The organism is Thiohalophilus sp., from assembly GCF_034522235.1.
In the GTDB taxonomy this organism is placed as follows: Bacteria; Pseudomonadota; Gammaproteobacteria; order UBA6429; family Thiohalophilaceae; genus Thiohalophilus.
The window spans coordinates 397,159-453,586 of record NZ_JAXHLN010000002.1 but is presented as its reverse complement, the minus strand read 5'-3'; the positions used below and the strand labels follow the sequence as shown (position 1 = coordinate 453,586).

At 56.0% G+C, this 56,428-nt stretch carries 56 protein-coding genes and 2 pseudogenes (2 of these 58 running past the window's edge); 27 read left to right on the top strand and 31 right to left on the bottom strand.

What is annotated here, in order from left to right; all coding sequences use genetic code 11:
* A protein-coding gene (locus U5J94_RS02440; protein ID WP_322564058.1) for a PepSY domain-containing protein crosses the window boundary here: on the top strand, positions 1 to 248 show its 3' end. It extends 520 nt beyond the left edge of the window; only the last 248 of its 768 coding nucleotides appear in the window; its start codon lies off the left edge, out of view; the stop codon is at positions 246 to 248.
* A 248-nt stretch (positions 249 to 496) separates the two neighbouring features.
* On the opposite strand, the gene U5J94_RS02435 is transcribed toward U5J94_RS02440, so the two are convergent.
* Positions 497 to 901 (bottom strand): hypothetical protein, encoded by a 405-nt coding sequence (locus U5J94_RS02435; RefSeq protein ID WP_322564057.1) that lies wholly within the window; start codon positions 899 to 901, stop codon positions 497 to 499.
* A 143-nt stretch (positions 902 to 1,044) separates the two neighbouring features.
* Between U5J94_RS02435 and U5J94_RS02430 the strand changes: the two genes are divergently transcribed.
* The gene (locus tag U5J94_RS02430) at positions 1,045 to 1,608 is read left to right on the top strand and encodes a class II aldolase/adducin family protein (RefSeq protein WP_322564056.1); all 564 of its coding nucleotides are present in this window, start codon (positions 1,045 to 1,047) and stop codon (positions 1,606 to 1,608) included.
* Positions 1,609 to 1,812: 204 nt separating this feature from the next.
* On the opposite strand, the gene U5J94_RS02425 is transcribed toward U5J94_RS02430, so the two are convergent.
* On the bottom strand, positions 1,813 to 1,983 hold the full coding sequence (locus U5J94_RS02425) for a rubredoxin (RefSeq protein WP_134083988.1): 171 nt from the start codon (positions 1,981 to 1,983) through the stop codon (positions 1,813 to 1,815).
* 131 nt (positions 1,984 to 2,114) lie between these two features.
* Here U5J94_RS02425 and U5J94_RS02420 point away from each other — a divergent pair, with 131 nt between their 5' ends.
* The 4 genes from U5J94_RS02420 to U5J94_RS02405 all read left to right on the top strand — a co-directional run bounded on the left by U5J94_RS02420 (position 2,115) and on the right by U5J94_RS02405 (position 7,343).
* Positions 2,115 to 2,915, top strand: coding sequence for a hydroxymethylpyrimidine/phosphomethylpyrimidine kinase (locus tag U5J94_RS02420; RefSeq protein ID WP_322564055.1), 801 nt, complete (start codon positions 2,115 to 2,117; stop codon positions 2,913 to 2,915).
* The gene (gene thiE, locus U5J94_RS02415) at positions 2,912 to 3,535 is read left to right on the top strand and encodes a thiamine phosphate synthase (protein WP_322564054.1); all 624 of its coding nucleotides are present in this window, start codon (positions 2,912 to 2,914) and stop codon (positions 3,533 to 3,535) included. The genes U5J94_RS02420 and thiE overlap by 4 nt, the downstream gene beginning before the upstream one ends.
* Positions 3,536 to 3,894: 359 nt before the next feature.
* A complete protein-coding gene (gene hemL / locus U5J94_RS02410) occupies positions 3,895 to 5,121 on the top strand; it encodes a glutamate-1-semialdehyde 2,1-aminomutase (RefSeq protein WP_416224135.1) in 1,227 nt (408 codons plus the stop codon).
* Positions 5,122 to 5,333: 212 nt separating this feature from the next.
* Positions 5,334 to 7,343 (top strand): bifunctional DedA family/phosphatase PAP2 family protein, encoded by a 2,010-nt coding sequence (locus U5J94_RS02405; protein ID WP_322564052.1) that lies wholly within the window; start codon positions 5,334 to 5,336, stop codon positions 7,341 to 7,343.
* A 15-nt stretch (positions 7,344 to 7,358) separates the two neighbouring features.
* On the opposite strand, the gene U5J94_RS02400 is transcribed toward U5J94_RS02405, so the two are convergent.
* From U5J94_RS02400 to U5J94_RS02385, 4 genes are read right to left on the bottom strand one after another with little or no spacing between them, the layout of a single operon-like run.
* The gene (locus U5J94_RS02400; protein WP_322564051.1) at positions 7,359 to 7,943 is read right to left on the bottom strand and encodes an LON peptidase substrate-binding domain-containing protein; all 585 of its coding nucleotides are present in this window, start codon (positions 7,941 to 7,943) and stop codon (positions 7,359 to 7,361) included.
* A 24-nt stretch (positions 7,944 to 7,967) separates the two neighbouring features.
* Positions 7,968 to 8,594, bottom strand: a complete 627-nt coding sequence (locus U5J94_RS02395; RefSeq protein ID WP_322564050.1) for a flavin prenyltransferase UbiX — start codon at positions 8,592 to 8,594, stop codon at positions 7,968 to 7,970.
* Positions 8,595 to 8,612: 18 nt separating this feature from the next.
* Positions 8,613 to 9,980, bottom strand: coding sequence for a UDP-N-acetylmuramate:L-alanyl-gamma-D-glutamyl-meso-diaminopimelate ligase (gene mpl / locus U5J94_RS02390; RefSeq protein WP_322564049.1), 1,368 nt, complete (start codon positions 9,978 to 9,980; stop codon positions 8,613 to 8,615).
* A gap of 29 nt (positions 9,981 to 10,009) precedes the next feature.
* A complete protein-coding gene (locus tag U5J94_RS02385) occupies positions 10,010 to 10,549 on the bottom strand; it encodes a hypothetical protein (RefSeq protein ID WP_322564048.1) in 540 nt (179 codons plus the stop codon).
* A gap of 87 nt (positions 10,550 to 10,636) precedes the next feature.
* On the opposite strand from U5J94_RS02385, the gene rnd reads away from it, so the two are divergent.
* The gene (rnd, locus tag U5J94_RS02380) at positions 10,637 to 11,791 is read left to right on the top strand and encodes a ribonuclease D (RefSeq protein ID WP_322564047.1); all 1,155 of its coding nucleotides are present in this window, start codon (positions 10,637 to 10,639) and stop codon (positions 11,789 to 11,791) included.
* A gap of 38 nt (positions 11,792 to 11,829) precedes the next feature.
* Here the strand turns inward: rnd and U5J94_RS02375 are convergent, their stop codons facing one another.
* Positions 11,830 to 13,059 (bottom strand): IS256 family transposase, encoded by a 1,230-nt coding sequence (locus U5J94_RS02375; protein ID WP_322563789.1) that lies wholly within the window; start codon positions 13,057 to 13,059, stop codon positions 11,830 to 11,832.
* Between the two features lie 234 nt (positions 13,060 to 13,293).
* On the opposite strand from U5J94_RS02375, the gene U5J94_RS02370 reads away from it, so the two are divergent.
* Positions 13,294 to 14,448 (top strand): phospholipase D-like domain-containing protein, encoded by a 1,155-nt coding sequence (locus U5J94_RS02370; RefSeq protein WP_322564046.1) that lies wholly within the window; start codon positions 13,294 to 13,296, stop codon positions 14,446 to 14,448.
* 153 nt (positions 14,449 to 14,601) lie between these two features.
* Complete coding sequence (locus U5J94_RS02365) at positions 14,602 to 15,831, top strand: IS256 family transposase (RefSeq protein WP_322563789.1); 1,230 nt, start codon at positions 14,602 to 14,604, stop codon at positions 15,829 to 15,831.
* Positions 15,832 to 16,241: 410 nt separating this feature from the next.
* Here U5J94_RS02365 and U5J94_RS15200 read toward each other — a convergent pair.
* The 3 genes and pseudogenes from U5J94_RS15200 to U5J94_RS02355 all read right to left on the bottom strand — a co-directional run.
* A pseudogene (locus tag U5J94_RS15200) lies at positions 16,242 to 16,316 on the bottom strand (histidine biosynthesis protein HisIE); the annotation flags it as partial.
* 186 nt (positions 16,317 to 16,502) lie between these two features.
* Positions 16,503 to 17,132, bottom strand: a pseudogene (locus tag U5J94_RS02360) (adenylate kinase); the annotation flags it as partial.
* Positions 17,133 to 17,287: 155 nt separating this feature from the next.
* Positions 17,288 to 19,291, bottom strand: a complete 2,004-nt coding sequence (locus tag U5J94_RS02355) for a sodium-translocating pyrophosphatase (protein ID WP_322564045.1) — start codon at positions 19,289 to 19,291, stop codon at positions 17,288 to 17,290.
* Between the two features lie 212 nt (positions 19,292 to 19,503).
* On the opposite strand from U5J94_RS02355, the gene ppa reads away from it, so the two are divergent.
* Together ppa and U5J94_RS02345 are read left to right on the top strand one after the other, a co-directional pair.
* Complete coding sequence (ppa, locus tag U5J94_RS02350) at positions 19,504 to 20,052, top strand: inorganic diphosphatase (RefSeq protein WP_322564044.1); 549 nt, start codon at positions 19,504 to 19,506, stop codon at positions 20,050 to 20,052.
* 43 nt (positions 20,053 to 20,095) lie between these two features.
* Complete coding sequence (locus tag U5J94_RS02345; protein ID WP_322564043.1) at positions 20,096 to 20,653, top strand: metallophosphoesterase family protein; 558 nt, start codon at positions 20,096 to 20,098, stop codon at positions 20,651 to 20,653.
* 177 nt (positions 20,654 to 20,830) lie between these two features.
* Here U5J94_RS02345 and U5J94_RS02340 read toward each other — a convergent pair whose 3' ends face one another.
* A complete protein-coding gene (locus U5J94_RS02340; protein ID WP_322564042.1) occupies positions 20,831 to 21,268 on the bottom strand; it encodes a molybdenum cofactor biosynthesis protein MoaE in 438 nt (145 codons plus the stop codon).
* 2 nt (positions 21,269 to 21,270) lie between these two features.
* Positions 21,271 to 21,507, bottom strand: coding sequence for a molybdopterin converting factor subunit 1 (gene moaD / locus U5J94_RS02335; protein WP_322564041.1), 237 nt, complete (start codon positions 21,505 to 21,507; stop codon positions 21,271 to 21,273).
* A 93-nt stretch (positions 21,508 to 21,600) separates the two neighbouring features.
* Between moaD and moaC the strand changes: the two genes are divergently transcribed.
* The 3 genes from moaC to mutH all read left to right on the top strand — a co-directional run bounded on the left by moaC (position 21,601) and on the right by mutH (position 23,919).
* Entirely contained in the window at positions 21,601 to 22,083 is a 483-nt protein-coding gene (gene moaC, locus U5J94_RS02330) for a cyclic pyranopterin monophosphate synthase MoaC (RefSeq protein WP_322564040.1), read from the top strand.
* Between the two features lie 131 nt (positions 22,084 to 22,214).
* Entirely contained in the window at positions 22,215 to 23,195 is a 981-nt protein-coding gene (locus U5J94_RS02325) for a tetratricopeptide repeat protein (RefSeq protein ID WP_322564039.1), read from the top strand.
* 40 nt (positions 23,196 to 23,235) lie between these two features.
* Positions 23,236 to 23,919 carry a DNA mismatch repair endonuclease MutH gene (gene mutH / locus U5J94_RS02320; RefSeq protein WP_322564038.1) on the top strand — a complete coding sequence of 228 codons (684 nt, stop codon included), beginning with the start codon at positions 23,236 to 23,238 and terminating at the stop codon, positions 23,917 to 23,919.
* A 91-nt stretch (positions 23,920 to 24,010) separates the two neighbouring features.
* On the opposite strand, the gene U5J94_RS02315 is transcribed toward mutH, so the two are convergent.
* Positions 24,011 to 24,700 (bottom strand): MgtC/SapB family protein, encoded by a 690-nt coding sequence (locus tag U5J94_RS02315; RefSeq protein WP_322564037.1) that lies wholly within the window; start codon positions 24,698 to 24,700, stop codon positions 24,011 to 24,013.
* A gap of 157 nt (positions 24,701 to 24,857) precedes the next feature.
* Between U5J94_RS02315 and U5J94_RS02310 the strand changes: the two genes are divergently transcribed.
* Positions 24,858 to 25,559: a hypothetical protein gene (locus tag U5J94_RS02310; protein ID WP_322564036.1), complete on the top strand. Its 702-nt coding sequence runs from the start codon at positions 24,858 to 24,860 to the stop codon at positions 25,557 to 25,559.
* Positions 25,560 to 25,592: 33 nt separating this feature from the next.
* Here U5J94_RS02310 and U5J94_RS02305 read toward each other — a convergent pair whose 3' ends face one another.
* Complete coding sequence (locus tag U5J94_RS02305) at positions 25,593 to 27,062, bottom strand: diguanylate cyclase (protein ID WP_322564035.1); 1,470 nt, start codon at positions 27,060 to 27,062, stop codon at positions 25,593 to 25,595.
* 558 nt (positions 27,063 to 27,620) lie between these two features.
* Here U5J94_RS02305 and U5J94_RS02300 point away from each other — a divergent pair.
* Entirely contained in the window at positions 27,621 to 28,022 is a 402-nt protein-coding gene (locus tag U5J94_RS02300; protein WP_322564034.1) for a hypothetical protein, read from the top strand.
* A gap of 5 nt (positions 28,023 to 28,027) precedes the next feature.
* Here U5J94_RS02300 and U5J94_RS02295 read toward each other — a convergent pair whose 3' ends face one another.
* The 3 genes from U5J94_RS02295 to U5J94_RS02285 all read right to left on the bottom strand — a co-directional run bounded on the left by U5J94_RS02295 (position 28,028) and on the right by U5J94_RS02285 (position 30,159).
* Complete coding sequence (locus U5J94_RS02295; protein ID WP_322564033.1) at positions 28,028 to 28,768, bottom strand: pirin family protein; 741 nt, start codon at positions 28,766 to 28,768, stop codon at positions 28,028 to 28,030.
* A gap of 23 nt (positions 28,769 to 28,791) precedes the next feature.
* Positions 28,792 to 29,745 carry a glutathione S-transferase family protein gene (locus U5J94_RS02290; RefSeq protein WP_416224134.1) on the bottom strand — a complete coding sequence of 318 codons (954 nt, stop codon included), beginning with the start codon at positions 29,743 to 29,745 and terminating at the stop codon, positions 28,792 to 28,794.
* Between the two features lie 135 nt (positions 29,746 to 29,880).
* Positions 29,881 to 30,159: a DoxX family protein gene (locus tag U5J94_RS02285; RefSeq protein WP_416224146.1), complete on the bottom strand. Its 279-nt coding sequence runs from the start codon at positions 30,157 to 30,159 to the stop codon at positions 29,881 to 29,883.
* Positions 30,160 to 30,312: 153 nt separating this feature from the next.
* On the opposite strand from U5J94_RS02285, the gene U5J94_RS02280 reads away from it, so the two are divergent.
* Entirely contained in the window at positions 30,313 to 30,897 is a 585-nt protein-coding gene (locus U5J94_RS02280; protein ID WP_322564126.1) for a LysR substrate-binding domain-containing protein, read from the top strand.
* A gap of 73 nt (positions 30,898 to 30,970) precedes the next feature.
* On the opposite strand, the gene U5J94_RS02275 is transcribed toward U5J94_RS02280, so the two are convergent.
* Together U5J94_RS02275 and U5J94_RS02270 are read right to left on the bottom strand one after the other, a co-directional pair.
* Positions 30,971 to 32,932 (bottom strand): non-ribosomal peptide synthetase, encoded by a 1,962-nt coding sequence (locus U5J94_RS02275; RefSeq protein ID WP_322564032.1) that lies wholly within the window; start codon positions 32,930 to 32,932, stop codon positions 30,971 to 30,973.
* 9 nt (positions 32,933 to 32,941) lie between these two features.
* Entirely contained in the window at positions 32,942 to 34,255 is a 1,314-nt protein-coding gene (locus U5J94_RS02270; protein ID WP_322564031.1) for a cytochrome P450, read from the bottom strand.
* A gap of 41 nt (positions 34,256 to 34,296) precedes the next feature.
* Between U5J94_RS02270 and U5J94_RS02265 the strand changes: the two genes are divergently transcribed.
* From U5J94_RS02265 to U5J94_RS02245, 5 genes are all read left to right on the top strand, one after another.
* Complete coding sequence (locus U5J94_RS02265) at positions 34,297 to 34,953, top strand: 4'-phosphopantetheinyl transferase family protein (RefSeq protein ID WP_322564030.1); 657 nt, start codon at positions 34,297 to 34,299, stop codon at positions 34,951 to 34,953.
* A gap of 197 nt (positions 34,954 to 35,150) precedes the next feature.
* Positions 35,151 to 35,828 carry a lysophospholipid acyltransferase family protein gene (locus U5J94_RS02260; protein ID WP_322564029.1) on the top strand — a complete coding sequence of 226 codons (678 nt, stop codon included), beginning with the start codon at positions 35,151 to 35,153 and terminating at the stop codon, positions 35,826 to 35,828.
* A 183-nt stretch (positions 35,829 to 36,011) separates the two neighbouring features.
* Complete coding sequence (locus tag U5J94_RS02255) at positions 36,012 to 37,037, top strand: phosphate/phosphite/phosphonate ABC transporter substrate-binding protein (RefSeq protein ID WP_322564028.1); 1,026 nt, start codon at positions 36,012 to 36,014, stop codon at positions 37,035 to 37,037.
* Between the two features lie 68 nt (positions 37,038 to 37,105).
* Positions 37,106 to 37,606, top strand: a complete 501-nt coding sequence (locus U5J94_RS02250; RefSeq protein WP_322564027.1) for a DUF2452 domain-containing protein — start codon at positions 37,106 to 37,108, stop codon at positions 37,604 to 37,606.
* Between the two features lie 61 nt (positions 37,607 to 37,667).
* The gene (locus tag U5J94_RS02245; RefSeq protein ID WP_322564026.1) at positions 37,668 to 38,942 is read left to right on the top strand and encodes a TlpA disulfide reductase family protein; all 1,275 of its coding nucleotides are present in this window, start codon (positions 37,668 to 37,670) and stop codon (positions 38,940 to 38,942) included.
* A gap of 112 nt (positions 38,943 to 39,054) precedes the next feature.
* On the opposite strand, the gene U5J94_RS02240 is transcribed toward U5J94_RS02245, so the two are convergent.
* From U5J94_RS02240 to U5J94_RS02220, 5 genes are all read right to left on the bottom strand, one after another.
* On the bottom strand, positions 39,055 to 39,843 hold the full coding sequence (locus U5J94_RS02240; protein WP_322564025.1) for a dienelactone hydrolase family protein: 789 nt from the start codon (positions 39,841 to 39,843) through the stop codon (positions 39,055 to 39,057).
* Positions 39,844 to 39,872: 29 nt separating this feature from the next.
* The gene (locus tag U5J94_RS02235; protein ID WP_322564024.1) at positions 39,873 to 41,069 is read right to left on the bottom strand and encodes an NnrS family protein; all 1,197 of its coding nucleotides are present in this window, start codon (positions 41,067 to 41,069) and stop codon (positions 39,873 to 39,875) included.
* Positions 41,070 to 41,192: 123 nt separating this feature from the next.
* Positions 41,193 to 42,044 carry a DUF1207 domain-containing protein gene (locus U5J94_RS02230; RefSeq protein WP_322564023.1) on the bottom strand — a complete coding sequence of 284 codons (852 nt, stop codon included), beginning with the start codon at positions 42,042 to 42,044 and terminating at the stop codon, positions 41,193 to 41,195.
* Between the two features lie 12 nt (positions 42,045 to 42,056).
* Positions 42,057 to 42,416, bottom strand: coding sequence for a hypothetical protein (locus U5J94_RS02225; protein WP_322564022.1), 360 nt, complete (start codon positions 42,414 to 42,416; stop codon positions 42,057 to 42,059).
* 17 nt (positions 42,417 to 42,433) lie between these two features.
* Positions 42,434 to 42,640: a cold-shock protein gene (locus tag U5J94_RS02220; RefSeq protein WP_134084065.1), complete on the bottom strand. Its 207-nt coding sequence runs from the start codon at positions 42,638 to 42,640 to the stop codon at positions 42,434 to 42,436.
* 242 nt (positions 42,641 to 42,882) lie between these two features.
* Here U5J94_RS02220 and U5J94_RS02215 point away from each other — a divergent pair, with 242 nt between their 5' ends.
* Complete coding sequence (locus U5J94_RS02215) at positions 42,883 to 43,626, top strand: protein kinase domain-containing protein (protein WP_322564021.1); 744 nt, start codon at positions 42,883 to 42,885, stop codon at positions 43,624 to 43,626.
* A 116-nt stretch (positions 43,627 to 43,742) separates the two neighbouring features.
* On the top strand, positions 43,743 to 44,483 hold the full coding sequence (locus tag U5J94_RS02210) for a PP2C family protein-serine/threonine phosphatase (RefSeq protein WP_322564020.1): 741 nt from the start codon (positions 43,743 to 43,745) through the stop codon (positions 44,481 to 44,483).
* A gap of 94 nt (positions 44,484 to 44,577) precedes the next feature.
* Here the strand turns inward: U5J94_RS02210 and U5J94_RS02205 are convergent, their stop codons facing one another.
* Entirely contained in the window at positions 44,578 to 46,062 is a 1,485-nt protein-coding gene (locus U5J94_RS02205) for a diguanylate cyclase domain-containing protein (protein WP_322564019.1), read from the bottom strand.
* A gap of 329 nt (positions 46,063 to 46,391) precedes the next feature.
* On the opposite strand from U5J94_RS02205, the gene U5J94_RS02200 reads away from it, so the two are divergent.
* From U5J94_RS02200 to U5J94_RS02190, 3 genes are all read left to right on the top strand, one after another.
* Entirely contained in the window at positions 46,392 to 47,492 is a 1,101-nt protein-coding gene (locus U5J94_RS02200; protein ID WP_322564018.1) for an efflux RND transporter periplasmic adaptor subunit, read from the top strand.
* On the top strand, positions 47,489 to 50,536 hold the full coding sequence (locus U5J94_RS02195) for an efflux RND transporter permease subunit (protein ID WP_322564017.1): 3,048 nt from the start codon (positions 47,489 to 47,491) through the stop codon (positions 50,534 to 50,536). The genes U5J94_RS02200 and U5J94_RS02195 overlap by 4 nt, the downstream gene beginning before the upstream one ends.
* Before the next feature lie 278 nt (positions 50,537 to 50,814).
* A complete protein-coding gene (locus tag U5J94_RS02190; protein WP_322564016.1) occupies positions 50,815 to 51,462 on the top strand; it encodes a 2OG-Fe(II) oxygenase in 648 nt (215 codons plus the stop codon).
* A 186-nt stretch (positions 51,463 to 51,648) separates the two neighbouring features.
* Here U5J94_RS02190 and U5J94_RS02185 read toward each other — a convergent pair whose 3' ends face one another.
* The 6 genes from U5J94_RS02185 to U5J94_RS02160 form a co-directional block, all read right to left on the bottom strand.
* Positions 51,649 to 52,038, bottom strand: a complete 390-nt coding sequence (locus U5J94_RS02185; RefSeq protein ID WP_322564015.1) for a hypothetical protein — start codon at positions 52,036 to 52,038, stop codon at positions 51,649 to 51,651.
* A gap of 74 nt (positions 52,039 to 52,112) precedes the next feature.
* Positions 52,113 to 53,714 (bottom strand): ArnT family glycosyltransferase, encoded by a 1,602-nt coding sequence (locus U5J94_RS02180; RefSeq protein ID WP_322564014.1) that lies wholly within the window; start codon positions 53,712 to 53,714, stop codon positions 52,113 to 52,115.
* Positions 53,711 to 54,112 (bottom strand): GtrA family protein, encoded by a 402-nt coding sequence (locus U5J94_RS02175; RefSeq protein WP_322564013.1) that lies wholly within the window; start codon positions 54,110 to 54,112, stop codon positions 53,711 to 53,713. Before U5J94_RS02175 ends, U5J94_RS02180 begins: the two co-directional genes overlap by 4 nt.
* Positions 54,113 to 54,120: 8 nt before the next feature.
* Positions 54,121 to 55,116 (bottom strand): glycosyltransferase family 2 protein, encoded by a 996-nt coding sequence (locus U5J94_RS02170; protein WP_416224133.1) that lies wholly within the window; start codon positions 55,114 to 55,116, stop codon positions 54,121 to 54,123.
* 370 nt (positions 55,117 to 55,486) lie between these two features.
* Positions 55,487 to 55,918, bottom strand: a complete 432-nt coding sequence (locus U5J94_RS02165; protein ID WP_322564011.1) for a rhodanese-like domain-containing protein — start codon at positions 55,916 to 55,918, stop codon at positions 55,487 to 55,489.
* A gap of 145 nt (positions 55,919 to 56,063) precedes the next feature.
* A protein-coding gene (locus tag U5J94_RS02160) for a carbamate kinase (RefSeq protein WP_322564010.1) crosses the window boundary here: on the bottom strand, positions 56,064 to 56,428 show its 3' portion. It continues 547 nt past the right edge of the window; the window shows 365 of its 912 coding nt (coding positions 548-912); its start codon lies beyond the right edge, outside the window; the stop codon is at positions 56,064 to 56,066.

Here is a 56,428-nt window from a genome sequence, read left to right as displayed (position 1 = left end):
CCCTCGAAGCCGTCAGATGGTCCGCCCCATCCACATTGCCCGACGCGGTGCATCAGAAAATGCGGCAACTCTATCGGGGCAAAGGCCTGGATCTGGAACGCGTCATTCTCGATCTGCACAGTGGCCGGTTGTTGAACCAGGGGGGGGTCTACTTCTTCGACTTTATTGCCGTAGCCCTGATCTTTCTCGCCTGCAGCGGCCTGTGGTTGTGGGTCGTGCGTCAACTCAAGGCCCGCCAGCACCGGTAACCAGTGATCTCGTGACCGTCTTTAACCATTGTGGCTATTATCTGGGTCGGCCCAATCTCGACCAACTGGCACTCACGAAAATTGGAGACAAAAAATAATCCGGACTCCCTCCAGCCGCTATGGCCGAGCGGTGTCAGGGTCTGTCGCCGAAGGCGACGTGTCATACTTAACTAAACAGGTGTTCCGAATACCAGTCCAGAGAGATTGCTTCGTCACGTTGTTCCTCGCAATGACCTCTCTATTTTCGGTCATTGCGAGCGAAGCGAAGCAATCTTTTGAACAAAGTGATCGGGTATTCGGAACACCTGTTTAGCGTGAAATTCTTTAAAAGCCTTGATCAAGTCAATCGGCTTCTGCTTCTTGTTATCGTTGTTAAGCACGTGAATCACGATTTCACCTTTCGGTCCGGAAGCGATTTCGGTATAAAAATAGGCCGCATGACCGGTATCACGCACGGCTTTCATATCCTGATAGCTATTGAATACATAGATACGGCCGTGACGATACATTTCACCGTTTTGCATGAATTCGGCAAAAGTCTCCCTGTCATAGAAAATATGGATACGCCCGTGTTGATGGGCTTCCAGCAGGACGTCATCTTTTTCTGACGTGGTGGTATTGGCGGCACAGGCGGCCAGTGACACTGCGGCCATAATCAGCAGCAGCCGATTGATTTATTTGGACAAAACAGCGATCATGATACTTGCTCCCGTAACAGTTTTTGTATATTCGGATTCCGGAAGATAATACGACCTGTTCTTGACAGTTCTGTTACAGCGTTAAAGATGAATCATTCATGACACCCAAAGACGATCTGATCCGCCACTATCGCTGGCTGCGCCAGTACGGCATTAACGATTCACACAGCGGTAATGCCTCGGTGCGCGAGGGCAATACCATCTGGATCACCCCCACCGGCGCCTGCGCGGATACCCTGGAACCGGATCAACTCATTGCCTGCGATATCGACGGCACCCTGGACGACGGCGCCTCCCTGGATGCACGGCTGCATGTCATGGTCTATCAGAAAAACGAACAGGCTCGCGCGGTACTCCACGGTCACGGCGCACACACCGTGGCCCTGACGCTCAACGGGCGTGACTTTACTCCGCCTGACTTTGAGGGAAATTATTACTTCGGCACGGTACCGGTGCTGAGCATCGCCTACGAGAACTACCTGGCCGAAGCGCCGGAACAGGTCTCCGACACCCTCGCACAGCACAAGATCACCGTGGTCCGCGGCCACGGCGTCTACGCCCGGGCCGAGACCATCAATTTGGCTTACAAATGGAACTGCTCACTGGAACTGTCCGCCAAAACCGCCTGGCTGGCGCAGATGGCAGGGACTCTGCCGGAATAGAAATATTTCACCGCAGAGGCGCAGAGGCGCAGAGGACGCGAAGTTTTATTTTCTTATAATTCTTTCACTAGCCGTAAAGCATTATCAGCGAACGTTATTATACAAAATCCGTTTTGACTGCAGATCTTCCTATATCCAGCTAAATAGCCCGCTTTTATTATTTTCTCTGTGTTCTCTGCGTCTCTGCGGTAAATTTTTCAAACCCTAGATTTCGATCATTTCGAAGTCTTCCTTGCCCACCCCGCATTCGGGACACTGCCAGTCTTCGGGGATATCGTCCCAGCGAGTGCCCGGGGCTATCCCTTCTTCGGGGAGGCCCTGTTCTTCGTCATAAATAAAACCACAGACGACACACATGTATTGCTTGTATTCCATGATGACCACTACATCGTTGACTGTTTGAATCAACTATTATCGCATTTTGCGCGGCTAATAGGAATCGCTTGAATTGTCCGTGTTAGACTCCATCTCATTGGATTACAGTCATTTTTGCCCAGGTTGATATTATGTCCGAGTCTGCGATCCCCGCGGTGATGTGTTTTTCCGGTCTGGACCCCACCGGCGGCGCCGGTATTCAGGCCGATATCGAGACCCTCGCCAGCATGGGCGGCCATGCGGCACCGATCATTACCGCACTGACCGTGCAGGATACCCAATCGGCCCACCGGTTTGAGGCGGTGGATCCTATGCTGCTGATCGAACAGGCCCGCGGGGTACTGGAAGACATACCCATTGCCGCCTTCAAACTGGGGATGCTCGGCAGTGTCGAGGTGATCGAAGCGATTCATTCCATCCTGGTGGACTACCCGGATATTCCGCTGGTCCTGGATCCGGTGCTCGCCGCCGGGGGCGGCGGGGAGCTGGCCGACGATCCCATTATCAACGCGATGAAAACCCTGCTGATGCCGCAAACCACGGTGCTCACTCCCAACAGCGAGGAGGCCCGGCGCCTCGCCCCCGAAGCCGACACTCTCCATGCCTGCGGCCAGGAATTGCTCGATCTGGGCTCCGAATACGTGCTCATCACCGGCGGCCATGAACCGGGCCCGCACATCGACAACCATCTGTATGCCAATCACCGCCAGCTGGAAACCTTTAGCTGGGATCGCCTGCCCCATCACTACCACGGTTCGGGCTGTACCCTGGCCTCGGGCATCGCCGGGCTTCTGGCCCAGGGGCTGGATCCGTTTGCGGCGATTCATGAGGCGCAGGAGTTTACCTGGCACGCCCTGCAGCAGGGCTTTCGCCCGGGGATGGGCCAGCATATTCCCAACCGGCTGTTCTGGGCCCGGGGCGACGAGGCGTGAGCGATCCCCGCTTGCTGGGACTGTACGCGGTCACTGACGGTCGACTCACCGGCGAGCCGCTTCTTGAGGCGGTACGCGCCGCGCTCGCCGGCGGGACACGTATTGTGCAATACCGGGACAAATCGGCCGAGCCGCAACGACGCCGTCACGAGGCCACCCGCCTCGCCAGCCTGTGTCGCGACTATCAGGCGCTTTTTTTGATCAATGATGATGTCGCCCTGGCGCAGGAAATCGACGCTGACGGCGTCCACCTGGGCCAGACAGACGCCACTTTAAGCGATGCGCGCCGCCAGCTGGGTCGCCACAAGCTGATTGGCGTCTCCTGCAACAACCGGCTGGAACGGGCCCTCGCAGCGCAGCAGCAGGGCGCCGACTACGTCGCCTTCGGCCGTTTTTTCCCCTCCAGCACCAAACCCGACGCCCCGCAGGCCGAGCTGGCGCTGCTCGAACAGGCCCGCCAACAGCTCGATCTGCCCATCGCCGCCATCGGCGGTATCACCCCCGACAACGCCCCCCGCCTGCGTGAAGCCGGCGCCGACATGCTGGCCGTGGTCAACGCCCTGTTCGGCCAGGACGACATCGAAACCGCCGCCCGCCACCTCAGCCGCTGCTTCGACTGAAGCACTTCTCCAGTCCAGTGTATTTAACGCGGAGTTCGCGGAGGCGCAGAGTCGCGGAGAAAAAGCGTCATGTCACCCTGAATAACCTTTCATTGAAACAACGGTTCTGGACAAGCTTGATGGATCCAGCTCAGATCATTCGCCATGATTCTCGGTACTCCGCGCCTCTGCGCCTCCGCGTCCTCTGCGTTTATTTCCCAGTCACCTCACTATTGCCGGCCCTGTCGCCGGATGCCTGATTTGGTTATCATTCAGCCTGTTTAGACCCGATTTGTCATTCTCGAAATAATTGAAGGAAGCGCGTTATGTCCCGTTCGCATGATCTGTTTGTTGCCGCCCAGAAACACATCCCCGGCGGGGTGAATTCCCCGGTCCGGGCCTTCAAGGGCGTCGGCGGGGATCCGCTGTTTTTCAAGCGGGCCGAAGGGGCCTACATGTTCGACGAGGACGGCAACAAGTTCATCGACTATGTCGGTTCCTGGGGACCGATGATCGTCGGCCACGCCCACCCGGAGGTGATCAAGGCGGTCGAGGCGGTGCTGCACAACGGGCTGAGCTTCGGCGCGCCGACCGAACTGGAAACCCAGATGGCCGACAAGGTCTGCGAGCTGGTGCCGTCAGTGGAGATGGTGCGCATGGTCAACTCCGGCACCGAAGCCACCATGTCGGCACTGCGCCTGGCGCGCGGCTTTACCGGGCGCGACAAGATCGTCAAGTTCGAGGGCAATTATCACGGCCACTCCGATTCGCTGCTGGTCAAAGCCGGCTCCGGGGCGCTCACCCTGGGCGTACCCACCTCGCCGGGCGTGCCCGCCTCGCTGGCCGAGCACACCCTCACCCTCACCTACAACGACAGCGAGCAGGTGCGGGAAACCTTCGACAAACTGGGCGATGAGATCGCCGCCATCATTGTCGAGCCGGTGGCCGGCAACATGAACTGCGTCCCGCCGGTGGACGGTTTTCTGCAGACCCTGCGTGAGGTGTGCGACCAGCACGGCAGTGTGCTGATCTTCGACGAAGTCATGAGCGGCTTTCGCGTGGCGCTCGGCGGCGCCCAGGAATATTTCGGTGTCACGCCCGATCTGACTACCCTGGGCAAGGTGATCGGCGGCGGCATGCCGGTCGGCGCCTTCGGTGGCAAGCGCGAGATCATGGAACAGGTCGCTCCGCTGGGTCCCATCTACCAGGCCGGCACCCTCTCCGGTAACCCGATCGCCATGGCCGCCGGCCTGACCACTCTGAACCTGATCAGTCAGCCCGGCTTCTTCGAACGCCTCGGTCAACGGGTCGATCAGCTGACAGGGGGGCTGCGCCAGCGTGCCGAAGCCAGTAACATCCCGCTGACCACCAACCAGGCCGGTGGCATGTTCGGTTATTTCTTCAGTGACGAGCAGATCATCACCCGCTTCGATCAGGTCAGCAACTGCGACATGGAACGCTTCAAGCGCTTCTTCCACGGCATGCTGGAGCAGGGTATTTATCTGGCCCCGGCCGCATTCGAGACCGGCTTCGTCTCCGCCGCGCATACTGAAGCGGATATCGACGCCACCCTGGACGCGGCCGAGAAGGTGTTCGCATCGCTCTGATCGACAAAATACTTACCACCAAGACACTAAGACACCAAGTTTCATATTGCGGTTAGCAATGCTCCCGACCAGGGAAAGCGGGTAGTAAATTAAATATCTTCTTTGTGTCTTGGCGTCTTGGTGGTGAGATTTTTCCTGGCAACCCATCCTGTCATCATATTTTGCCGACGCAATAGGATTCCCGGGCAGGTTTTTCAGGTATTATCCCGCTTATGTCGATGGCCAGTTTTGTTCAGTTATTTGAGTGGTTGAGTCAGCATCCGGTAATCGCCGCCTTGCTGGTGTTTGCCATTGCGCTGAGTGAATCGCTGGCTGTCATCGGGCTGATCGTGCCGGGCATTTTTTTCATGGTGGTGTTCGGCGCGCTGATCACCACCGGCTATCTGGACTATGGCTGGACGGTCACAGCCGCCATCCTCGGGGCGATTGCCGGCGACGGTATCAGCTACTGGCTGGGCCGCCATTATCACAAACAACTCTATAATATCTGGCCGTTCCGCAACCGGCCCGGCCTGCTGAAACGCGGGGTCGAGTTCTTTCATCGCCATGGCGGAAAAAGCATTCTATTCGGTCGTTTTGTTGGCCCCGTGCGCCCTATTATTCCTGCCATCGCCGGGATGCTCGCCATGCCACGCCGGCGCTTCATTCTGACCAACGTTGGCTCGGCCCTGTTATGGGGGCCGATCGTATTGTTGCCCGGCATGGCCTTTGGTCTGTCTCTGGAGCTGGCCGCGGAGTTTGCCGGGCGCCTTTCACTGTTACTGATCATTTTGCTGGTCCTGCTGTGGCTGCTCTTCTGGTTTATCCGCCAGCTCTATTATTTTCTGGTGCCGCGCACCGACACTCTGTTCAGCTATGTCATTAACTGGATCAACCGACATCCCCTGATTGGCCGGGTGCCGGCGGCCCTGATCGATCCACGGCATCCCGAAATGCGAATTCTGACGCTGTTGGCCCTGATGTTATTACTGGCCGCTGTTGCCTTTACCGCTCTGTCACAATTTCTGACGCAACGATCGCTGATTCTCGGGTTAAACGATCTGGTCTATTTTCAGTTACAACAACTGCATAACCCGCCCATTGATCGGGTGATGTTATTTTTCAGTCATTTGGGTGATGATCTGTTTCTTGCCGTCCTGACCCTGATCCTGTTTGTCTGGACGGCACTGTATCGTAACTGGCTGGCCGGCTGGCATCTCCTGGCCGCCCTGGCCTTGCCCCTGATTGTGGTTCACACCCTGCAACTGTTATTTGATGTCCCGCGCCCGGATATCACTGCCAGTTATTCCAGCCTGGTATTCCCCAGTGCGCATATTACTATCGCCACCGCGGTATACGGCTTTATCGCCGTCATGTTGACTCGCAACATGCCGACAATGTTGCGCATCAGTGTTTATATTATCTGTGCCTCACTGGTGCTGTTGATTGCCTTTGCTCGCCTCTATCTTGGCATTCACTGGCTGAGTGATATCCTCGGCGGCATATTACTGGGACTGATCTGGGTCGGCCTGCTGGGCATCGGCTATCGACGCCATATTGGATCACCCCCGTTACCCCTCAAAACCCTGAATTATCCCATCCCGCTGATTTTCATCCTGCTGGTGGCCTATCCGACAAGCCAGCTGGACAAGGGGCTCCCGGAGCCGGTCGAAACAACCCAGTATTACCGTCTGGGTATGACAGGCTGGCAACAAACCGGCTGGCAGGCGCTGCAGCAGTATCGATCCGATCTGCTACAGCAGCAAAAGTACCCGCTTAACCTGCAATGGGCCGCAAACCGGCAAGCGCTCATCACCACCCTGGAAGACATGGGCTGGCAACGACCCGGCGAGTCTCACTGGCGCGGCTGGTTGCGACCTTCCACGCCGATCGAGGCGTTGCCCGTGATTCCGCATTTGCATGAAGGGCGCTATGAAAATCTGCTCTTTGTGCGCTTCAACGAGCAAATGCAGCGACTATTGACCGTGCGCCTGTGGCAATCGGATCTGTTCGTGCAACATAATGCCCGGGAAGTCCCGTTGTGGGTCGGCGAGGTGGCCTATCTGGAAACGGTGCATATCGGGCCGCTCAAATATCTTAAAACAGCTGATGATTTCAATCGGGCCCTGGACAATTTTCTCGGTGATCTGGCTAACCGGGCCCTGATAACCCGGCACGAAGCCGATCCGTTGCAGATTATCTTGCTGAGGGAGAAGCCGGGACAGCAGCCGGACAGTGAATAACCCGGGATTGGACTTTCAATCTTCGGGCTGCTGTTTCAATACCGCAGCGACTTCTACGAGCTTCTGGCTGGCATTATCAACACTGAGTAAACGCTGTTTGACTTCCATATCCAGCGGCAACAATTCTATCAGGCGCGAAGCCACCCACTCCTCGTCACCCAGATGTTTCTGCATTGTTGAATAAGGCGGTTCCAGCTGGCTCAGGATATTGTCCAGTATACGGGCCAGGTACTGCTGTGAATCGGGCAGTGAACCACCGATAATTTCCGGCAACAGTTCCACCTCGGCTTCGATGGACTGGTTCTTGTTTATCTGGCGTGACAGGATACTGAAACGCTGCTCACCTTCGAGGGTCACCCCCAGCATGCCATCGGGGCGGCGATTCCAGTAGCGGATCTTGCACAGTGTTCCGACATTATAGGTTTCAGCGGCCTTGCCGACTTCCTGGCCCTGTTGGATCAATACGACCCCGATACCGCAATCGGTGCGCAGGCACTGGCTTACCATATCCAGATAACGCGGCTCGAAAATACGCAGCGGCAACACGCCGCCGGGGAACAGAACGGTGTTGAGGGGAAACAGGGGAAGGGTGACTTTCATCGACTTGCTACCCGCTCATGCGACTCATTCGGGAACAGGCTCGCCCCAGGAGCGGGTCAGGGACTGCTCGATACCCAGATGTTCCAGAATCCGGGCAACAACGAAATCGACCAGATCCGAAACACTCTGCGGCTGGTAGTAAAAACCGGGATTGGCCGGCATGATGGTGGCGCCGGCACGTGCAAGACGCAACATATTTTCAAGGTGGATCACCGACAGAGGCATTTCCCGCACGAGCATGATCAATTTACGCTGCTCTTTGAGCATCACGTCCGCGGCCCGTTCGATCAGGTTATCGCTATTGCCATTGGCCACCGCCGCCAGTGTGCCGGTCGTGCAGGGGCAGATCACCATGTGACCGGCATTATGCGAGCCACTGGCGATAGGCGCGGTCCACTGCTCTTTGCCAAATACGGTCAACAATCCCGGATCGGTCTGGTAGTACTCGGTAAACCAGGCCTGCATGTCCGCCGGGCGAGAGGGAATATCCAGTTCACTCTCCATTTGCAATACCATTTGCGCCGCCTTGGAGACCAACAGATAGACTGGCCGCTGTTTTTCCAACAGGCATTGCAGAAGTCGCAGCGCATAGGGTGCTCCCGACGCTCCCGTCAGGGCGAGAATTACGGGACGCTCAGCAGAATCGGACATAACCTCAGGCCTTGGTGTTTATTCTTGCAGGTTGTTTTGTTGCAACCGCTCAAGCAGACGCGCGTGCAGATTATCGAATCCGCCGTTACTCATGATCAACACATGTGTGTCATCATCAAGCTGCTGCAGAATATTGTCGAGAATTGCCTCGGTGGTATCAGCGACAGTCACTGGCATATCCGACTTGTTAAATATAGCAGCCATATCCCATGACAAACCAGCCGGACGCAAAATGATCACCCTGTCGGCCTGTGTCAAAGCTGCCGGCAATGCCTCACGCTGTACGCCCAGACGCATCGTGTTTGAGCGCGGCTCCAGCACGGCAATGATCGGTGCCGTCCCTACATGGCGACGCAAACCATTAATAGTCGTGGCAATGGCGGTCGGGTGATGGGCAAAATCGTCATAGACGGTGACACCGTTGACCTTGCCACGAATCTCCATGCGCCGTTTGATGTTGCGAAAATCGCTCAACGACTCGATCGCCAGGCCGGCCGGGACACCCGCGTGGCGGGCAGCGGCAATCGCCGCCAGCGCATTTTCCACATTGTGTTGGCCGAACAGCGACCAGTTGACCCGGCCCTGGCGCAGCCCCTCAAAACTGACTTCAAACTCCGAGCCGTCTTCTTCAAGAAGCTGCGCCGACCAGCCGCCGGCGTGGTTGATATATTCCGAGGGCGTCCAGCAGCCCTGCGCCAGCACTTCGTGCAGGGCGGGACTGTGCTGATTGACGATCAACAGGCCGTTGCCGGGCACTGTCCGTACCAGGTGATGAAACTGGGTCTGAATCGCGCTTAAATCCGCAAAGATGTCGGCATGATCATATTCCAGATTGTTCATGATCAGGGTACGCGGCCGATAATGGACAAACTTGGAACGTTTGTCGAAAAACGCGGTATCGTACTCATCGGCTTCGACCACAAAAAACGGCATCTGCCCGATGCGGCTGCTGAGGCCGAAATTGGCCGGCACGCCACCAATCAAAAAGCCGGGCTCAAGCTTGTTGGCCTCCAGCGTCCAGGCCAGCATGCTGGCCGTGGTGCTTTTGCCGTGCGTCCCGGCAACACCCAGCACCCAGCGCGAAGCCAGAACATGCTCCGACAACCATTGTGGCCCGGAGGTATAGGGAATGTCGTTATTCAGAACATATTCCACAGCAGGATTGCCGCGTGACAGGGCATTGCCGATCACCACGCAATCGGGACGGGGCTCCAGGTGTTGGGGTTCATAGCCCGCCATCAGGGTGATCCCCTGCTCTTCAAGCTGGGTGCTCATGGGCGGATAAACATTGGCATCGGAGCCGGTCACCTTATGCCCCAGCTGGCGGGCCAGTATCGCGATTCCCCCCATAAAGGTGCCGCAAATTCCGAGAATATGAATATGCATGATTTACTCAGTAGCAATCCGGATAAAATTTAGTCAGTCACCGGCAACAGGTATTCAAATGCCGCCAGCCCCAGAATCAGGTAACCGATGGCGATAATAACACCCGTAAGCCGATGAACCGACAATGCATGGGACAGAATGTGCCCGGCAATTACCAGGCTCCAGATCTGCACTGCCATGACGATCAGCGCCACCATCGTAAACTTTTCAGGGTTGAGGCTGGTAATATAATCAAAGGGCAGGATCAACACCGAGAGAATAATACCGGTGCCGGTGAATGCGGTCAGGGTCTGGACTATCCGTGCGCCATAACCAAACAGAAATAAAAGCCCGGCGGTAATCAGCACCATGAACAGGGTATGTACCAGCAAAATGCCGGCCAGCTGGAACGCAGTGATCTCGGGTAACAGCAAATTAATGCGCAGGTTGTCCAGAAAATACCCGGTCACCAGCAACAACACGAGTAGCGGCGGAGAATACGGTATATCCGCCGGCCCCTTGCGTAACAGACAGATCTCCCAGAATCGCAGTATGAGCGGCCGGGCGTAGTCCGGTAACCAGCTATTCATGGCAACCACCCGCCTTGCATCTGTTGTCCGTGTGTAACACCATAGGTCAGTAGATAATATCTGTTGGAGCTGGTAGTGTCTTCATACATGTCGGATTACCACTATATCGAGACTATACCGCAACTTGAAGCGGCCTGCGAAACACTCCGTCACAGCCCGGTGCTGGCGCTGGACACCGAGTTTATGCGGGAGAAGACCTATTATGCCCGACTTTGCCTGATCCAGATTGCCAACGAACAGCAGATATACCTCATTGATCCGTTGCAGCTTGAACATCTGCAGCCCCTCCTTGATTTGCTTTACAAGCCGGACATTCTCAAGGTGGTACATGCCGGCCGCCAGGATCTGGAGCTGTTCTACGATCTCACCGGAAAAATTCCCGGACCGATGTTCGATACCCAGATTGCCGCCACCCTGCTCGGCTTTGCCGATCAGGTCGGCTATGCCGCCATGGTGGAAAAAATTCTTGGTATCCAGCTGGACAAGTCCCATACCCGCACCGACTGGGCACAGCGCCCGCTATCGCAAAAACAACTTGCTTATGCCGCAGATGATGTGGTCTATCTGATGCAACTGTACCCGGAAATATTGACGCGTCTGCAAAAACTGGGGCGCGAAAACTGGTTGCAGGAGGACTTTTCCGCACTGAGTGACCCCCGAATGTATGTCAATGACCCGTCTAATAGTTGGCAACGCGTCAGTGGCCATGGTCGCCTGAAACCCCGACAACTGGCTGCTCTGAAAAATCTGGCACACTGGCGAGAGCAGCGCGCACAGCAACTGAATAAGCCGCGCAAATGGATCATGAGCGACGATGTTTTATTGAACCTGGCGCAGCGCCAGCCCGACAAGCTGGAAAAGCTTGCCGGCATCCGCGGAATGCCGGAATCGGTTGCCCGTGATTGTGGCAAACAGTTGATCGACCGGATACAACAGGCCCGCAACCTCCCCGACTCGGCACTTCCTCAAACCCGGGATCGTTTTATCCCAACCCGGGATCAGGAGCTGCTGATTGACAGTCTGCTGCTCTATCTCAAATACCTGGCCTATGACAATCAGGTTAGCCCCGCCACCCTGGCCAATCGCAAGGAGATAGAACGTCTCATCCAGGGTGAACGTGAACTGGATATCCTCAGAGGCTGGCGACGGCGTATCGCCGGTCAACACCTGCTTGATATGCTCGAAGGCAAGACAAGCATACATATTCGGGATAATAAACTGGAAATCGAACATAAAAGCTAAATCGGCGAGACTGTAAATAATTCTGTGTAACTGCCCGCTTAGAACTGCTCCGGCATTCTGTCCGGGAATTCAATCATAAAGCGATTGAGCGCGTTCTTCCAATGGTGAATGGGCATGGTCCATTTTTTCGATGCCGCCTGGATGGCCAGGTAGACGACCTTGAGGGCGGATTCATCGTTAGGGAAAACCTTGCGATTTTTGACCGCCTTGCGGATCACGCTGTTCAGTGATTCGATGGCGTTGGTCGTGTAGATCACCCGACGGATGTCATCCGGATAGTCGAACAGGGTAATCAGGTTGGGCCAGTGTCGCCGCCAGCTGGCACTGATCGACGGGAACTGATCATCCCAGCGAGCCGCAAAGGCGTCGAGCTCCTGCTCGGCTTCGGCCACCGTCAGGGAGGTGTAGATCTTTTTCAAATCCGCGGCGACCGCCTTGCGCTGTTTCCAGGCCACGAACTTCAGCGAGTTGCGCACCATGTGGACGATACACAGCTGGATTTTTGTTTTGGGGTAGACGGTATTGATCGCCTCGGGGAAGCCGGTCAGACCGTCCACGGCGGCGATAAAGATATCCCGGACACCCCGCTGCTGGAGTTCGGTCAACACGGACAACCAGAACTTAGCCCCCTCGTTCTCATTGAGCCAGAGCCCCAGCAGTTCTTTCTGGCCGTCCAGGTTGATACCCAGCGCCAGATAGATGGCCTTGTTGCTGACCCGCTTGTCCTGGCGGATCTTGATGTGGATGCAGTCCAGATAGACGATGGGATAGATCTCGTCCAGCGGTCGGCACTGCCACTGCTGCACTTCCTCAATCACCTGCGCGGTGACCTGGGAGATGAGCGTAGGGGAAACCTCGACGCCGTAGAGCTCTAGTAGCATGGCAACGATATCGCGGGTACTCATGCCCCGACTGTAGAGCGCCAGGATTTTATCGTTGAACATCGGCAGACGCGTCTGCCCCTTGGGAATAATGAGCGGCTCAAACTCGCCGTTACGGTCTCGAGGCACATCGAGGGTCAGTGCGCCCTGTTCGCCTTTGAGGGTTTTGGCGCTATACCCGTTACGGCTGTTGCCGGTGTTGTGGCCGGCTGTGGCGTGCTTGGGATAGCCGAGATGGTCAGTCATCTCGCCTTCGAGCATGGCCTCAAAGGCTTTTTGCTGAAGCTGCTGGGTCAATGCGGCAAGCTGTTCTGGCGTTTTGACTGCCTTGACCAGTTCTTCAAGCTGCGGGTCGAGATCGGTTTTGGTTTTTGTTCTTCTGCTCATGTGTCTTCTCCTTTATTATCAAGGGTATGGGACTTTGAGCAGTTACACAATTTAATTTACAGTCTCAAATCGGCCAGTACCCGAGCTACACCAATTGACAAAATCACAGAATTCAACATGTATTGATTCTCGCTCAGTGGCGTGTCAGATGAATTCGATCTATCCTTCCGTAATAAACACTCACCCGACTTGAGTCTACAGTAAAAGTCAGCCAATCTGCTCAATTGATGACTTATGCCATTACGCCGTGAAAAAGCTTACCGTTTTAACTGGCATACTGATTGTCGATTCAGTCTGCTGGTTGACGGCAGCCGGTTTTACCCTGCCATGTTGGAAGCCATCCGGCAGGCGGAAAAATTTATACTGCTCGAACTCTATCTGGTCGAATCGGGCCATATCACACGCCGATTTATTGACGCTCTGATCGCAGCTCGCCAGCGCGACGTGGCCGTGTACCTTTTGCTGGATGACTACGGTTCACAACAGCTTGAACCACTGGACAGGGAGCGACTGCTCGCCCGGGGCATTCAACTGACATTCTATAATCCCCTGAACTATCGCCAGTTTTATCGCAGTCTGCGTCGCGATCACCGTAAATTGCTTCTGGTCGATAATCTCATCGCCTTTACCGGCGGTGCGGGATTGAGTGACGCTTTCGATCCGCCGTACAACCCGGAACATGCCTGGCACGAGGTGATGCTGCAAATCGAGGGCCCCGTGGTTGTCGACTGGATGCAGCAGTTTTGCACGACCTGGCAATCGGTCCGCGGCAGCTCGCCCGAACTGCCTGACTGTCTCGAACAGCACTTCAAACCCGGTCAGTCCGGCCGAGTCGTGATCTCCGCCGGATTACATCGACAAGAAATTAAACGCACCTTTATCAAACGAATGCGCAACGCCGAGAAAAGAATCTGGCTGACGACACCCTATTTTATTCCTTCGCGCAAGGTTCGCCGGGGACTGACTCAACGCGCCAGATCCGGGGTCGATGTCCGGTTGCTACTGCCCGGCCCGGTAAGCGACCATCCCTGGGTCTCCCATGCCGCGCGCGGTTTCTATCACCGGTTATTACGTCACGGGGTACGCATATTCGAATATCAGCCCCGCTTTGTACACGCCAAGATCGGATTGTGTGATAACTGGTGCACCATCGGCTCAAGCAACCTGGATCGCTGGAACCAGCGCTGGAATCTGGATGCCAATCAAGAAGTTGAAGACAACGAATTCAGCCAGAACGTGAGAGAGTTATTTGAAGCTGATTTTTCACAATGCCGGGAAATCACCCTGGCCGAGTGGCAAATACGCTCGTGGCGTCAACGTCTGCGTGAATGGTGGTCCGGCCGACTGGTTATATTGCTCGAGATCCTGGGACGCCGCTATCACAAATAAGCCTGTATCTTCCCACTATCCATGAGCAAGGCGCGCACCAAGTAATGAGCCGTGATCAATAAAGGGGGGCCGGGCCCCCCTTTATTGGAGACTGTAAATTAAATTGTGTAACTGCTCAAAGTCCCATACCCTTGATAATAAAGGAGAAGACACATGAGCAGAAGAACAAAAACCAAAACCGATCTCGACCCGCAGCTTGAAGAACTGGTCAAGGCAGTCAAAACGCCAGAACAGCTTGCCGCATTGACCCAGCAGCTTCAGCAAAAAGCCTTTGAGGCCATGCTCGAAGGCGAGATGACTGACCATCTCGGCTATCCCAAGCACGCCACAGCCGGCCACAACACCGGCAACAGCCGTAACGGGTATAGCGCCAAAACCCTCAAAGGCGAACAGGGCGCACTGACCCTCGATGTGCCTCGAGACCGTAACGGCGAGTTTGAGCCGCTCATTATTCCCAAGGGGCAGACGCGTCTGCCGATGTTCAACGATAAAATCCTGGCGCTCTACAGTCGGGGCATGAGTACCCGCGATATCGTTGCCATGCTACTAGAGCTCTACGGCGTCGAGGTTTCCCCTACGCTCATCTCCCAGGTCACCGCGCAGGTGATTGAGGAAGTGCAGCAGTGGCAGTGCCGACCGCTGGACGAGATCTATCCCATCGTCTATCTGGACTGCATCCACATCAAGATCCGCCAGGACAAGCGGGTCAGCAACAAGGCCATCTATCTGGCGCTGGGTATCAACCTGGACGGCCAGAAAGAACTGCTGGGGCTCTGGCTCAATGAGAACGAGGGGGCTAAGTTCTGGTTGTCCGTGTTGACCGAACTCCAGCAGCGGGGTGTCCGGGATATCTTTATCGCCGCCGTGGACGGTCTGACCGGCTTCCCCGAGGCGATCAATACCGTCTACCCCAAAACAAAAATCCAGCTGTGTATCGTCCACATGGTGCGCAACTCGCTGAAGTTCGTGGCCTGGAAACAGCGCAAGGCGGTCGCCGCGGATTTGAAAAAGATCTACACCTCCCTGACGGTGGCCGAAGCCGAGCAGGAGCTCGACGCCTTTGCGGCTCGCTGGGATGATCAGTTCCCGTCGATCAGTGCCAGCTGGCGGCGACACTGGCCCAACCTGATTACCCTGTTCGACTATCCGGATGACATCCGTCGGGTGATCTACACGACCAACGCCATCGAATCACTGAACAGCGTGATCCGCAAGGCGGTCAAAAATCGCAAGGTTTTCCCTAACGATGAATCCGCCCTCAAGGTCGTCTACCTGGCCATCCAGGCGGCATCGAAAAAATGGACCATGCCCATTCACCATTGGAAGAACGCGCTCAATCGCTTTATGATTGAATTCCCGGACAGAATGCCGGAGCAGTTCTAAGCGGGCAGTTACACAGAATTATTTACAGTCTCCTTTATTGGTTAGCGCCGTTTTCTGGCACTTTTCTTTTTGGCTTTCTTTTTGGCTTTCTTTTTCGCCTTCTTCTTGGCGGCCTTTTTCTTGGCCTTCTTCTTGGCCACCTTCTTCTTGGCGGCCTTCTTCTTGGTAGCCTTCTTCTTGGCCACCTTCTTCTTGGCGGCCTTCTTCTTGGTAGCCTTCTTCTTGGCTACCTTCTTCTTGGCGGCCTTCTTCTTGGCGGCCTTCTTCTTGGCGACCTTCTTCTTGGCGGCCTTCTTCTTGGCGGCCTTCTTCTTGGCGGCCTTCTTCTTGGCGGCCTTCTTCTTGGCGGCCTTCTTCTTGGTAGCCTTCTTCTTGGCGACCTTCTTCTTGGCGACCTTCTTCTTGGCGGCCTTCTTCTTGGCGACCTTCTTCTTGGCGGCCTTCTTCTTGGCGACCTTCTTCTTGGCGGCCTTCTTCTTGGCTATCTTCTTCTTGGTAGCCTTCTTCTTGGTAGCCTTCTTCTTGACGGTTTTCTTCTTGGTGGCCTTTTTCTTGCCGCCGGTTTTCTTCTTCGCCGCGGTCTTCTTCTTGGCCGTCTTCTTCTTGCTGACGGCTTTTTTGACTGCCGGCGTGGCGGCAGCGGTTTCCGTGCCAGGCAGGCTGGCCAAAATGCGCTCCACGGCAGCGAATATGTCGCTGATCTCGCCGACGCCCTGAACAGTCCGCAATTTACCCTGGCGACGATAGTAGTCTATCAGTGGCGCGGTCTGTTCCTCATAAACATCCAGACGCTGGCGGATGGTCTCTTCGTTGTCGTCCTCGCGCCGGGTCAGCTTGCCGCCGCACTTGTCACAAACTCCCTCGATCCGCGGCGGGGAAAAATAGATGTTATACATCTGGCCGCAAGAGCTGCAGGTACGGCGCCCGGTCAGTCGCTTGACCAGCACATTCTTGTCCACATCGATCAGCAGACTGACCTGCAGCGGCTTGCCCATATCGCCGAGCAGTTTATCGAGCGATTCGGCCTGGGCCGTATTGCGCGGGAAGCCGTCCAGAATAAAGCCCTTGTCGGTATCGGGACGAGAGAGACGATCGCGAATCATCCCCAGCACGATATCGTCGGAGACCAGCTGGCCGGCATCCATCGCCGCCTTGGCCTGCATACCGAGCGGGGTTCCTTTGGAGACGGCTTCGCGTAGCAGATCGCCGGTTGAAATCTGCGGAATCCCGTATTTTTCTACCAGCAGTTTGGCCTGGGTGCCTTTGCCGCCACCCGGCGCACCAATTAATACGATTCTCATTGTTATCTAACTCCGTTGGCTGTATTTGTCTGAATCAGGATTGCATTGAAATTCTTGTTGTTAAACAGACCGGGGGCCTGTGTACATGTTGATTAAAACTAATCCCTGACATTGTTCAAGTCAATGTGAATCCGCCGCAATTTTGCTCACCTCGGCTAACTCAACAGCGGCGCGATCACCAGACTGACAATCGCCAGCACATTGATCAGGATGTTCATGGAGGGCCCGGAGGTATCCTTGAACGGATCGCCCACCGTATCGCCGACGATGGCCGATTTGTGATTCTCGGAACCCTTGCCGCCAAGTTCGCCGCCTTCGATATACTTTTTGGCGTTATCCCAGGCCCCGCCGGCGTTGGACATCATCAACGCCAGCAAGACACCGGTAACCAGCGCGCCACCGAGCATGCCGCCCAGTGCCTCCGGGCCGATCAGAAAACCGACCAGGGGTGGCGCGGCGACCGCCATGCCGCCGGGCAGTAACATCTTGCGCAGAGCGGCGTCGGTGGCAATCGTGATACAGCGGTCCGTGTCCGGTTTGGCGGTGCCGTCCATCAATCCCGGTATCTCGCGGAACTGCCGCCGGATCTCCTGGATCATCGTATAGGCCGCATCGCCCACGGCGGTCAGGGTCATGGAGGTCACCAGAAACGGGAAAATCCCGCCGATGAACATCCCCACCAGGACCTCCGGCTGGCCCAGATGCAGGCTGAAATCGGGCCGATCATGGGCTACCGTCTGGATAAACGCGGTGATCAGGGTCAGGGCAGCCAGCGCCGCGGCGCCGATAGCAAACCCCTTGCCGATGGCCGCGGTGGTATTGCCGACGCGATCCAGGGCATCGGTAATCTCGCGGGTCTCCTCGCCGAGCTCCGCCATCTCGGCGATGCCGCCGGCGTTATCCGCCACCGGCCCATAGGCATCGATGGCCATGGTCATCCCGACGGTCGCCAGCATCCCCACCGCCGCGATACCCACGCCGTAGAGCCCGACCCAATGACTGGCAAGGAAAATAATCACCGCGATACTCAACACCGGGAACAATACCGAACGAAAACCGGTCGCCAGGCCGGTAATGATGACGGTGGCCGCCCCGGTCTGGGAGGATTCGGCCAGGTGCCGCACCGGCTTGCCGGCAGTGTAATACTCGGTGGACAGGCCAATCACCATGCCGCCGCCGGCCCCCAGCAAGACACAGAACCAGACATCGACATGCACATCGAGCGCGCTGATGACAAACCAGGCGCCGAGCATAAACAGCATGGCGGTACCGAGCAATGAATAACGAATCGCCTGCTGAGCACCCCGGTTCTGGTACAGGCGCATCACGGCAATGCCGACCAACACACACAACAGACCCATACTGCTTAACGCCAGGGGCAGGAACATCAGGGTCGACTGGGTTCCCAGCCGGGCCAGGGCGGCCTCGGACATGACGGCCGCCAGTGCCAGGGTGGCGATCATCGCGCCGCAGTAGGATTCGAAAATATCCGAGCCCATGCCAGCAACATCACCGACGTTATCGCCCACGTTGTCGGCGATCACCCCGGGATTGCGCGGATCATCCTCGGGAATACCGGCCTCGAACTTACCCACCAGATCCGCCCCCACATCGGCCGATTTGGTGAAGATACCCCCGCCAACACGGGAAAACAGGGCCACCAACGAGGCGCCCATGCCGAAACCGTGAATCACGTGAGAACCCTGGGGATCGCCGCCGTAAACAACAAACAGCGCACCCAGTCCAAGCAGTCCCAGCGCCGCCACCGTCAGCCCCATCACCGCACCGCCGGAAAACGCCACGCTCAGGGCCCGGCCGGCACCAAATGTGTTGGCGGCGTGGGTGGTGCGCACATTGGCATAGGTGGCCGCCTGCATACCGATATAACCGGCACCGGCCGAACAGACGGCACCGACCACGAACGATACGGTAGTCCCCACGCCCAGATAGACATAGAGGAGTACAGCCACCACCACGGAAAACAGGGTCAACTGCAGATATTCGCGACGCAAAAATACCATGGCACCACGATGGATTTCTCCCGCAATCTCCTGCAGGCGACTATCGCCGGCCGGATGGCGACTGATGCGATAGAAAACCAACAGGGCCGCCATCAGGCCAAAGGCCCCGATAATCGGTGGTACCAGTGTGAGCGACATATCTCCCCCTTTGAATGTTGTTATTGATTCTGACGGGTACAGCGATACGGCTTCTCCACATTACCCAAAGGGAGACTGGCTGGCAATCACCTGACGTTTCTGTTTTGGCCCCGGGCTGGTAGAATGTTCCTCGTTTGCTGCCCGTCGCGCCGGACATTCTTCCGCGTTCGCGGCCCTGGCAGCCCATCAGATACCATTTCGAGGCTTAAGTAATGAATCTGGACAGAGTCGATTCCGGCAAGAATATTCCCGAGAACATCAACGTCATTATCGAGATCCCGGCCCACAGCGATCCGGTCAAATACGAAGTGGACAAGGACACCGGCGCCATGTTCGTGGACCGTTTCATGAACACCGCCATGCATTATCCCTGCAACTACGGTTATGTGCCCCATACCCTGTCCGAGGACGGCGATCCGGTCGATGTTCTGGTAGTGACCCCCATGCCCCTCATCAGCGGCTCGGTGGTGCGCTGTCGTCCCATCGGTATTTTGAAAATGACCGATGAAGCCGGTCCCGATGCCAAGTTGCTGGCCGTGCCGATTACCAAACTATGCCAGCTCTACGACAAGGCCGACTCCCCCACGGACATGCCGCAACAGCTGCTGGATCAGATGGCCCACTTTTTCGAACATTACAAGGATCTCGAAGAAGGCAAGTGGGTCAAGATCGATGGCTGGGGTGACAAACAGGCCGCCCATCAGGAAATTCTGGACTCCATTGAGCGTTATAACAATGCCCCGGAAAAACCCTGCTTCTGATAAACCAACGTTACTCCATTAACGTTAGCAAAACGCTTCTGCCATGAAAGTCTGTATTGTCTCCGACAGTCACGATAACCGTTTCCTGCTCAAGGCCGCGGTGGAAGATGGCAAACAGCGGGGCGCCGAGGCCGTACTGCATTGCGGTGATGTGGTCGCCCCCACCACCCTGCGCATACTCAATCCCCTGGGGCTGCCGGTGCATGTCATCCATGGCAACAACACCGGCGACATGTACAGCATGGCCCGGCTCTCTTACGATCCCGACAGCGTGATCCACTATCACGGCCAGGACGCCGGCCTCGAACTGGCCGGACGAAAAATCTTTATTGTTCACTATCCGCACTACGCCCGGGCCATGGCCACCACCGGCGAATGGGACCTCGTCTGCTGCGGCCACGACCATCGCGCCCTGATCGAACCGATCGTCAACATCCGCCAGGGTCATACCCTGTACATCAATCCCGGCACCGTCGGCGGCATCGGCGCCGAACCCACCTACGCCATGGGCGATCTCGACAATCTGGAATTCGAAATCCTGCCGGTCCCGGTGGACGAAAGCCTCAAAGTCAACAAAGCCTCCGTCACCCCGCACGACTAGTCCCACCAACGCGGATTCTATTCAGGCTCTGTTTAAAAACGCGGAGGACGCGGAGGCGCAGAGACGCGGAGGGTTAAATAATAAAATTGCTTGTTTCCTCTGCGTCTCTGCGCCTCTGCGAACTCCGCGTTAATTTCCAGAAAGCGAGAAAAGAACCATCAAAGGAGTTGGTGGGGTTTAATACCCGGCGGTGTTGTTTTCGACCCAGCGTTCACCCTCGGGGGTCTGTTCTTTTTTCCAGAACGGGGCGCTGGATTTAAGCTCTTCCATCAGATAACGGCTGGCTTCAAAGGCGTCCTTGCGGTGCGCGGACCAGACTGCGACCAGGACGATGGCGTCATCGGGCTTGACCCGACCGACGCGGTGGAGAATCAGACTGTCGATCAAATCCCAGTGGGCGGCGGCCTGTACGCCGAGGGTGTGCAGGTACGTTTCGGTCATGCCGGGATAGTGTTCCAGCTCCATGGCCGTAACGGTCTCATCTTCGTTAATATCCCGCATGCTGCCGACAAACACTGCGGTCGCCCCGTAACGCCCGGCGGCCTGCATGGCCTGCTGATATTTGAGCAGCTCGGCATAAGGCTCGAAAGGTTGCTCGCGAATTTCACTGTGCATCGTCAGCCTCCGGTCACCGGCGGAAAAAAAGCCACTTCATCGCCATCATTGACCGTTGTTTCGGCAGTCACATACGCCATGTTCAACGCCATCAGCACGTTGGCCGGCATATCAGCATTGTCGGTCGCCTGTGACCAGACCTCCGCCACGCTCATCGATTTGGTGGCCGCCAGGCTGGCCTCGTCACGGCCCAGCTGCTCGCGCAGGCTGGCAAAGAATTTCACCTCGATCGTCATCATTCCTGTACCGGATTGCGGGCGGGATTGCCCAAACGGGGCAAGCAGCCTATCATGGATTTTGACACACTCCCAACCTGATAGACTCTACTATTTATGAGCAAACTGACCCATTTCAATCAGGACGGCAAGGCCCACATGGTCGATGTGGGCGAAAAGTCCGTCACCCTGCGCGAGGCGGTGGCCGGCGGCGAGATCCACATGCAGCCTGACACCCTGCAACTGATTATCGAGGGCGGCCATCAAAAAGGCGATGTACTGGGTATCGCGCGCATCGCCGGCATCATGGCCGCCAAACGCACCGCCGATCTGATACCCCTGTGTCATCCGCTGATGCTAACCCATGTGGAAGTGGAGCTGACTCCCGATCCAGCGCGCAACTGCGTGCGCTGTCGCAGTATTGTCGAAACCCGGGGGCAGACCGGTGTGGAGATGGAAGCCCTCACCGCCACCCAGATTGCGCTGCTGACCATCTACGACATGTGCAAGGCGGTGGATCGCGGCATGCACATGCAGAACATTTGCCTGCTGGAGAAAAAGGGCGGTAAATCAGGCCATTGGCAACGTGAAACGGCCTGACCCTGATTACCGAGTGCCCGTCCATACGCTGTTTACGGATGGTTATCTGGCCCATTTGAATAAAATACTAAAATCGTGGGGTTATCTGCCGACTGTGCATAGAGCACCATCACACCAAGAGGAGGTGATCCATGCGTCGTTCATTAATCATGCGGCTGCTGTCCCTGAGTCTGCTCGGTTTCTCCCTGATGACCCCGCAACCCGCCCTGGCCAACAGTTCGGACTGGTTACAGGTCAAACGCTTCAAGGAGGTGTTGAAAGAAGCCGAGAAAGGCAAGCTCCAGGCCATGTACGAAGTGGGACTCAAATATGAGCGGGGCCGGGGAACCGGGCGTAATATCCAAAAGGCCGCCGAATGGTATGGCAAAGCCGCCGAGGCCAATCACGCGCTTTCCATGGCCCGGCTCGGTATCCTGTATGTCGAAGGAAACGGTGTTGATCGCAATCTGAACAAGGCGATCAAACTGCTGAGCAAGGCCGCTGAACAGGATATTGCCAGCGCCCGGTATCAGCTCGCCAACATGCATGAACTGGGCATGGGATTCGACAAGGATCTCAAACAGGCAATTCGTTTATATCGCCAGGCCGCCAACGGGGGTTACTATCCGGCACAAGGCAAGGTCGAGGAACTGTCAGCCCTGATCGGTCAGAATAAGCGCCGTAGCGCAGCGGTTAGCAAACGGCAACCGCAACAGGACATAACTGCTGCGATTTTAAAGGGTAACTGGCAACGCAGCGGTCGCTACTCCGGTTACCTCCCCTCCAACATCAGCCGGTGTCGTAAACAAGGTAAAATTATAAAATGTATTTCAACTCCCCAGGAACGCAGTACCGGCGCGCAAATTATCACCTACAATACCGAGGCCACCCTGTCGAACTTCAACGGGAAACAATTTCATATATCTTATGTGAACAACGTACTGGAAGTTGAACAACAGGAAAGCACCCAAATAGAAGTGTATGGAGAAGAGGAATCCCGGACATCAACCAGCGGAGGCATCCAGCCCGGCCAAAAGAGCGCTCCTCATAAACTGGAATGCACATTGGAGAGTCGCGATACTATCACTTGTGTAAAAGATCAGTACCGCAAAGTCAGCTTCACCACCCAGTAATACCTGGTTGAAACGGATCCGAGGATTTACAATAGCGAGCATGTCACGCTCCGCTTACATTACACCACCGCACAGTGAGCAGGCGCTGCTGGAACGTGCGCGCGAGATCGCCGGCCAGCGGTTTGCCGAACTGGCCGAACAGCTGGGCGAGCCGGTACCCGCCAATCAACGCCATGCCAAAGGCTGGGTTGGCCAGTTACTGGAACGGGCCCTGGGCGCCAGTGCGGCCTCCCTGCCCGAACCCGATTTTCAACAGCTAGGCGTGGAACTTAAAAGCCTGCCCCTGAACGCCAATGGCCTGCCGCGCGAATCCACCTATGTCTGCACGGTTCCCATGAACGAGACCCACCAGCTGCGCTGGGAGCGCTCCTGGCTGCGCCAGAAATTGCAGCGGGTGTTGTGGATACCGATCGAAGCCGATCCCCGACTGCCGCTGGCGCAACGCTGTATCGGTAACGCCCTGCTCTGGTCGCCGAGCCCCGGCCAGGAAGCCATGTTGCGGGATGACTGGGAAGAGTTGATGGAGCTTGTTTGTCTGGGCCGCTGGGAAGAGCTATCTGCCCGTCATGGCCGCTATTTGCAAATCCGCCCCAAAGCTGCTCATTCACGCGTGCTGACCGAAGCCCATGACAGTGAGGGCAATCTTTGTCAGATCCTGCCGCGGGGTTTTTATCTGCGTACCGACTTCACCCGACAGATTCTCGAACAACACTACGCCGGCTGATTCAACATTCCTTGTTGTAAAGCCTGCTCACCAATAACGGTTTATAGCTAAACCTCGAAACCTTGATCGTCCGCGCGGACAAACCCAACCATCAGCCACCAGAGGGAAACAGGTTAAACTCCCGCACCAGGCCGGTTTGTTGCAGGGTCTCGGACAAGGTGTGAAAGTTTTCGGGATTGAGTGTAAACATGGTCAGCTTGTACTCACCCATCCTGTCTTTTTCATACATGTGATAGCTCATATTGGCACAGGTAATATTGTGTTCCTTGAGTATCTCAATCAATCGTGTGCGCGACAGTCCTTCATCACGGTTATACCGAATCGACAAGCTGGCAAAATGCCGGTTCGGCATGACTCTTTCACTCCAGCCAAACAAACCCAGAACGATCAATGCAATCAGAGTGGTCAGCAGACTCGCACTATAGAACCCCATACCGACCATAATGCCGATGGCGGCGGTCATCCAGATAGAAGCCGCCGTGGTCAGACCACGGACAGCCAGCTTTTCCTTCATTATCACCCCGGCACCCAGAAAGCCGATGCCGGTCATGATCCCCTGGGCCATGCGAGTGGGATCCACCCGAATGGTTTCCACCGGCACCCCGGCCAGCAAATCCCATTGATAGACGGTTAATAACATCAACAAACAGGAAGACGTGGACACCAGCGCATGCGTGCGCAGCCCGGCGGGCCGCCCGTGAAAGGCCCTCTCCAATCCGATAATACTGCCGACAACTAATGCCACAAGCAGTCGACTGATCATGGGCAAATAATCCTGCATGTCAATTCCCTTCCTTATTACGGGTTATAGTCTGATTGCACGGCAACCTGATCAAATATCCAGGCTTGTACCAGGTACCTGTAAAATCGAGCTGATAGCCACTATAATATCGCCCCTAATATGACATATACACACAACGATTGCACGGGAGTTAGTGATGAGCGACTTTGAAATTGATGAGGCCATGTTCGGCAACAAGGCCCAGGCTGCTCATTCCGAGATGTCACTGGAGGAGCAGCTCCAGATGCATCAACAGCGTGTGGCTGAATTGTCCAAAGACGCCTCGACGCTGGATCGCGCACGCGCACGACTGGATGTCGCCGAACTGTTACTGGCGCTGGAACGCAAGGAAGAAGCCTGGCAGGAGGGCCGGGATATTATTGACACCTTCCTGAACCAGGAAGCGTGGCAAGATGCAGTGGAAACTTATAATGTCCTGTTTCAGTGCGAGCAGCCGGCATCGCTATCCGCGCTGGGCCAGGGCGTCTGGCTGGCGGTTACTTTTCCGATTATGCCGCAAACCACTATCACCATGCTGAACCATATTATCGATGAAACACCGGCTGACGCGGACGGCGCCGCCGTGGCCGCCATAACCTCGCATTATATTGCCGATCTGCGTTCGCCCGAAGACAAGCACGAAAGCCTGACCTTTCTGACATCGAAAATACTGGCTGATGTCGCCAAACGGCACAGTGACGTGGAAACGCAAGAACAAATGGATATGTGGCTCAAGAAGCTGGAGCTTGAGGACCCGAAGGCATTTCTACCACGTCTGTCGATGGTCATTGATGTGCTGGTACAGGATGACTGGTGGTTCGATCGAGAGGCCGTACGGGAAAAACTTCCGGTACACTAAAACTGCTGTCTTAAAGACAGCCTGCTCTGTTCGTCAGTTAGTATCGCTGATTGAAGTACTGCCCGCGTCATGCGCCCGGAGTTGATCCTGTCGATCCAGCACGATCTGGTTACGGCCAAGGCGCTTGGCTTCATACATAGCGTCATCGGCCCGTTTCATTAATGACTCCACGTCATCTGATTCATGCAACATGGCCACTCCGGCGGAGAATGTCGGTGCCGGCACCTCAACTTCACCGTAATGACATATTGTGGATTTCGCCTCTCTTTGTACTTTGTGCAACGCGGACAACGCACCCTTGAGATCGGTATTTGGTAAAATTACAGCAAACTCTTCCCCGCCGTAACGCGCGACCATGTCATGATGGCGGAATGTCGATAATATCTGTTCGGCATAACAGGTCAATACCGCATCACCGACTGCATGGCCATGTTCATCATTAATATCTTTGAATGAATCGAGATCCAGCAAGGCCAGACCCAATTGAAATCCGTAACGCTGGGAACGGCTCATCTCGTCTTCAAGACGTCGCATCAGGGCACGTCTGTTGGGTAAATCGGTGAGTTCATCGGTCATGCTTAGCAGACGCACTCTGGCCAGTTCCTCGCTCAGATTCTGGCTGTCCGTCTCGATCATTTTGAGGTAACTTTTGGCGTCGTCCAGCTTGCCAAGCAAACCCCGATAGGCCCCGCCAAGTTTTTCGACATCTTCCATCAGACTCTGGCGCAATAGGTTGATATCATCAATTTCTTCGGCTTCGACCAGACCCAGTTTGACATTTTCCAGCATATCACCGAACTGTTTGTTTTCATCGATGGTGTCCTGGATGTGCTGCATCAATTTGGCCTGTACCTTTTCCGCCTCGCGATGCTGACTGTTAAGATATTGCCGATACTTGGAAGCCAGCTTCTGTTCCGTGTCCTGATCATTATGCGGCAGAAGCTCCTCGATCAGACTCTGGATTAGTTCCCGTTGAGTTTCATCTCCCGAGGCGGAATTCTCGCTCTCCTTCTGAGAACTTTTCTCGTTTTCTGTCGTCTCTGGACAAATGTCATCACTGTAATATGAAAATATCGGCTCCAGTGCCCGGCGCAATACAGCTTCATCGATTAACTCCATGCGCGCAATGTGCATGGCATACAAGTCCATATGCCTTTGAAGCTCTTGAAGCTCATGACTGGTATGCGGCATTTGCAACTGTTTCTGCAGCAACTTGACATGCACATGCATGGAGCTACCTGGATCCAGATGTTTGGCATAGACATCCATTAATGAACGTAACCAGAAACGCAAGACCTTGTCCCGCTCCCCATGTTCCTGATCCATTTCTAACAGCATACGCTCAACATACTGATAGAGCACCATCCCGGCAGCGGAAGACTTCAGATCATCCAGCAGGTTCAGAATACGTGCGATTGAATTGGAGGAGAGAGGCACTTTTTGGCCAGTACCCTGAGTGCTACCCAGAGTATCAGAGACCGCCTTGTTATCAGGTGCTGACATCACCTTTCCTTATATATCCAATATCTTTTTATCACTATCCAAACAATTACTCGGCATCATTGACCTGCCATTTGCCGTTACCCATGGCAAGACAGAAATGTGGGGGATAAGTGCAGTCAGTTGCGCCAAACAATTCCTTTCGAAATTATCCCATCACTCCTTCAGGTGCAAGCAGTTCCTGCCACCCACCCCCCGTCTGTAGAATCTTCCAGACAGCGATTCTCCCTCTACACAATAACTTAGAGCAATTTCGTAAACAGTTCGATTAATTATGGCATCTAACGAATTGAGATGTCAGCTGCGCGCTTTTGAAAAAGTGCTATGATTTTAACTTGCATCTACGGGTTTTCCCTTAGTCAAACACCCATCCGGGGGTGTCTTATGTATAAGTTTTTCTCTGTCATTATTCCCCTGTGCCTTGGTACATCGTGCCAGGCCCCACCCTTCTCGCCCGACTCACCATTAACTCCGGTACCCATCCAATCGACGCTGATACTCCACCAGCCTCTGCGTATTGCACCAAACACTGTCAGTCTCTGGTTTCAGGATGGGAAACAGATGCCAGCCAACAGTCTGAACCGGTATTATCCCCATTGCAAATTCGAAACCTGGCAGATGCTTGATAGCGAAAAAACCGTAGAGCCGGATACGTTCCTCATCCATAAGGTCGTACGCTGGGACGATTATGCCATGCAGCCGGTGCAACTGGCTTCTTCACGGATTTCTGCAGGTATTGGCGTACACATCAACGGCAGCGATCCCAGTCCGATCAACACCGCGACGGAAATGTTTCTGCGCTCCGAGCGACAACCGGATGTTTATCGGTTGATTTGCAGTCAATGGGAAGACGCTACTGAAGCCAATCATGTCACGATTAACCAGATCCGCCGCGCTCTGGGTGACACGTTCAGCTTGCAACTGCCGGAACTACAGGAAAGCAAGCAGACGGCTGCTCAATAGCGCCATCAATCGACGAATGGCCCCCATTGACGAATCGGCTCGCCATGAGGCCGGCCCATGACCAGCATGAAACGGCTCGTCCCCCGCCCTTTGACCGCCAGGTCCTTCTGGGCCTCAAAAAATAGGGCCTGTCCCGGGTTCAGGCCATGGCCATTGACCTCAACGGCACCCTGCATCAGGTACAACAATCCACGAAAACCCGGTGGAACACTTTCGGTGTAAATCCCGCCGCCCGACTGGCTGATATCGTAATAGCGTATGTCGGTTGAGAGTTTCATTGGTGATGATTCGCCGACGATCACCCGCACCCGGGCATCGTCTTTTTGCAGCACCGGCACCTGATCCTCGTCGACCTGTTGATAATCGGGATCGATCTGCTTGAGATTTTGCGGCAAATTAATCCATAACTGGATCCCGCTACTCTGTCCCTCTGCCGCCGGCATTTCCAAATGTTCGATGCCGCGTCCGGCAGTAAACCGCTGCGCGCCGCCACCCGTTACTGTCGACTCATTACCCAGATTGTCCTTGTGCTGCATACTGCCACTGAACATGTAGGTGATCGCCTCGAAACCGCGATGGGGATGGGTCGGGAAGCCATTGCCCGGCTCGATGGTAAAATGATCCCATAAGACGAACGGGTCGTAGTTCATCATGCGCCGCGGAATGGGAAACAGCCGCTGCACCTCGGCGCCATCGCCTTCCTGCATCAACAAGGCATCAGTCACAAACAGGGATTGCGCACTCATGTCAGTTCTCCACGATTGTGTGGCTATAATAAATCCTGCACCGGCCCTTTGGGAACGATACGGGTCGGATTCAGTTCCACATGACTATAATAATAGTGTTGCTTGATATGCTCGAAATCGGTCGTGTCGGCAATACCCGGCATCTGATACAACTCGAGCAGATAGTTGGACAGATTTGGGTAATCGACAATGCGCTGTTTATTGCACTTGAAATGGCCCACATAGACCGGATCAAAACGTAACAGGGTGGGGAACAGGCGCCAGTCGGCCTCGGTCAGTTGGCTGCCGAGAAGATAACGCTGTTTCGACAGCCGTTGCTCCAGCTCATCCAGCGCGGCAAACAGACAGTTGAAGTTTTTTTCGTAGGCTTCCTGAGTGCTGGCAAAGCCGGTGCGATAGACTCCGTTGTTGACCGATTCATAGACCATCTCGTTGATGTTATCAATCGCCTCGCGCAAAGGTGCGGGATACATATCCACGCTGTCTTCCGCCCACGTATCAAACGCACTGTTCAACATGCGAATGATTTCCGCCGACTCGTTATTCACCAGGGTTTCGCGCTGCTTGTCCCACAATGCCGGCACGGTCACGATGCCGCTATAGTGCGGATCAGCCCGGGTGTACAGCTGGTGCATGTACTCATACCCATACAGCGTGTCGCCGGTGGCACCGGGATAATCGCGAAAGTCCCAACCCTTCGGTCCCATGTGCGGGTGGACCACCGAGACGCTGATCATCGTCTCCAGTTTTTTCAGCTTGCGGAAAATCAGTGTCCGGTGGGCCCAGGGGCAGGCATAGGAAACATACAAATGATAACGCCCCGGTTCGGCCTTGAAGCCCCCCTCGCCACCGGGACCGGGGGAACCGTCGGGCGTCACCCAGTGGCGAAACTGCGAGTCCTGGCGCACAAATTCGCCGTCTTCGGTTTCGGCATCGAGCCAGTCCTCGTGTAACTGGCCGTTTATCATCAGGCTCACGGTTATCTCCCTCTTTGATTGTGTTTGATAGCAAGTGTGGCATGGCCGCAGATCGCTAAATAATCCGCGAATCAACCAACTGGATAGGAACGGCAAAATCCTGTTTACGTCGCTTCGCGGACCTCTCGGCCGGACCTACTTTTTGCCCAGACTCAGTACACCGGGACCGTGTGCTGCCAGTATCAGCAGGCCGCCGGCCATGGCCAGGTTCTTCATAAACAGAACCGACTGCATTTGATCGGCAAAGTTACTGTGGAAAATAATCGCCGCCAGCGCCCAGGCGGCCCAGCGAGTCTTCCAGCCGACGATCAGGGCCAGGGCCCCGCCGATTTCCAGCAGAATGACCAGGGGCAGCAACATGCCCGGCACGCCCATCGATTCCATGTAGCCCTGGGTCCCGGCGTAGCCGGTGATCTTGCTGATACCCGCCAGTAAAAATGCGCCAGCAGTATCCGCCCGGCCAGCGTCTGATATTGGTTCATGTTGTTCTCCTTACACGTTGAGTTATCCAGTGCGAGAAACATAGCCCCAAATTAACCGATAAAAAAAGTTCAAATATTGGCTTAAATTTATCGGTTACTCAATGCCCTGCACGCCTTTGCCCCACAGGATCGCGGCACCCGGGTGCTGCTGGAGGAAGTGGTGCTCTCCGGCGCGCTGGAAGCGCTGGAGCAGGATCACGCGGATCTGATCATCGGGGCCGAGCTGCCGTCGGCCAGTCTGGCCGATCCGCTGCTGGAAATTGAATTTGTGGCCGTCGCCCATCCCGGGCATCCCCTGCACGGGCTCGGCCGCCAGCTGAAAATGGCCGATCTGGAAAAGGAGATGCAGGTGGTGGTAAAGGACTCCGGCCAGCAGGCGCCGCGCGACTTTGGCTGGCTGGGGGCCGAACACCGCTGGACCGTCAGCAGTATCGACACCGCAGTCACCACGATTCGCCACGGACTGGGTTACGGCTGGTTGCCCCGCCATCGGATTCAGGCCGAACTGGAAAATGGCCAGTTACTGCCTCTGCCGCTGGCCAGCGGCCAGATCTACCGCACCCATCTGTATCTGGCCTTCGGCCAGGAACACCCCGGGCCGGCGGCGCAGTTATTGAGCGACCTGATCCGGACCCAGGCCGATAGCTGGCGCCGGGATCAGTCGCCTTAGTATAGAAGTGATGCCGCCAGAGGCATCGATCATTTCGGCGTCCGCCGGGGTGCTGTCCGGGACGGGGAAGCGTCTAGCCCGCTCGTTTCTGGTCCATGAATGCCGCAAGCTCGGCGATGGTCTGGTATTCGAACAGATCCACCACGTCGATCAGCCCGGGATGTTTGTCGTCGATACGCTGATGAATCTCGGCCAGGGCCAGCGAGCTGATGCCGACATCGAAGAAGTTATCGTGCAGGTGCAGCGGCTTGTCGGTCAGCACCTCGTCGCAAATCGTTTTTATTTCACGCTCAGTGGGATTCAGATCGTCATCCTCACCGGCGTGGAGGGCATTATCCTGCTGCTGCAACGCCTGCAGCACGCTGTCGTATTCCCCCTTGAGATAGTCGTCACCCAGCAACCGGCGTTGCAGTTTGCCGCTGGTGGTTTTGGGTATGCGTTTGACCGGGATAACATGCGCAATATCCAGCCCGGTCTGCTCGTTGATAATATGGGTCACTTCCCTTGCCAGGGGCAGGAACCCGGCGAGGTCGCCGCGATACAGAATAAAGATTAACAGTTCGTCTTCCTGCTCATCCGGCTGGCGCACACCGTAGGCGACGACCTTGCCCAGTTCCAGTTGCTCGCACTGCAGGGCGATGTTCTCGAGATCGTGGGGATAGTAATTCAGGCCATTGGCAAAGATGATCTCCTTGGTGCGCCCGGTGATCACCAGTTCGTTATTCTCGGTAAGAAACCCCTGATCGCCGGTATTCAGCCAGCCATCGCCGGTCAGGGCCACATGATTGGCCGCCTCGTTGCGATAGTAACCGGCGGTGACACTGGGCCCCTTGATCTGGACATCCCCAATATGATTTTCGGGTAACGTCCCGTTGCGCTCGTCGGTGATTTTGATCTGCATATCCCGCACCGGCGGCCCTTCGATGGCAAAACTGACCGCATCGGGATGGGTTGTATCGACAAAGGTGACCTGATCATCGAGCCGCAGCTTGTGCCGATCCAGATGCACAGCGCGGTACATCTCCCCTTGAGACGGGAACGCCACCGCCAGCGTCGCCTCGGCCAGGCCGTAGACGGTAAACATGACCTCACGCCGGAGGCCGTAATCCTGCATCACTTCCAGAAACTGTTCGATCAGCGTGACGGAAATCGGCTCGGCACCGTTGTACAGTACCCGCACATGAGATAAATCCACATTCTCGAGCTGTTTGTCACCCAGCGACTTGAGAAAATGCTTGTAGCCGAAATTGGGCGAGCAGAGCACGGTGGCCTTTTTCTCGCTGGCTTTTTGCCACCAGATCAACGGTCGGCGGCTGAACAGATCGGTGGGAATCAGGCACTGGCTCATGTTGCAGGCGACCATGTTTAGATGAAAGCCAATCAGTCCCATATCGTGGGTCAGGGGCATCCAGCTCAGGCTGATATCGGTATCGGTATAACCGGCCCCTTCGGCGATCGCATTGAGGTTGGTCAGAATATTGCGATGGGTCAGCACCACGCCCTTGGGATCGCTGGTGGAACCAGAGGAAAACTGGATAAACGCCACATCCTCCGGTTGCGGCGTATGGGGTTGGCCTGCCTCATGAGGCTGATCGAGTTGATCCTGCAACAGGGTCCGCTGTTCAACAAATGCGTAGTCGGAAGCCATCTCGTGCGCCTCGGCAAACTTCTTCAGACGTTCGAGATTGTCCGCATCGGTAAATAGCCAGGGCCGCTCCAGTTTGTTGAATATCTTGTAGAGCTTGGAGCGGTGCTCGTCACTGATCCCGACAGCCACCGGCACCGGCACAATGCCGCCGAGCACGGCGCCCCAGAAGGCGTCGATGAAATCGGGGTTACTGCGGGTCAGGATGATCAGCTCATCACCGGCTTTTAAGCCCGCCGTCTGCAGTCGACCCAGCATTCGCAGGGCCTGTTCGTGCAATTGGCGATAGCTAATGACCTGTTCGCTGTCCCGGCCCTCGATATAGGTAACAGTGCGCTGATCGGAAGCATTGCCGATCAAGGCTTCGTTAAGCGTTTGATAATTCAGCATGGGGTTGTTTCAACGACGTATCAGTTGCAAATAAATGGGCTGCTTGTTACGCAGATTCACCGCCGGCTCCAGTTCAAGCGGGCTGTCGTCCAGTAGCTGCACGCGGAATTTTCGCGCCATCAGCCCGAAGTGTATCTGCATCTCGACGGTGGCAAAAAAATCCCCGATGCAGCGCCGCGGCCCGGCAGAGAAGGGAATATAAGCCTGCTTGTGCTGCTCGCGAATATTCTCCTCGGCAAAACGTTCCGGGTCGAATTTTTCCGGCTGCGGCCAGTAGCGGGGATGGCGATGCAGGAAATAGGGTGTAATAAAGATATCCGTGCCGGCCGGCACAAAATAGTCGCCGAGCTGATCGTCCTCGATGGCCCGGCGAGTGTAAAGCCAGACCGGCGGATAATAGCGCAACGCCTCTTCGACCACCTGCTTGACGTAGGGCAGCTGTTCCAGATCATCAAAACCGGGAATCTGCGCGTAATCGGCCCCGTCGACCTCGGCATGCAGCTTGCGCTCGACCTCGGGATAGCTGGCCAGGAAGTACCAGACCCAGTTGAGAGTAATCGCACTGGTCTCGTGCCCGGCAATGATCATGGTCATGATCTCGTCCAGCAATTCTCTGTCGCTCATGGCCTCGTCGGTTTCCTTGTCCCGCGAGTCCATGAACATGGCCAGAAAATCGACCCGCTCGGGCTGCTCGCGCCGACGCCGTTCGATCACTTCCAGAATGATTTTGCTCAGGGCCCGGAACTTGATCACCAGCTGCATATCCCGGGTCATCTCCTCGGTGAGGATCGAGAACGGATTACTGCCCTGCTCGGCGATGATCCGATCCAGGTCCTCGCTGAACAGGGATCGCAAAACGATCTGCAATGCCAGCTCACTGGCCTCACTGGTGATATTGATCGGTTCGCCACGATCGGTCTTCGCCTCCCAGCTGTCGAGCCGTTCCAGGTTACAACGTTTGATCTGATCGGAGAGCTCGGCGATTACCTTGCGACTGAAAGCCGGCTGGATCATTCGGCGCTGGCGACGCCAGAATGGACCGTCACTGACAATAATCCCGTTGCCCAGCAACATCTTGACCCGATCGAAACCCACGCCTTTGGTATAATTCTGATGATTCTTGACCAGAATGTGCTTGAGGTAATCGGGATGATTGACCAGATAGGCATCACTCTTGCGGCCACTGGACGTCAACCGGCAGATATCGCCATACTTGGCAATCAGCCCGGCGATAATGTCAAAGGATTCCGGTGTGGTATTGAGATCGCAGGGCTGGGCCGGGCCGGGCGGCAATTTTTTTGAACCCTGTGCTGTCGCCGTCATTCGCTTGCCTGAATGTTGGAAAATCGTGATACGGGTTGATTATGAGCCAGTCTGAAGTCCGCCTACTATATATGAATATCGATCCGGAGAAAATCAGCCCGGCGACGCTGGAGCGGTGGCTGGCTCAACTTCCCGCCCGTAAACGTGACCAGATTGGCAAACACCGCCATCACGCCAACCGGGTCCAGTCAGCCGCTGGCTGGCGACTGGTGGAACAGGCCATGCGTGACCTCGGTTTTGCCGATTTCAGCCTCGAGGCGGTCGACTTCGCCAGTCCCCACAAATCCGGCTCCGCCTTCCCCGCCGATTTCAATATCAGCCATTCGGGTCAACTGGTCTGCGCCGCGGCGCTGCGTAACGGGCGCATCGGCATCGATGTGGAACAGTTTCGGCCACTGAAAAGCGATGTCATCCATAAATATCTGACCCCGGCACAGGCACGCCAGTGCGAGACAGATCCGAACCGGTTTTTTGATTTCTGGACACAAAAAGAGGCCGTGGTCAAGGCCCATGGCCAGGAAGGCATCGCCCGGCTGCGCGAGGTCGAACTGCACGACGGCAAGGCCCACTTCGCGGATAAAACCTGGTACCTGACCCCGCTGTCTCTGGCCGACGGTTACGTCGGTCACATCGCCACCGATCTGTCGTCAACCCGGCTCGAAATCGAACAGATCGATTCGGATCAAGTCCGCACATGAACACCAAAGGCAGGCAAATAGCCGCAAATAACTGTTTTGCTCAAAACAGTAGAACATACGAGAGCCGGCTTCCGGTTTACGCAGGTTAATTTATATTTGCGCGTTCTGGTGTTGTTTGCGAACTGAACTGCCACAATGGCGTTGTCGTACCCCAAACCGTTATACTGGCCGGCATCCGCCTGTCACTATAAGCCGTTATGAAACTACGCCGCCGTCTGCTGTATCTGTTTGCCAAACCCTTGCTCAAGGGCCTGATGAATGTGTTGTGGCTCACCTGCCGGGTCAAGGCGGTGATTGGGGAGGAACATGCCGAGCAGATTCTGGCCAACGGCAAGCCGGTGATTCCCTGTTACTGGCATCAGCACCATATTTTCGGCATCTGGTACATGCTGCAACTGCGCCAACGCGGCCTCAAGGTCGGTTTTCTCATCAGCCCCTCGCGTGACGGTGAAGTCCCCGCCAGAATTGCCGAATCCTGGGGATTGCGGGCGATTCGTGGCTCCAGCAACCGCACCGGTGCCCGGGCCATGAAAGAGCTGTATGAGTTGATCACCAAAGAAGGCATCTCCCCGGTCAACACCTCCGACGGACCCACCGGCCCGATTCACAAGTTCAAACCCGGCGCGCTCATGCTCTCACAGATGAGCGGTGCCCCCATCCTGCCAATCTCCTGGGCAGCCAGCCGGTACTGGCAACTGGCCTCCTGGGATCGTTTTATCATTCCCAAGCCCTTTTCCCGCATTGTCATCGCGGTGGGCGAGCCTCGTTATGTCGAACGCCAGCTCGGCATGACCGAACTGGAACCCCTGCAACAGGCGCTGGAGCAGACACTCCACGGGTTGGAAAATACGGCCGAACAACGGTTGCCTGCATAACGCGATACCCGTATCGCCATATCGGCTGTAACCGGAACCGGGTCACAAACCTGCTTTCGAATTCTAAACGCTTTCAGTCAACCTCCAGAACTTGCAACCGGTTGCCAATTATCTGGGTGACGGCAGTCACAGTTCCCGGGACGGTTGCCCGCTTCTACCGCCGGAGTTTCTATAATCACAGGCATGCGAGTATCTCATGCCATTACCTTGCTGATTCTGTTTCTGCCGGGCCAGTCGGCGATGGCCGCCGGCGTCATCAAGATCGGCGTATTCAGTCCGGACGGTTTCAAAACCGGGATACATCGCTGGCAACCCACGGCCGAGTATCTACAATCCCGCATCCCCGAAAAGCGCTTTCAGATGTTGCCCTACCAGGAGCTGGCCGAGCTGGAACAGGATGCGCGACGCGGCAAGTTTGATCTGGTCCTGACCCACCCCGCCTCATACGTCCGCCTGGAGCAACAGGTCGGACTGGTTCGGCTCGTATCCCGTGCACAGCGAGATCAGGGGCAAATCCACACCCATGCCGCCACCGTCATCTTCACCCGGGCGGATAATGACCAACTCAACAGCCTCGCTGATTTCACCCAAACGCCGTTCATCTGCACGGATGAACAGGATTACAACGCCTGGCAACTGGTGCAGCTGGAACTGCTACGTCGGCAACGGGATCCGGCCAGGGCCTTCTCCCGGGTGGATTTTGCCGGCAACGCGGAAGGCGTGTTGCGGGGCGTCATGGCCGGCGACTACCCCGCCGGCGCCATGGCCGCCCGCGATTTTGACCGCTTTTTGCGTCAGGGGCGCATCACGCCTCAGGCCGTACGGATTCTTGAGGGGAACGAGATGCCGGGTTTCCCGTTCCGCTACAGTGGTGCGCTGTATCCCCAGTGGCCGCTGGGCGCCCTGCCGGACACGCCGGCGCCACTGCGCGGCGCCGTCACAGAGGCCCTGCTGGCCATGCCGGCCGGGCACCCGGCCGGACAGGCGGGTGATTATGCCGGCTGGGTCGAGTCCGTGCATTATCAGGCTGTGCGCCCGCTACTGGATAAAAGCCTGACTCAACATGTGGTCGAACGCCAGTTGACTGTCGCCAATCTCTGGCTGCAACAAAACCGGCGCAGCGTGTTGATTAGTGTGGGAGTCACACTCTTTGTCTGGTTACTGTTGCGCCTGTTGGGTCGCCTGCCTCAGCGCCGCCTGCACCCCTGAACCCCGGCTTTTTTGCCGCTTCCTCCCAAGCTGTTACAATAGACGCGGTTTAAACTGTATATCGCGCTATGACAAACGACGACGACACGAAAAAATATTCCGGTGAACTGCATCAGGGCGAAGACCGCTCCGCCCCCTATCCGGTCAGCCGATTGGCGCCCGCCTTCGAGCTGGTGGATCTGGCCAAGCAGATCAGCGAAGCGGACAAGATGATCAATACCCGTGTCAGCTCCAAGTTGAATGTGATCGCCGATCAGATCCGGCATCTGCAGGACGAGGCCCGCCAGGTCCTCGAGGACACGCAGAAGGATCAACAACTGCACCAGGCGGCCTGCAATTTCCAGCGCCAGCCGGGGCACATTTATCATCTTTACCGCAAGCCCGATGGACGCAGCTGGTTCTCCATGCTCTCGCCCGATGACTGGGGAGGCCAGCCGCCCAACGAATATGTCGGTTCCTATCGCCTGGAGGCCGATATGTCCTGGACCGATATGGCCACGGTCAACGAACACGACAGCGACGACACCCGCGAGCTGGTCAAGCGGCTACTGGAAGGCCACGGACTCTGAACCCGAACCAACCCCGCCTTTCCCTGTCTGTTTAACCCGGTAAGCCTGAGAGGAGCCCGTCGTGTCGCTGCGCGTGAAGCTGATTGTCCTGCTGTTATTCTTTGCGTCAGCGTCGCCGCTTGCCGCCGAACCGGCGCGCCTGACGCTCAATGTCCAGAACCAGGAACTCGAGCTGCGCCAGTATCCCGCCGAGGGCGAGGTGGTGGCCCTGTGGTTTGCCCCGGGCAACGGTTTTGGCCTGCGCCACGATCAGGTCGCCCGGGGTCTGCAACAGCAGGGCATCGAATCCTGGCAGGTGGATCTGTTGGAAAATTTGTTCTTGCCCCGCGGCTCGGCCAGTATCCGCCAGATCGATCCCACGCTGCCCGCCAACCTGATCGAACAGGTCCAGCGCCGAAGCGGTAAACCGGTCGTATTGATCAGTAATTCCTACGGGGCGATTCTGGCCCTGCGCGGCATGCGTGCCTGGCAGCGGAAAAACCTGAGCGATCAGACACTGCTCGGCGCTATCCTGTTCTCTCCCAACACCTATCAGGGAATTCCATCGCTGGGCCTGCCGCCTCAGTATGTGCCTGAAACCTACGCCAGCAACATGCCGCTGATGATTCTGCAAAGCGCGCGCAATGGCAACCGCGGCCAACTTGACGATCTGATCGCGGCATTGCGTTTTGGCGGCAGCCAGGTGTTCGTGCAAATGATGCCCGGCGCCACGTCGCTGTTTTACGAAGAGGATAAGGCCGAGGCGACGCTCGATCATCTGCAGCAGACACCGGCGCGAATCCTGCGCGCCATTTCTCTGCTGGACAAACTGCCCAAACCCGACCATGTCGCCGCCCTGCGCGAAGAAACGCCGGCACCCGCGGAAGATCCGCTCGGTCTGGACATTGGTCTCAGGCCGTTTCGTGGCGACTGGTCCCCGCCGGCGCTGGACCTGAAAGATGCCAGGGGCCGGCAACATAGTATTGACGATTACACCGGCAAGGTACGGGTCATCAATTTCTGGGCCACCTGGTGCCCGCCCTGTGTCGAGGAAATCCCCTCGCTGAATCGTCTGCGTCAGCATTTCGAGGACGAACCATTCGAGCTCATCTCGGTCAACTATGCCCAGCAGGCCGACGAGGTCAAGGAATTCCTGGAAAAGGTGGATGTACAGTTTCCGGTGCTGATCGATCACGACGGCACCGAAGCCGCGCGCTGGAAGGTACTGGCGTTTCCTTCCACCTATATCATCGACGGCCAGGGCAGGATTCGTTACGGCGTGAATGCCGCCATCGAATGGGATACGCCGCAGGTCATCCAGGCCCTGCGACGCTTAATCGAAGAAACGACTGATTGACCAAACAACCGTCGACACCGAAAGATTTCTACACGCAAAGAAGAAGCTTTAACAGTTCGGTGGTTTCAGTGTATTTCGGTGTCTTCGATGGTTTAATCGCCCTGATACCGGTTCAGTCAAATATCTGTTCGAAAAACTCCAGCATATCCCCCCAGGAATCCTTGTCAGCCGCTTCATCATAGGCCAGTGGCAGCCCGAATTTCTTGCCGCTCTCGGTCGCATCGGGATTGGTGAAACCGTGTTTGACTCCCGGATAGCTGATCAGCTTGTAGTCAACATCGGCCGCATCCATCTCTTTTTTGAATGCTTCAACATCTTCCGCTTTGACCATTAGATCGGCTTCACCGGTATAGACGCGGATCTGCGCTTCGACATCACCTTTTGAAGCCGGACTGTTAGTACCGAGCATACCGTGGAAGCTGGCCACGCCCTCCAGGTCAACACCACGACGGGCCATTTCCAGCAGCACGCCACCGCCAAAGCAGTAACCGATCGCAGCGATCTCATCGGCGTCTGTCATGGGGTATTTTTTCAATTGTTGCAATGCGGCAAGAAAACGGGATTCGGCCACATCCATGTTCTTGCGTACCTCACCGGCGAATTTGCCGGCCGTGTCGGGGTGATCGGCGGTCTTGCCATCGCCGTACATATCCAGGGCAAAAGCCACATAACCTTCTTTGGCCAGCATGCGGGCCCGTTCGCGGGAATAGTCATTGTGGCCCCACCATTCATGAACCACCAGAACACCGGGCCTCTCCCCCTCAATGCTGTCATCATAGGCGACATAACCTTTCATCTGGGTGCCGTTATCGCGGTAGGTCACTGTTTCGGTTTTAATTGCTGCCGAGGCAAACGAACTGACCAGCAGCAGACCCATCACTAAAGAGATCATCCGCTTCATTATTCACTCCTTGTACTTTTTGTCGTGATTTACCCGGGCCGACCGTCGACCCGGGGCTTGATAAGTATAGGAGCATACTCAATCACAAACAGAACGAATGCAACCAGCCAGAGTGTGGCCGATAACACAATACTGTGACTATAGCTGTTCCCGGCAAAGATCCCCCCGACGACCCGGATGACGGCTGCCAGTAATAAACAGATGAATGCCACAATGGTCAGACGCGATGCATCGATATTGCGACCACTGTGCCCCAGACTGACCCGTGCCATCATCCCCAGGGTCATCATCCCCAGGGCACCCGCGGTAAAGGCATGCACCTCGACCACGGCCGGAACCCAGTCCAGTCGCGCCAGCAAACCCAATAGCAAACTCAGCACCAGCCACGCATAAGCCAGATGCAATACCCATAGCATCGGCACGCGCCACAATCCGGGATGCTGCCAGCTCAGCCAGCGCGCGGAATGACTCAGAAAAGCAAGCCCCGCCAGCAGCATGGCCGCCTGTTCGCCCAGGCTGAACAGTTCCACCAGGGCATAACCCAGCAAGGCGAGAATGGCCAGCTGGTCCAGCCAGGGATAGCGCTTTAACTTGATCCCGCCCACACCGTTTTCGGTAAAAGATGGCACCACCCGGCCCGCCATAATGGCGATCAGTAACATGATCAGAAAAATCATCAGCTGAATGCCGGAACCGGCCAGCGGGCGAATGACGTCGTGATCCAGATGGGTCAACAGATTGGCCAGAGTCATCAATCCGAGCAAGCCTGCAAAAATCAGCAGATTGGGATACTGCCGCGCTTTGAGCAAGGGGAAGGCAATCGCCACTAGTAACAAGGGCAGGAAGGCCACATCGATCACCAGTACCAACATGGGAGGCAAAGCGTCACCCGTTGCAATCACCACACGCCCGGCCAGCCACACCAGTGCCAGCAGCATCAGTGGCAACTGTGACAGGGTATTCAAGCCCGTCCAGTTCCTCACCGCCGTCAGCAAAAAGCCGGCAATCACTGCCACTGTGTAACCGAACAACAGCTCATGGCTGTGCCAAAAAGCGGGATTGGCAAAATAGGGGGCGCTCACAGGACCGAGATAAACCAACAGCCAGTGAGCCATCAGAATAACGGCCGCCAGACCGCCAAGCAGAAAAAACGGTCGAAACCCGAGTTGCCACAGCGCGAAGCGGGGTGGCAGGGTAGTATTACGATTATCAAGGTTTAACGACATGCACACTCTCCGGATTTATCTCGGCCAATGATCCCGGCATCCTGGCCGGAATCTGAAACAGTGATTCTGATCATAGTGTGCCCTGCCGGGTTTGATGCATGTCAAGGTGAACACACCTTATTATCATATATCCAACCATAAACCCAGACCGATGTAACGTTCATCATCCTGAAAGAATTCACTCAGTTGGGCTTTACCCTCGTAGGCTTCCAGACCGACCCGCCATATCCGGTTATCGGTCGGAATCTGCCAACCAATCTGCAGGCTAACATCGCTCTGCCAGTCGCGCTCTTGCGTGGCACCGATATCCAGTCCGGCATACCACTGTGACTGGTGAGATTTCCCCGGTTGGTATTGTACGCCGCTCTGCACGCGCCAGGGTTTCTGTGCCTGCTTGTTGCGCAGACCATAGGCCAGGCCCGCCTCAACATACCATTGCAGATTATCACCTAGCGACAGATTCATACCTGCCTGCAACTCTTCTCGCGTGTAGTTAATGCGGGTGCGCCCGTTACGTTCTATATACTCATCCCCGATATGGCCGGATACATGATAAGTGCCAAACTTGAAAGCAACGCGCCGATCAGGACGGTAGGAGAGCATCAGGGCATAGTTGCCGTCCCAGCCGATATTGTCCTGGCTGGCCTTGGCATCAAACTGGCCATGAAAACCGGCATCCAGGCTCAGCAACCAGCCCAGCTGGTCATCCTTGTCGCGGGATAAATGCAACAGACCAAGGCGACCGCCCAGCTTGAGATCAAAACGACGCGTACTCGTTTGTTCAATGGTAGTGTGATCAAAAAAGAGTGCTTTGGCGGCAAACTGGATGCGCCGTGGATCGGCGACATTCACCGGGTAGATCTGTTGTTCCGGAAACAGCGTTACCTCGCTGGCCAACGCCGGGGGCACCCGCGCAAAGCTCAGTAACAAGAGGCCCAGGGAAACCGGGAAAAGGTACGACAATCTGCGGGACATGCAATGCACGGCTTAGTAACCGAACTCCCCCTGCCATTGTCCATGTCGATAATCAATATGCAGCCAGTGCGGCGTAAAGGCCGCCGGTTTCTCAATAGGGAAATCGGTCAGGGGCGGTTCGTCACCGTCATAATCATTACCGCAGCTGGCCGTCATTACCGGACGGAAGTGCAGTTGTAATTTGTCATTGACCACGACACCCGCGCTGTCCGCCTCTTCATAAAACCGAACCTTGTAACGGATCAGACAACTGAAATAGAGTTCCATCTCGGCAAGCAGGGGCTGGTGGCGCTCTGCCAGGGCCTGTTCGGCGGCCCCGGACAGACGCACTTCAACCGGCTTGCCATTCAGTTCTACATGAGACTTTCTCACGCCAGGCTGGCCCGACACTATGCGGACGGCACAACATTGGTGGCGTGTAGCCCCTTGGGACCGCGTTCGGCATCAAAGGAGACCGGTTGCCCCTCCTTGAGAGTCTTGTAGCCTTCGGCACTGATGGCCGAGTAATGGACGAAGACATCCTCCCCGCCTTCTTCTGCCTGAATAAATCCGTAGCCCTTGGAATTGTTAAACCATTTTACTGTACCGTTCACCATTTTCCTCCAACCTCTGTTTCTTGTGTACTGCCGTTTTTATCCGTCATACGGGAAAATGCAGCGTCAACAGGCTTGCCCTTCCCCACCCGGACAAAGCTTGTCATAAAGTATAGACCAAGTATTTTATGAATAAATATACTGATACAATTTTTCTGTCCATCCGGCAGAAAGCGCTGGATTATTAACAAACCGTAATATATAAAATCGTCTGACGGGAAATAAAAACAGAGACTTATCCACGCATGGCCGCAAAGCCCGCAAAAAAGACCCGGAAAATCGACGCCTTCAATCTTGCTCCCGGACGGGTGCTGGCCCGCAAATACGAGGTCATCCGGCAGCTGGGTGCCGGCTGGGAGGGCGAAGTCTATCTGATCCGCGAGCTGGCCACCGGTATCGAGCGCACCGCCAAACTGTTCTTCCCGCAGCGCAATCTGCGCGACAAGAATACCCACTTCTATGCCACCAAATTGCACAAGCTGCGCCACTGTCCGATTGTCATCCAGTACAGCCACCAGGACACCATCACCGTTCAGGGCGAGCCGGTGACCCTGCTGATCTCGGAGTATGTCGAGGGCGACCTGCTCAGCCAGTTCATCCAGCGTCACGCCGGCAAACGTCTGCCCCCGTTCGAGGCGGTCCATCTGCTGCATGCACTGGCTTCGGGGATGGAGTGCATCCATGCGATGGGTGAATACCACGGCGATCTGCACTCGGAAAACATCATCGTGCAGGGCTTCGGTCTGCGCTTTGATCTCAAGCTGGTGGATCTGTTCCATCTTGGCGCCCCCACCCGGGAGCATATTCGTATGGACACCGTCGACATGATTCATGTGTTTTACGAAGCGCTCGGTGGCCAGAAGCACTATGCCCGCCAGCCACCCGAAATCAAGTACATCGTCAACGGCCTCAAGCGCAGCCTGATTCTGAAAAAATTCAAATCGGCCGGCCAACTGCGTCAGTACCTGGAAACCATGCACTGGAGCTGAATATGGCCATCAACCATCCGCATAACTAAAGGAGTCCGGCTCTGACATCGACGCAGCTTTTCAGCAAACAGGACTTCGAGACTCCGCAACATATCGAACTGGGTAGCGGACAGGCGGTGTTCTACACCCATTGCTCACCGGATAAAGAGACGGTCAATGAAGACAGCCTGGCGCTGGTGGATATTGACCCGGACACCTCGGTACTGATGGTGGCGGACGGCCTTGGTGGTCAACCCGGCGGTGCCACCGCCTCGGAGATCGCCATCAAGGCCCTGGCCCAATCACTGGCGCGCGCCGGCAGTACCCCCCGTGAGGCCATTCTGGAAGGCTTCGATCGCGCCAACCACCGGATTATGGACAGCGGCACCGGTGCCGCCACCACGCTGGCCGTGGTCGAAATCCAGGCCAATCAGTTACGACCCTACCATGTGGGCGATTCGATGATCGTGGCCACCGGGCAACGCGGCAAGCAAAAACTGTTCACAGTATCGCATTCCCCGGTCGGTTATGCCGTGGAAGCGGGTTTACTCAATGAAGAAGAGGCGATACACCATGAAGAACGTCATCTAATCTCCAATGTGGTGGGTGCCGAGGATATGAATATCTCCATGGGTTCGCTGATCACCCTGGCGCCCCGCGACACCCTGCTACTGGCCAGCGACGGCCTGTTCGACAATCTGTATTACGAAGAGATCGTGGCGCTGATACGCAAGGGGCCGCTGCAGACTGCCGCCCGCCGCCTGGTGGAACTCGCGCACCATCGTATGGCCCTTCGGGATCCCGGGCAACCCTGTCATCCCGATGATTTGAGCTTTATTCTGTACCGCCCGACAACCTGGCCGTCAAGAGGTTTTTGATTATCATGGCACGCGTCACTATTTACAGCACCGGCACCTGCTCGAAGAGAGTTTTCTTGCAGGAACAATCCGTGCCGGGTTTTAAAAACTCTAATCAGACGTTCTTCTTTTCCCGGTACATATTCTGATCGGCAACATGCAGCAGACTCTCGATGCTTTTTCCATCATCGGGGAAGACGGCTATTCCAATACTGACACTGGCATAAACTGCATGGCCGTCGATTAAAAACGGTGCCTCCAGGCATTCCCGTAGCTTTTCCCGAATGTATTTGGTCTCGTCACGATGGCTCACCTCTTCCAGCAAGACAATGAATTCATCACCCTGATAGCGGCACACCGTATCTTCTTCGCGCGTACAGTCCTTGAATCGCTGAGCAATTTCACGCAACAACACATCACCTGATGCATGGCCGAATTCATCGTTGATCATTTTGAAATTATTCATATCCATAAATACCACAGCAAAACGGCTCTCCCTGCGCCTGGCTCTGGCCAATACCTGACGCATCCGATCGAGAAGAAAATTCCTGTTGGCCAGACCGGTCAGGCTGTCGTTATTGGCCAGATAGTACAGACGATTCTCGTACTGAAGGCGAGACATTTCATTGCGATGATGCAGTCTTGAAAACACCAATACAGCGCCAAAGGAGATTGCCCCGACAAGCAGAACCGCGGCTATCAGCCCTGTATTCACGTCGCCGAACCCGATCTGCTTTTCGACAGCCAGCACAAAAGGTTGCCCCGGATTCATGGTCATGCGCTCATAGTGCAACCGCGGGAAAAGTTGCCTTTCCAGGTCACCGGCAGAACGCCCTGATTTATAATAGAGCTCGGCATCTTTGATATCATTGCTGTAGTCACGGTGATACAGGCTTGCCGTGAAATCATCACGTTCCAGCAGCTCTGCCGGGACCAGCTCTTCCGCCTTGACCGCCAGAATCGCAAACTGCACGGGTTGGGATTCAGCATCACCCTGCCTGACCGCACGATGTAACAGGAACCCGCGCTGACCTTCCAGTAAGGTAAAGGGCGGACTGGCAACCGGCACATCCATGCGTTTGGATTGTTGCAGTGCCTGACGAAACAGTTGGTGGGACGCCAGATCCAGACCAAGAATCGCGCGATTATCCGCCTGCATGGGTTCCATAAACACAACCGGGAAGTAACTCTCACGGGGTTCGACATTCAGCCACTGGCGCCGGTCATTGAAATCGAACCGGGCGATACGAAACCCCGGGGCAATCCTGCGGCGCATATCAGCGACAAACTCCGGCAGGTTTTCATGGCTGACCTCCCGCGCAATCTCAAACGTATGGATGTGGGGATAACGCCGCAGTATGCGTTGCGCATACTGACGCAGTTGTTGCCACTCATGTTGCCGATTGCTCGCCAGCAGGCTGGCGAATCCTTCGATCACCGACTCGTTAATCTCTGTCTTGTTACTGAGCTGTTGAAACAGGGCGTCACCACTGTGCTGGAACTGCTGCTGTTCTTCCCGAAGCTCACTGCTAATAATGAAACCGACCAGCACCGCGACAAAAACAAACCAGACGATCACAATCAGCAGATACAATCGCATCAGCGGCCTGAGCCGGGGTTTCGTCGCTGGCAGTGCGGAGGTTCCTATACTAATTTTAATCTCACCATCGCCCGTGAATGAGTTCCCGTCGGCCTATTATGCGATGGCGCCAGGCATTCGGGTATCGGGGGAAACCCCTAATCAGGTTGTTTTTCTGTCGATCCCGCCGCAAAAGTAGTGATAATTGCCTGCGCGCTGTCTGGAGCCGCGAATGTCACGATTTCGTCAACAATTGAGATTTGCGCCTGACCTCGTTAGTATTTGCGCTGTTTTGGCTTTTATACCGGGCGCCCGCCTGGAAACCACCCGGATGTCACTGAAATATGATTATGCGTAAACGTCTGATACTGGCCATCTTGCTGCTTGCTCTGTTTATGGCCGCCATCTTTGGCATCAAATTCTGGCAAAACCAGCAACAGGCCGCACAGATGGCCCAGCCGCGTCCCCCGGCTACCATCGCTTCCACTGAAGTACGTGAAGAACGCTGGCGCCCCATGCTCGATTCGGTGGGTTCCCTGGTCGCCATCCATGGCACGGCCGTTACCACCGAAGTCGCCGGGCTGGTCAGCAAGATTCAGTTTGAATCCGGCACCTGGACAGAACAGGGTGAGGTGTTGTTACAACTGGATGACTCGATCGATCAGGCCGCATTGGAGGCCCTGCGCGCCGAGCGCCGACTGGCCGAGATCAAGTTCAAGCGGGCCCAGGATCTGCTCAAACGCCAGGTGATGTCCCGTTCGGAGTACGACGAGGCCCGGGCCAGCTTCGATGCCGCCACCGCGCGGGTTAAACAGCAGGAGGCCACAATCCGCCGCAAGGCCATTCGCGCGCCGTTCAGCGGACGGCTGGGCATTCGTCAGGTGAATATCGGTCAGTATCTGGAACCGGGACAGCCCATTGTCCTGCTGCAGGCGCTGGATCCGATTTACGTCGACTATACCCTTCCGGAACGTTATTTGCCGCGCCTGGCAACCGGACAGAATATTCGTATCCGGGTCGATGCCGTCCCCGGGGAAACATTCAGCGGCAAAATCACTGCGATCGATTCGGGTATCGACGCCGGCACCCGGACTGTCAAATTGCGCGCTACACTGGATAACCCCGAAGGCCAGCTCCAGCCCGGGATGTTTGCCAAGGTCAAGACGCTGTCGCCCGAGGAAAAAACCGTGCTGACCCTTCCCCGTACCGCGATCAGTTACAACACCTATGGCGACTTTGTCTATCTCATTGAGAAAAACGACGAAGGTCAATCGACCGTCAAACGCCAGCAGGTCGATACAGGTGAATCGCGCAACGGCCGCATCGAAATTAACGGCCTCAAAGCCGGTCAACAAGTGGTCCGGGCCGGTCTGGTCAAACTGCGTGACGGCATGCCGGTAAAAATCGATAACAGTATCGAACTGGACGACGACAAGGTCGACACCGAATGAAGTTCACCGATATTTTCATCCACCGTCCGGTTCTGGCGACGGTCGTCAGTTTGTTGATTCTGCTGATCGGATTACGCTCGCTCGGCATACTGGAAGTACGCCAGTATCCGGAAATGAAAAATACCGTGGTGACCATTACCACGGTCTATCCCGGCGCCAGTTCCGAGCTGGTCAAGGGTTTTGTCACCACCCCCCTGCAACAGGCCGTGGCGGAAGCCAACGGCATCGACTACATCACTTCAACCAGTGCTCAGGGACAATCGACCATCGAAGTCTATATGGAGCTGGACTACGACCCCAATGCGGCGGTGTCGGAAATCCAGGCCAAGGTGGCCAGCAAGCGCAATGTGCTGCCGGCCGACGTGGAGGATCCGGTCATCGATTCGAGTACCGGGGATTCCACGGCGCTGATGTATGTCGCCTTCTTCAGCGATACGCTGCCCCGCTCGCATATCACCGATTACGTGCTGCGGGTCACCCAGCCGCAGATCCAGGCACTGGCCGGGGTCGCCAAGGCGCGCCTGTTCGGCGAACAGTTCGCCATGCGCATCTGGCTGGATCCCGATCGCATGGCCGCCCAGGGCGTCAGTGCCGAACAGGTTGCCGAAGTGCTGCGTGCCAACAACTACCTGGCCGGGATCGGCTCCACCAAGGGCAAGTACGTGGCCATGAACCTGACCGCCACCACCGATGTCAGCGAACCCGAGGATTTTCGCCAGCTGGTGGTGCGTAGTGAAAATGGGGCGCTGGTGCGCCTGCAGGACATCGCTCGCACCGAACTGGGGGCGGAGAATTACGACTCGACTGCCTGGTACAAGGGGATTCCGGCCGCCTTCATCGCCGTGGAACCGGCCCCCGGCGCCAATCCGATCGATGTCGCCGATCGGGTCAATAACCTGATCCCGCAACTGCGCCAGCAGTTGCCCGAGGGGATCCAGGTCAAGATCCCCTATGATGCCAGCCAGTTCATCAAGAACTCCATCAAGGAAGTCTACAAAACCATCGCCGAGGCCGTGCTGATCGTACTGGTGGTCATTTATCTGACGCTGGGCTCGTTCCGCGCCGCGATCATTCCCGCGGTGGCCGTGCCCCTGTCCCTGATCGGCGCCGCCTTTGTCATGCTGGCGCTGGGTTATTCGCTGAACCTGTTGACCCTGCTGTCGATGGTGCTGGCCATCGGCCTGGTGGTGGATGACGCCATCATCGTGGTGGAAAACATTCACCGCCACATCGAAGAGGGCGAGAAAAAGCTCGACGCCGCGCTCAAGGGCGCCCGGGAACTGGCGGTGCCGATCATCGCCATGACCACCACCCTGCTGGCGGTGTATGCGCCGATCGGTTTTCAGACAGGATTGACCGGGACGCTGTTTACCGAGTTTGCCTTCACCCTCAGCGGCGCGGTACTGATTTCCGGGGTCATTGCCCTGACTCTCTCACCGGTTTTATCGGCCGCGGTTCTCAAGCCGCACGGTAGTGAGGGCAAGTTCGAACAACAGGTGGAGAGATTCTTCAACTGGCTGTCCCACCACTATCACCGGCTGTTGAACAGTTCGCTGGATACGGTCTGGGTTTCTGTTCTGGTCGGAGCCGTCATCTTCGCCTCGAATATCTTCATGTTTATCGAAAGCAAGCATGAGCTGGCGCCCACCGAAGACCAGAGTATCCTGTTTTTCAACGGCACCGGTCCGCGCACTGCCACGCTGGATTACCACAAGGCCTATTCGAACCAGATCCAGAAAATCTTCGAAACCTTCCCCGAATACACCGACAGCTTTTTTATTCTCGGCCGCACCCAGGACTCAGTGTTCGGTGGTTTCAAGATGGCGCCGCAGGATCAGCGTGAGCGCTCGCAAATGCAAATCAAGCCGCAACTCAATGCACAACTGAACCAGGTTGCCGGTTATCAGATCGGGGTCTTTCCCCGTCCCAGTATCCCCGGTGCCAGTCGCGGTCTGCCGGTCCAGTTTGTGCTGACCTCCGATCAGAGTTATGACGAGATGGTCAATCTGGCGGACCAGATCATCGCCCGGGGTATGCAAAGCGGCAATTTCCTGTTTCTGATGAAATCCATCGAGCTGGACCGGCCCACAGTCAGTATTCAGATCGATCGGGATCGCGCCGCCGATCTGGGGATCAGCATGCGCGATATCGGCCGCAATCTCGGCACCCTGCTGGGCGGCGGCTATGTCAACCGCTTCAGCATGGATGGTCGCAGTTACCGGGTTATCCCGCAGGTGGAACGGGAATTTCGCCTGGATGTCGAAATGCTCAAAGATTATTACCTGCCAACCGCCAGCGGCGAACAGGTTCCCCTGTCGAGCATCGCCAGCCTCAAGCGCACGGTCGAGCCCTCGAGCCGTACCCAGTTCCAGCAACTCAATTCGCTGGTTATTCAGGGCAACCTGGCCCCGGGCGTCACCATGGGCCAGGCCCTGGACTTTCTCGAATCCCAGGCCAGCAAACTGCTGCCCCAGGGCTTTGATTACAACTATCTTGGCGAGTCGCGCCAGTACGCCGCGGAAGGCGGAAGCCTGATGCTGACCTTCTTCCTGGCAATGCTGGTCATCTACCTGGTACTCGCCGCCCAGTTCGAAAGCTGGCGCGATCCGCTTATCATCCTGGTCTCCGTGCCCGTCTCCACCGCCGGCGCCCTGGTCTTCATCATGCTCGGCGTGGCCGACGCCTCGATGAATATTTACACCTGGGTCGGATTGATCACCCTGATTGGCGTGGTGGCCAAAAACGGTATCTTGATCGTCGAGTTCGCCAACAAGCTGCAGATCAAAGAGGGGCTGAGCCGACGCAAGGCGGTGGAACAGGCCGCGACTATCCGCCTGCGTCCCATCATCATGACCTCTGTCGCGCTGATCGTCGCCATGGTCCCCCTGTTAATCGCCACCGGCCCGGGCGCGGTCAGTCGCAGCCATATCGGCATGACCGTGGCCGCCGGGCTGGGGATCGGTACCCTGTTTACGCTATTTATCCTGCCCGCCGTTTACATGCTGCTGGCACGGGATCACTCGGCTCACGCCCAACAGAACTGAAGCCGGCGTCGTTGACCCGATAGTGGCTCGAACCTGGCGGGGGGGTCGATGGCGACCCTGCCGGTCCTCCGCATGCCGGCCATATTTCGGCGTCGCTCTAGAAGAAAAACAGTAGACATTCTCCTGTAGCTCAAACAATAATCCATCCTTACCACCCTGAGATCATCTGACCTAATTCTGTGTGCAGTAAGACCGTATCCGATCAGGCACCCACCTGCCTGGTGGTAAGGTAAGTCATTCACTGGTTCAGCAGGGCATTTTCAGCAGAGGCGACAATCTTGACAGTCCAGTACCAGGCGCATTTTGTTTCAAGTGAATCCATTATTGCCCGCCAACTGGTCACAAACGGCTATGCGGTGGTGGACAATTATCTGCCCGGCGGACAGTTCAGAACGCTTCGTGAGGAGATGGTCCAGGTTTGGCAAAGCGGCTGCTTCCGCCATGCCGGGGTGGGCCGGGGCGAGAACCGGGAACTGCAGCCGACGATCCGTAATGACAAGGTTCTGTGGCTGGAGCCGATGGCATGCTCCCCGGCGCAGCGAAGGTATCTCGCCACGCTGGAGAATCTGCGCCTCAAACTCAACCAGGAGCTACTGCTGGGGCTGTTCAACTTCGAAGGGCATATGGCAGTCTATCCCCCCGGCGCCCGGTATCAGCGACATCTCGATCAGTTCCGGGATATGGGCACCCGCCGGGTCAGCGCGGTTTTGTACCTGAACGAGAACTGGACTATGAACGACGGTGGTGCCCTGCGCCTGTATCTGGATAACGACAAGCTGGGGTCGTATCAGGATATTTATCCCTATGCGGGCCGACTGGTGACGTTTCTCAGCGACCGCTTCTATCATGAAGTACTGCCCGCCGGGCGGGAGCGCTATAGCATCACCGGCTGGTTCCGCCAGCGGGACGACATGCTGGCAGACTAATGCCTGAACAGACACATGTCATTTCGTGCCTGCCCACGGCGTAAGGGGCCAGATGTAACCACCGAAAAGACCAAGATAATACCGCAGATAACTTATCGTCAGTGCTTTCGGTGTCTTCGGTGGCTCGTTGGTTGATATATCGAAGTGACAATCGCCTGTTGAACCATTATCAACGGCGTGTGGAATTCAACTTTCCGGTTTTACCAGCACCTCCCACATTTGTGCCTCGCTGACCGGCTGAACGAGTATCGCTTCCAGCTCAAACAGCTCCGCCAGCTTATCGACATACTGACGTTCGGTTTTCTCCACCATGACAACCACCCGGGCCTGCGGGGCATACTTCAATAAGCTGTGCAGAAACACATCCAGGTTACTGATGTTGATTCCCGCATAGTTATTACCATAACCGTAGAAAAACTCGGCGACCACGACGTCCGGTGGCTGCTTGTGCAACTGGCTGATCGCCTTGCGCATAGAGGGAAGCCGAACCTCTTGCCAGCCGAGGCGGCTATACAGCGCAGAAAAGTCCGGGTGTCCCGGGGATTCGATAATGGAATAAACAACTTTCTGGCTCATAACAGATTCTAGCGAATACTCGGTTGATTGTTACTGCTCACAATATTAACATGAACAGCTATCTAAATAGCAGGCTACTTATTCGCGCGAATGATCACAATCCCGCCGTTACTATAAACTTCCTCGCCGGTTACCTCTTTGTCTTCGAGACTGACCATATACGTCACTGCCGGAGCAGTATTTTCCGGTTCGCGGTATTCACGCCAGATTTGCACATACTGACGGATAGTGGCTATCAGTTTGTAGTCAAAGTGAGGAAGCTCCTCGGGAAGTTGCGGCGACAGTACGACGTCAACCGCCCGGTCGACGCCGGCTTCTTGTTGCAAAGTTTGCCGGATTGACGCCAGGGTATTGAAGCTGGGCATAAATGACTCGGCGGCGGCAAACCGCTGCTGCTGATGGACATAGTAGCTGCCCAAGAGATACAGATTGAACACACCGATAATCACCAGGCTGATAGACCAGTATTTTACAACTGCGGGCCGACGTAGGCTCTGCAAAAACAGGCCCGGCAGCAGAAACAGCAGCGGAAACAGGACAATGGTGTAACGGGTGGAGAAATTACGCCCGGTCAACAGGAACAGCAGCAGCGGGATCAGAACCAGCAGGCCGACAAACATCACCGGCGTATCAACTTGCATCGCGTCCTTTAATCGGCCCCGGCGTTGCCAGAGAGTCGCCACCGTCCGTCGCACAATATGAAACAAAAACACAAAACTGTGCAACAGCGTCCAGCTTGCCAGCACAGCCAGCACGGTAAAATGGCCGAACCATTGGTTGCCGAAGGCTTTGAACGGCGTCAGCCCGTCTCCGCTCCAGCCCGCCGGCACGCTGGAGAGCACCGTCGCCGGGGCCGTAATAATTTTCAACACACTGGCCGAATACTCACCTGCTTCACCGCCGCCAGCCATGGCGCGCAGATTCTGCCAATCGTTCTGCATATCGCCAATCAGATAGGGCAGATAGAGCAACCCTCCCGCAATCACGCCGGCGAGCAGCCAGCGCCAGTTCAACGGTTTTGCAGACAACAGCAGTACCAGCAAAATCGCCGGGAAGACAAAAACCCCGATCATATGAAACTGGGGAATCACCGCGCTGAAGAAAAAAACCCAGAAAACCTGCCGGGAGCGTTCCCGGTTGAGGGTCTGCCACAGGGCGAGAAACAACAGCACACCAATGAGATCCAGCGGCACCGGATTGTACAGACCGTAGGAGTAGTACACGGTCCAGGGGGCCAGTGCGTAGATTGCCGCGCTGGCCAGTGCCAGCCCCGGGGTAAAAAACCGTCTGGCCAGCAAATAGATAAAGAAAACCGTCACGCTGTTGATGATGGCCATTCCGTAGAGGACGCCTTGCGCCGACTCGCCACCCAGCTTGAACAGCAATACGCCGAACAGGGTCCACAACGGCCCCGGTAACTTACCGTCGTTGAGCGAGGGCTGGGCGAGATAGAACGCCTGTTCGTCGCCGGCGAGCAGGGCCAGAACCTGCCCCAGGGCACTGACCTCATCATTCACCATAAAATGGTGATAGCCCTGGGCGAAATAAATCGCCGCCAGACGCAGACCCAATCCCGTCAAAAGAATCAGCAGCAACGTATTGCGATAACACACAGTATCTGCCTGCGACAGACAGGTACTCCATTGACGTACCCGGGTGGTTATCAGCGCCATCATGAAAGACCCTCACGCTCGGCAAAGGTCCAGAGTTTGTTAAGGGTAAAGTTTTGAATCAGAACAACCCCCGTGGCGACAATCTGCGTCAACAGATAGTTAACCGACCAGAGCGTTGTACCGAGATACATAATGCCACTGTTGATCAACGCGCCGAACACGGCTACGAGCAGAAACCGGAACAGGGTTTCGTGGTGAGACTTGTTACTGGAAAATGTATATTTATAGTTGAGGATGTAATTGATCAGGGCACCGACAACAAACCCCAGGCTGGTCGACAGAACCGGATCCCACTGCAGGGCTTCGACAAGGAGTATCAGGGTCAGATAATGCCCGGCCGTACCGACGGCCCCCACACCAGTGAACGCCAGAAATTGCCGTACAGTCCGCATCTCAGGCATAGTAACTGTTATCCCTGATCGCTTTTGTTATCACTCGCCCGGGGGGGCAGATACTCATTCAGAAAGTACAGGGGCCGACGTTTGCTCTCGGTAAAAATGCGCCCGATGTATTCGCCCAGCACACCAATCGCCATCAACTGCACACCCCCCAGAAACAGCATGATAACGATAATCGAGGGATAACCGGGTACCGGGTTGCCGAAGATCAGGGTTTTAACAATGGTATAGATGCCGAAAATGAATGCACCCAGCGCAGTCAGCAAGCCAAGGTAGGTGGCAAATTTTAGCGGCGCGATAGTAAACGAGGTAATGCCCTCGATGGCGAAGTTCCACAGCTTCCAGTAGTTCCATTTGGTATCTCCGGCAAAGCGGGCATCCCGCTCATACGGTATCGCCTTCTGGTGAAACCCGATCCAGGCAAACAAGCCTTTCATAAAGCGGTGCTGTTCACTCAGGGTGTTGAGTGCCTCCACCGCCCGGCGGCTCAATAGCCGAAAATCTCCAGTATCCTGCGGCAGTTTCACATGCCCAATACGCTGCATGAGGCGATAGAATGCACTGGCCGTGGCTTTTTTGATCCAGGTTTCGCCTTCCCGCCGGGTACGCTGGGCATACACCACATCATAGCCTGCCTGCCACTGAGTAATAAATTCGGGAATCAGTTCAGGGGGATCCTGCAAATCCGCGTCGATAACCACCACAACATCACCGCCGGCATGCTGCAGACCGGCACTCAGTGCTATCTCCTTGCCAAAATTGCGGCTCAGATCCAGCACGGCCACCCGCGCATCCTGCTCACGCAAGCGCTGTAACTCTGCCAACGTTTCATCTTGACTACCGTCATTGACGTAGATGATCTCCGCCGCCATCGGCACTGTGTCAAGAACAGCGCACAGCCGACGATGGAATTCGGGCAGTACCTCCTGCTCGTTGTAGGCGGGCACGATGACAGAAAGCAGTTGTGTGGCAGGTTCAGGCACGCGGGTATCCTTTACCGGAGTCATATTTCGCGGGAATTAAATCAATTTCAGCGCGATTATGCCATATTTCCATCTTCTGGATCAGGTAATTCAGTTCGTCCCACTGGCCACAAAGCCCTGGACTGCCGGGACCTTAGCCGCTTGGAATAATATTCTGAATCATTACAATAATGCCCCCGCCCGGCAGCTCATCGCTGGCCGGAAAATGCTGTCTAATAACTATGCAGGAGAGATTCATGTATAACACCTTCAAGCCCGAGCAACCCGTTGGTCTGATGGACTTTGTCAAAGCGGCCAGGTCCTGTATCCCGGAATGCTCGGCCGATGCGTTGCAGACAAAAATGGATAACGGCGAAGAGATGCTGCTGGTGGATGTCCGCGAATCCTCCGATATTCAGCACTGCTCCCAGGGTAGCCCGGCAAATCGCCAGCCCCCTTTAGAACTGCGATGGTGATGTTCATCCAGCTCCCCTTCAAAACCTTCGCTGACGTTATAGACCCGATCAAATTCCTCCTGCAGCAACAGCTTCCCCGCCTCAAGGGAGCGTTTACCGCTGCGACAGATCAGCACCACCGGCACACTCTGGCTGACCGTTTCATCATGAGATAAGCCACCCAGCAACAACTGCCGTAATTCACGGACAAAATTCGGGTTCACTTCCCAGTCGGGTTCATCGATCCAGGGGATATTGATCGCGCCGACAGGATGACCGATAAACAGGAACTCCATATGCGAGCGCACATCCACCAAAACGGCTTTCGGCTCGTCCTGCAGCAGCTGCCAGGCCTGTTGGGGCCTCAGTTCCTCGACCTTGATATCTTTCATCTCTACCACCTGTCCTGCATTGTTAATGCCTCAAGCCTAGCCCATAGTGCCCAAATGACCAATTTCTGACGCCGGGTGTCTTTACTCGCTTTATCCATTTCAGTGGTAATGAACAAGACATTGCGGCACATCATGCTATAGCCGGTCACCAGTAGCTCAGGTGACTGTCGCCATCGACGAACCGGGTACCCCGACGCCCCTCCAGTATAGCCTGGGCTTCGGTCAGCAGACCAATTCCGGCGAACCCGCCCGTCGCAGTGACAAACTGGCAGGCAGCGATCACTTTTGGTGCCATTGAACCGGCCTGCAACACCGCATCGTCAAGACTATCACAGCCTGCCTGGCGTATCGCTCTTGCAGAGGGCGTGTTCCAGTCACGATAAAGCGCCTCGACATTGGTCAATAACAGCAGCGCATCCAGTTTCAGCTCCGCCGCCAGCAGGGCGCTGGTATAGTCCTTGTCGATGACCGCGCTAATACCCCGGTAGCGGTCATGTTCCTTGACGACCG

Excerpts from the sequence above, each read along its gene's own strand:
- U5J94_RS02300 (WP_322564034.1), top strand. The coding sequence starts at position 27,621 with ATGCCAGCCAACAGTCTGAACCGGTATTATCCCCATTGCAAATTCGAA.
- U5J94_RS02200 (WP_322564018.1), top strand. The coding sequence starts at position 46,392 with ATGCGTAAACGTCTGATACTGGCCATCTTGCTGCTTGCTCTGTTTATG.
- moaD (WP_322564041.1), bottom strand. The coding sequence starts at position 21,507 with ATGATGACGATCGAGGTGAAATTCTTTGCCAGCCTGCGCGAGCAGCTG.
- U5J94_RS02385 (WP_322564048.1), bottom strand. The coding sequence starts at position 10,549 with ATGAATAGCTGGTTACCGGACTACGCCCGGCCGCTCATACTGCGATTC.
- U5J94_RS02265 (WP_322564030.1), top strand. The coding sequence starts at position 34,297 with ATGAGCCAGTCTGAAGTCCGCCTACTATATATGAATATCGATCCGGAG.
- U5J94_RS02435 (WP_322564057.1), bottom strand. The coding sequence starts at position 901 with ATGGCCGCAGTGTCACTGGCCGCCTGTGCCGCCAATACCACCACGTCA.
- U5J94_RS02230 (WP_322564023.1), bottom strand. The coding sequence starts at position 42,044 with ATGTCCCGCAGATTGTCGTACCTTTTCCCGGTTTCCCTGGGCCTCTTG.
- U5J94_RS02355 (WP_322564045.1), bottom strand. The coding sequence starts at position 19,291 with ATGTCGCTCACACTGGTACCACCGATTATCGGGGCCTTTGGCCTGATG.
- U5J94_RS02215 (WP_322564021.1), top strand. The coding sequence starts at position 42,883 with ATGGCCGCAAAGCCCGCAAAAAAGACCCGGAAAATCGACGCCTTCAAT.
- U5J94_RS02185 (WP_322564015.1), bottom strand. The coding sequence starts at position 52,038 with ATGAGCCAGAAAGTTGTTTATTCCATTATCGAATCCCCGGGACACCCG.
- mpl (WP_322564049.1), bottom strand. The coding sequence starts at position 9,980 with ATGCATATTCATATTCTCGGAATTTGCGGCACCTTTATGGGGGGAATC.
- U5J94_RS02270 (WP_322564031.1), bottom strand. The coding sequence starts at position 34,255 with ATGACGGCGACAGCACAGGGTTCAAAAAAATTGCCGCCCGGCCCGGCC.
- U5J94_RS02430 (WP_322564056.1), top strand. The coding sequence starts at position 1,045 with ATGACACCCAAAGACGATCTGATCCGCCACTATCGCTGGCTGCGCCAG.
- U5J94_RS02325 (WP_322564039.1), top strand. The coding sequence starts at position 22,215 with ATGCGTCGTTCATTAATCATGCGGCTGCTGTCCCTGAGTCTGCTCGGT.
- mutH (WP_322564038.1), top strand. The coding sequence starts at position 23,236 with ATGTCACGCTCCGCTTACATTACACCACCGCACAGTGAGCAGGCGCTG.
- U5J94_RS02180 (WP_322564014.1), bottom strand. The coding sequence starts at position 53,714 with ATGATGGCGCTGATAACCACCCGGGTACGTCAATGGAGTACCTGTCTG.
- moaC (WP_322564040.1), top strand. The coding sequence starts at position 21,601 with ATGAGCAAACTGACCCATTTCAATCAGGACGGCAAGGCCCACATGGTC.
- U5J94_RS02315 (WP_322564037.1), bottom strand. The coding sequence starts at position 24,700 with ATGCAGGATTATTTGCCCATGATCAGTCGACTGCTTGTGGCATTAGTT.
- U5J94_RS02310 (WP_322564036.1), top strand. The coding sequence starts at position 24,858 with ATGAGCGACTTTGAAATTGATGAGGCCATGTTCGGCAACAAGGCCCAG.
- U5J94_RS02395 (WP_322564050.1), bottom strand. The coding sequence starts at position 8,594 with ATGTCCGATTCTGCTGAGCGTCCCGTAATTCTCGCCCTGACGGGAGCG.
- U5J94_RS02195 (WP_322564017.1), top strand. The coding sequence starts at position 47,489 with ATGAAGTTCACCGATATTTTCATCCACCGTCCGGTTCTGGCGACGGTC.
- U5J94_RS02250 (WP_322564027.1), top strand. The coding sequence starts at position 37,106 with ATGACAAACGACGACGACACGAAAAAATATTCCGGTGAACTGCATCAG.
- U5J94_RS02340 (WP_322564042.1), bottom strand. The coding sequence starts at position 21,268 with ATGCACAGTGAAATTCGCGAGCAACCTTTCGAGCCTTATGCCGAGCTG.
- rnd (WP_322564047.1), top strand. The coding sequence starts at position 10,637 with ATGTCGGATTACCACTATATCGAGACTATACCGCAACTTGAAGCGGCC.
- U5J94_RS02365 (WP_322563789.1), top strand. The coding sequence starts at position 14,602 with ATGAGCAGAAGAACAAAAACCAAAACCGATCTCGACCCGCAGCTTGAA.
- U5J94_RS02260 (WP_322564029.1), top strand. The coding sequence starts at position 35,151 with ATGAAACTACGCCGCCGTCTGCTGTATCTGTTTGCCAAACCCTTGCTC.
- U5J94_RS02295 (WP_322564033.1), bottom strand. The coding sequence starts at position 28,768 with ATGAGTGCGCAATCCCTGTTTGTGACTGATGCCTTGTTGATGCAGGAA.
- U5J94_RS02240 (WP_322564025.1), bottom strand. The coding sequence starts at position 39,843 with ATGAAGCGGATGATCTCTTTAGTGATGGGTCTGCTGCTGGTCAGTTCG.
- U5J94_RS02165 (WP_322564011.1), bottom strand. The coding sequence starts at position 55,918 with ATGAAAGATATCAAGGTCGAGGAACTGAGGCCCCAACAGGCCTGGCAG.
- ppa (WP_322564044.1), top strand. The coding sequence starts at position 19,504 with ATGAATCTGGACAGAGTCGATTCCGGCAAGAATATTCCCGAGAACATC.
- U5J94_RS02235 (WP_322564024.1), bottom strand. The coding sequence starts at position 41,069 with ATGTCGTTAAACCTTGATAATCGTAATACTACCCTGCCACCCCGCTTC.
- U5J94_RS02405 (WP_322564052.1), top strand. The coding sequence starts at position 5,334 with ATGTCGATGGCCAGTTTTGTTCAGTTATTTGAGTGGTTGAGTCAGCAT.
- U5J94_RS02420 (WP_322564055.1), top strand. The coding sequence starts at position 2,115 with ATGTCCGAGTCTGCGATCCCCGCGGTGATGTGTTTTTCCGGTCTGGAC.
- U5J94_RS02220 (WP_134084065.1), bottom strand. The coding sequence starts at position 42,640 with ATGGTGAACGGTACAGTAAAATGGTTTAACAATTCCAAGGGCTACGGA.
- U5J94_RS02345 (WP_322564043.1), top strand. The coding sequence starts at position 20,096 with ATGAAAGTCTGTATTGTCTCCGACAGTCACGATAACCGTTTCCTGCTC.
- U5J94_RS02370 (WP_322564046.1), top strand. The coding sequence starts at position 13,294 with ATGCCATTACGCCGTGAAAAAGCTTACCGTTTTAACTGGCATACTGAT.
- U5J94_RS02205 (WP_322564019.1), bottom strand. The coding sequence starts at position 46,062 with ATGCGATTGTATCTGCTGATTGTGATCGTCTGGTTTGTTTTTGTCGCG.
- U5J94_RS02425 (WP_134083988.1), bottom strand. The coding sequence starts at position 1,983 with ATGGAATACAAGCAATACATGTGTGTCGTCTGTGGTTTTATTTATGAC.
- U5J94_RS02400 (WP_322564051.1), bottom strand. The coding sequence starts at position 7,943 with ATGAAAGTCACCCTTCCCCTGTTTCCCCTCAACACCGTTCTGTTCCCC.
- U5J94_RS02375 (WP_322563789.1), bottom strand. The coding sequence starts at position 13,059 with ATGAGCAGAAGAACAAAAACCAAAACCGATCTCGACCCGCAGCTTGAA.
- U5J94_RS02275 (WP_322564032.1), bottom strand. The coding sequence starts at position 32,932 with ATGCTGAATTATCAAACGCTTAACGAAGCCTTGATCGGCAATGCTTCC.
- U5J94_RS02255 (WP_322564028.1), top strand. The coding sequence starts at position 36,012 with ATGCGAGTATCTCATGCCATTACCTTGCTGATTCTGTTTCTGCCGGGC.
- U5J94_RS02170 (WP_416224133.1), bottom strand. The coding sequence starts at position 55,116 with ATGACTCCGGTAAAGGATACCCGCGTGCCTGAACCTGCCACACAACTG.
- U5J94_RS02305 (WP_322564035.1), bottom strand. The coding sequence starts at position 27,062 with ATGTCAGCACCTGATAACAAGGCGGTCTCTGATACTCTGGGTAGCACT.
- U5J94_RS02175 (WP_322564013.1), bottom strand. The coding sequence starts at position 54,112 with ATGCCTGAGATGCGGACTGTACGGCAATTTCTGGCGTTCACTGGTGTG.